Source organism: Paraburkholderia graminis C4D1M (genome assembly GCF_000172415.1).
Lineage (GTDB): Bacteria > Pseudomonadota > Gammaproteobacteria > Burkholderiales > Burkholderiaceae > Paraburkholderia > Paraburkholderia graminis.
In genome coordinates this window covers 113,555-167,831 of sequence record NZ_ABLD01000001.1, presented here as the reverse complement: position 1 = coordinate 167,831, position 54,277 = coordinate 113,555, and the positions used below count along the sequence as shown (strand labels likewise).

Annotated in this window: 55 protein-coding genes and 1 pseudogene (1 of these 56 only partly in view); 21 read left to right on the top strand and 35 right to left on the bottom strand. The window is 62.1% G+C overall.

Features of this window, described 5'->3' with window-relative positions; translation table 11 throughout:
* The first annotated feature begins 50 nt into the window (after positions 1 to 50).
* Both BGRAMDRAFT_RS00795 and BGRAMDRAFT_RS00790 read left to right on the top strand, forming a co-directional pair.
* Positions 51 to 626, top strand: a complete 576-nt coding sequence (locus tag BGRAMDRAFT_RS00795; RefSeq protein WP_006046711.1) for an ANTAR domain-containing response regulator — start codon at positions 51 to 53, stop codon at positions 624 to 626.
* Positions 627 to 635: 9 nt separating this feature from the next.
* Entirely contained in the window at positions 636 to 1,847 is a 1,212-nt protein-coding gene (locus BGRAMDRAFT_RS00790) for a CmpA/NrtA family ABC transporter substrate-binding protein (protein ID WP_232292197.1), read from the top strand.
* Positions 1,848 to 1,894: 47 nt separating this feature from the next.
* Here BGRAMDRAFT_RS00790 and BGRAMDRAFT_RS00785 read toward each other — a convergent pair whose 3' ends face one another.
* A complete protein-coding gene (locus tag BGRAMDRAFT_RS00785) occupies positions 1,895 to 3,319 on the bottom strand; it encodes a sensor histidine kinase (protein ID WP_006046709.1) in 1,425 nt (474 codons plus the stop codon).
* The gene (locus BGRAMDRAFT_RS00780; RefSeq protein ID WP_006046708.1) at positions 3,316 to 4,011 is read right to left on the bottom strand and encodes a response regulator; all 696 of its coding nucleotides are present in this window, start codon (positions 4,009 to 4,011) and stop codon (positions 3,316 to 3,318) included. Before BGRAMDRAFT_RS00780 ends, BGRAMDRAFT_RS00785 begins: the two co-directional genes overlap by 4 nt.
* A 115-nt stretch (positions 4,012 to 4,126) precedes the next feature.
* Here BGRAMDRAFT_RS00780 and BGRAMDRAFT_RS00775 point away from each other — a divergent pair, with 115 nt between their 5' ends.
* The 4 genes from BGRAMDRAFT_RS00775 (at position 4,127) to BGRAMDRAFT_RS00760 (ending at position 9,307) form a co-directional block, all read left to right on the top strand.
* The gene (locus BGRAMDRAFT_RS00775) at positions 4,127 to 5,215 is read left to right on the top strand and encodes an ABC transporter substrate-binding protein (protein WP_006046707.1); all 1,089 of its coding nucleotides are present in this window, start codon (positions 4,127 to 4,129) and stop codon (positions 5,213 to 5,215) included.
* 112 nt (positions 5,216 to 5,327) lie between these two features.
* On the top strand, positions 5,328 to 7,097 hold the full coding sequence (locus BGRAMDRAFT_RS00770; RefSeq protein WP_006046706.1) for an ABC transporter permease: 1,770 nt from the start codon (positions 5,328 to 5,330) through the stop codon (positions 7,095 to 7,097).
* The gene (locus BGRAMDRAFT_RS00765) at positions 7,090 to 8,157 is read left to right on the top strand and encodes an ABC transporter ATP-binding protein (RefSeq protein ID WP_006046705.1); all 1,068 of its coding nucleotides are present in this window, start codon (positions 7,090 to 7,092) and stop codon (positions 8,155 to 8,157) included. Before BGRAMDRAFT_RS00770 ends, BGRAMDRAFT_RS00765 begins: the two co-directional genes overlap by 8 nt.
* A 46-nt stretch (positions 8,158 to 8,203) precedes the next feature.
* On the top strand, positions 8,204 to 9,307 hold the full coding sequence (locus BGRAMDRAFT_RS00760; RefSeq protein ID WP_006046704.1) for a porin: 1,104 nt from the start codon (positions 8,204 to 8,206) through the stop codon (positions 9,305 to 9,307).
* A 205-nt stretch (positions 9,308 to 9,512) separates the two neighbouring features.
* On the opposite strand, the gene BGRAMDRAFT_RS00755 is transcribed toward BGRAMDRAFT_RS00760, so the two are convergent.
* The 6 genes from BGRAMDRAFT_RS00755 to BGRAMDRAFT_RS00730 all read right to left on the bottom strand — a co-directional run bounded on the left by BGRAMDRAFT_RS00755 (position 9,513) and on the right by BGRAMDRAFT_RS00730 (position 14,316).
* On the bottom strand, positions 9,513 to 10,457 hold the full coding sequence (locus BGRAMDRAFT_RS00755) for a copper resistance D family protein (RefSeq protein WP_006046703.1): 945 nt from the start codon (positions 10,455 to 10,457) through the stop codon (positions 9,513 to 9,515).
* Positions 10,457 to 10,831, bottom strand: a complete 375-nt coding sequence (gene copC / locus BGRAMDRAFT_RS00750) for a copper homeostasis periplasmic binding protein CopC (protein WP_006046702.1) — start codon at positions 10,829 to 10,831, stop codon at positions 10,457 to 10,459. Before copC ends, BGRAMDRAFT_RS00755 begins: the two co-directional genes overlap by 1 nt.
* 64 nt (positions 10,832 to 10,895) lie before the next feature.
* Positions 10,896 to 11,255 carry a copper-binding protein gene (locus tag BGRAMDRAFT_RS00745; RefSeq protein WP_006046701.1) on the bottom strand — a complete coding sequence of 120 codons (360 nt, stop codon included), beginning with the start codon at positions 11,253 to 11,255 and terminating at the stop codon, positions 10,896 to 10,898.
* Between the two features lie 66 nt (positions 11,256 to 11,321).
* Positions 11,322 to 12,623 carry a copper oxidase gene (locus tag BGRAMDRAFT_RS00740; protein ID WP_175130845.1) on the bottom strand — a complete coding sequence of 434 codons (1,302 nt, stop codon included), beginning with the start codon at positions 12,621 to 12,623 and terminating at the stop codon, positions 11,322 to 11,324.
* Positions 12,620 to 14,035, bottom strand: a complete 1,416-nt coding sequence (locus tag BGRAMDRAFT_RS00735; RefSeq protein WP_006046699.1) for a TolC family protein — start codon at positions 14,033 to 14,035, stop codon at positions 12,620 to 12,622. The genes BGRAMDRAFT_RS00740 and BGRAMDRAFT_RS00735 overlap by 4 nt, the downstream gene beginning before the upstream one ends.
* Complete coding sequence (locus BGRAMDRAFT_RS00730; RefSeq protein ID WP_006046698.1) at positions 14,032 to 14,316, bottom strand: hypothetical protein; 285 nt, start codon at positions 14,314 to 14,316, stop codon at positions 14,032 to 14,034. Before BGRAMDRAFT_RS00730 ends, BGRAMDRAFT_RS00735 begins: the two co-directional genes overlap by 4 nt.
* Positions 14,317 to 14,580: 264 nt before the next feature.
* Here BGRAMDRAFT_RS00730 and BGRAMDRAFT_RS34340 point away from each other — a divergent pair, with 264 nt between their 5' ends.
* The 4 genes from BGRAMDRAFT_RS34340 to BGRAMDRAFT_RS00710 all read left to right on the top strand — a co-directional run bounded on the left by BGRAMDRAFT_RS34340 (position 14,581) and on the right by BGRAMDRAFT_RS00710 (position 18,327).
* A complete protein-coding gene (locus BGRAMDRAFT_RS34340; protein WP_157140563.1) occupies positions 14,581 to 14,805 on the top strand; it encodes a hypothetical protein in 225 nt (74 codons plus the stop codon).
* 232 nt (positions 14,806 to 15,037) lie between these two features.
* Positions 15,038 to 15,709 carry a heavy metal response regulator transcription factor gene (locus BGRAMDRAFT_RS00720; protein ID WP_006046695.1) on the top strand — a complete coding sequence of 224 codons (672 nt, stop codon included), beginning with the start codon at positions 15,038 to 15,040 and terminating at the stop codon, positions 15,707 to 15,709.
* Positions 15,706 to 17,106: a heavy metal sensor histidine kinase gene (locus tag BGRAMDRAFT_RS00715; RefSeq protein WP_006046694.1), complete on the top strand. Its 1,401-nt coding sequence runs from the start codon at positions 15,706 to 15,708 to the stop codon at positions 17,104 to 17,106. The genes BGRAMDRAFT_RS00720 and BGRAMDRAFT_RS00715 overlap by 4 nt, the downstream gene beginning before the upstream one ends.
* Before the next feature lie 33 nt (positions 17,107 to 17,139).
* Positions 17,140 to 18,327: a permease gene (locus BGRAMDRAFT_RS00710; RefSeq protein WP_006046693.1), complete on the top strand. Its 1,188-nt coding sequence runs from the start codon at positions 17,140 to 17,142 to the stop codon at positions 18,325 to 18,327.
* A 70-nt stretch (positions 18,328 to 18,397) separates the two neighbouring features.
* On the opposite strand, the gene rhaS is transcribed toward BGRAMDRAFT_RS00710, so the two are convergent.
* From rhaS to BGRAMDRAFT_RS00680, 6 genes are all read right to left on the bottom strand, one after another.
* A complete protein-coding gene (gene rhaS / locus BGRAMDRAFT_RS00705) occupies positions 18,398 to 19,405 on the bottom strand; it encodes a rhamnose ABC transporter substrate-binding protein (protein WP_006046692.1) in 1,008 nt (335 codons plus the stop codon).
* Between the two features lie 65 nt (positions 19,406 to 19,470).
* Positions 19,471 to 20,487 (bottom strand): ABC transporter permease, encoded by a 1,017-nt coding sequence (locus BGRAMDRAFT_RS00700; RefSeq protein WP_006046691.1) that lies wholly within the window; start codon positions 20,485 to 20,487, stop codon positions 19,471 to 19,473.
* Entirely contained in the window at positions 20,480 to 21,544 is a 1,065-nt protein-coding gene (locus tag BGRAMDRAFT_RS00695; RefSeq protein WP_006046690.1) for an ABC transporter permease, read from the bottom strand. Before BGRAMDRAFT_RS00695 ends, BGRAMDRAFT_RS00700 begins: the two co-directional genes overlap by 8 nt.
* Complete coding sequence (locus BGRAMDRAFT_RS00690) at positions 21,541 to 23,070, bottom strand: sugar ABC transporter ATP-binding protein (RefSeq protein WP_006046689.1); 1,530 nt, start codon at positions 23,068 to 23,070, stop codon at positions 21,541 to 21,543. The genes BGRAMDRAFT_RS00695 and BGRAMDRAFT_RS00690 overlap by 4 nt, the downstream gene beginning before the upstream one ends.
* A 56-nt stretch (positions 23,071 to 23,126) precedes the next feature.
* Positions 23,127 to 24,020 (bottom strand): amidohydrolase family protein, encoded by an 894-nt coding sequence (locus BGRAMDRAFT_RS00685; protein ID WP_006046688.1) that lies wholly within the window; start codon positions 24,018 to 24,020, stop codon positions 23,127 to 23,129.
* 37 nt (positions 24,021 to 24,057) lie between these two features.
* Positions 24,058 to 24,381: an L-rhamnose mutarotase gene (locus BGRAMDRAFT_RS00680; RefSeq protein WP_006046687.1), complete on the bottom strand. Its 324-nt coding sequence runs from the start codon at positions 24,379 to 24,381 to the stop codon at positions 24,058 to 24,060.
* Positions 24,382 to 24,519: 138 nt separating this feature from the next.
* Between BGRAMDRAFT_RS00680 and BGRAMDRAFT_RS00675 the strand changes: the two genes are divergently transcribed.
* Positions 24,520 to 25,515 carry a LysR family transcriptional regulator gene (locus BGRAMDRAFT_RS00675; RefSeq protein WP_006046686.1) on the top strand — a complete coding sequence of 332 codons (996 nt, stop codon included), beginning with the start codon at positions 24,520 to 24,522 and terminating at the stop codon, positions 25,513 to 25,515.
* 15 nt (positions 25,516 to 25,530) lie between these two features.
* Here BGRAMDRAFT_RS00675 and BGRAMDRAFT_RS00670 read toward each other — a convergent pair whose 3' ends face one another.
* The 7 genes from BGRAMDRAFT_RS00670 to BGRAMDRAFT_RS00640 all read right to left on the bottom strand — a co-directional run bounded on the left by BGRAMDRAFT_RS00670 (position 25,531) and on the right by BGRAMDRAFT_RS00640 (position 32,780).
* On the bottom strand, positions 25,531 to 26,313 hold the full coding sequence (locus tag BGRAMDRAFT_RS00670) for an SDR family NAD(P)-dependent oxidoreductase (RefSeq protein ID WP_006046685.1): 783 nt from the start codon (positions 26,311 to 26,313) through the stop codon (positions 25,531 to 25,533).
* Positions 26,314 to 26,355: 42 nt separating this feature from the next.
* Entirely contained in the window at positions 26,356 to 27,534 is a 1,179-nt protein-coding gene (rhmD, locus tag BGRAMDRAFT_RS00665; protein WP_006046684.1) for an L-rhamnonate dehydratase, read from the bottom strand.
* Positions 27,535 to 27,582: 48 nt separating this feature from the next.
* On the bottom strand, positions 27,583 to 28,911 hold the full coding sequence (locus tag BGRAMDRAFT_RS00660) for an MFS transporter (RefSeq protein WP_006046683.1): 1,329 nt from the start codon (positions 28,909 to 28,911) through the stop codon (positions 27,583 to 27,585).
* A gap of 88 nt (positions 28,912 to 28,999) precedes the next feature.
* On the bottom strand, positions 29,000 to 29,752 hold the full coding sequence (locus tag BGRAMDRAFT_RS00655; RefSeq protein ID WP_006046682.1) for an SDR family NAD(P)-dependent oxidoreductase: 753 nt from the start codon (positions 29,750 to 29,752) through the stop codon (positions 29,000 to 29,002).
* Positions 29,753 to 29,927: 175 nt separating this feature from the next.
* Entirely contained in the window at positions 29,928 to 30,272 is a 345-nt protein-coding gene (locus tag BGRAMDRAFT_RS00650) for a hypothetical protein (RefSeq protein WP_006046681.1), read from the bottom strand.
* 145 nt (positions 30,273 to 30,417) lie between these two features.
* Entirely contained in the window at positions 30,418 to 31,677 is a 1,260-nt protein-coding gene (locus BGRAMDRAFT_RS00645; RefSeq protein WP_006046680.1) for an MFS transporter, read from the bottom strand.
* A 200-nt stretch (positions 31,678 to 31,877) separates the two neighbouring features.
* Entirely contained in the window at positions 31,878 to 32,780 is a 903-nt protein-coding gene (locus BGRAMDRAFT_RS00640; protein ID WP_006046679.1) for a LysR family transcriptional regulator, read from the bottom strand.
* Positions 32,781 to 32,894: 114 nt separating this feature from the next.
* On the opposite strand from BGRAMDRAFT_RS00640, the gene BGRAMDRAFT_RS00635 reads away from it, so the two are divergent.
* Positions 32,895 to 33,320, top strand: a complete 426-nt coding sequence (locus tag BGRAMDRAFT_RS00635; protein ID WP_006046678.1) for a (R)-mandelonitrile lyase — start codon at positions 32,895 to 32,897, stop codon at positions 33,318 to 33,320.
* Entirely contained in the window at positions 33,298 to 34,110 is an 813-nt protein-coding gene (locus BGRAMDRAFT_RS00630) for a carboxymuconolactone decarboxylase family protein (protein WP_044020016.1), read from the top strand. Before BGRAMDRAFT_RS00635 ends, BGRAMDRAFT_RS00630 begins: the two co-directional genes overlap by 23 nt.
* A gap of 24 nt (positions 34,111 to 34,134) precedes the next feature.
* On the opposite strand, the gene BGRAMDRAFT_RS00625 is transcribed toward BGRAMDRAFT_RS00630, so the two are convergent.
* The 8 genes and pseudogenes from BGRAMDRAFT_RS00625 to BGRAMDRAFT_RS00590 all read right to left on the bottom strand — a co-directional run bounded on the left by BGRAMDRAFT_RS00625 (position 34,135) and on the right by BGRAMDRAFT_RS00590 (position 42,868).
* Positions 34,135 to 34,743 carry a cation efflux transmembrane domain-containing protein gene (locus BGRAMDRAFT_RS00625; protein ID WP_006046676.1) on the bottom strand — a complete coding sequence of 203 codons (609 nt, stop codon included), beginning with the start codon at positions 34,741 to 34,743 and terminating at the stop codon, positions 34,135 to 34,137.
* 4 nt (positions 34,744 to 34,747) lie between these two features.
* A pseudogene (locus BGRAMDRAFT_RS00620) lies at positions 34,748 to 35,795 on the bottom strand (LacI family DNA-binding transcriptional regulator).
* Positions 35,796 to 35,841: 46 nt separating this feature from the next.
* A complete protein-coding gene (locus BGRAMDRAFT_RS00615; protein ID WP_006046674.1) occupies positions 35,842 to 37,047 on the bottom strand; it encodes an ABC transporter ATP-binding protein in 1,206 nt (401 codons plus the stop codon).
* 4 nt (positions 37,048 to 37,051) lie between these two features.
* A complete protein-coding gene (locus tag BGRAMDRAFT_RS00610) occupies positions 37,052 to 37,969 on the bottom strand; it encodes a carbohydrate ABC transporter permease (protein ID WP_006046673.1) in 918 nt (305 codons plus the stop codon).
* The gene (locus tag BGRAMDRAFT_RS00605; RefSeq protein WP_006046672.1) at positions 37,969 to 38,919 is read right to left on the bottom strand and encodes a carbohydrate ABC transporter permease; all 951 of its coding nucleotides are present in this window, start codon (positions 38,917 to 38,919) and stop codon (positions 37,969 to 37,971) included. The genes BGRAMDRAFT_RS00610 and BGRAMDRAFT_RS00605 overlap by 1 nt, the downstream gene beginning before the upstream one ends.
* 7 nt (positions 38,920 to 38,926) lie before the next feature.
* Entirely contained in the window at positions 38,927 to 40,165 is a 1,239-nt protein-coding gene (locus BGRAMDRAFT_RS00600) for an ABC transporter substrate-binding protein (protein WP_006046671.1), read from the bottom strand.
* 89 nt (positions 40,166 to 40,254) lie between these two features.
* Positions 40,255 to 41,649, bottom strand: a complete 1,395-nt coding sequence (locus tag BGRAMDRAFT_RS00595; protein ID WP_006046670.1) for a GH1 family beta-glucosidase — start codon at positions 41,647 to 41,649, stop codon at positions 40,255 to 40,257.
* Positions 41,650 to 41,878: 229 nt separating this feature from the next.
* On the bottom strand, positions 41,879 to 42,868 hold the full coding sequence (locus BGRAMDRAFT_RS00590; RefSeq protein WP_006046669.1) for a LysR substrate-binding domain-containing protein: 990 nt from the start codon (positions 42,866 to 42,868) through the stop codon (positions 41,879 to 41,881).
* A 75-nt stretch (positions 42,869 to 42,943) separates the two neighbouring features.
* On the opposite strand from BGRAMDRAFT_RS00590, the gene BGRAMDRAFT_RS00585 reads away from it, so the two are divergent.
* Positions 42,944 to 43,342, top strand: coding sequence for a nuclear transport factor 2 family protein (locus tag BGRAMDRAFT_RS00585; RefSeq protein ID WP_006046668.1), 399 nt, complete (start codon positions 42,944 to 42,946; stop codon positions 43,340 to 43,342).
* Between the two features lie 98 nt (positions 43,343 to 43,440).
* Positions 43,441 to 43,713, top strand: coding sequence for a hypothetical protein (locus BGRAMDRAFT_RS00580; protein ID WP_006046667.1), 273 nt, complete (start codon positions 43,441 to 43,443; stop codon positions 43,711 to 43,713).
* 76 nt (positions 43,714 to 43,789) lie between these two features.
* Here the strand turns inward: BGRAMDRAFT_RS00580 and BGRAMDRAFT_RS00575 are convergent, their stop codons facing one another.
* The gene (locus tag BGRAMDRAFT_RS00575; RefSeq protein ID WP_232292196.1) at positions 43,790 to 44,233 is read right to left on the bottom strand and encodes a hypothetical protein; all 444 of its coding nucleotides are present in this window, start codon (positions 44,231 to 44,233) and stop codon (positions 43,790 to 43,792) included.
* 496 nt (positions 44,234 to 44,729) lie between these two features.
* Between BGRAMDRAFT_RS00575 and BGRAMDRAFT_RS00570 the strand changes: the two genes are divergently transcribed.
* Positions 44,730 to 45,056 carry an H-NS histone family protein gene (locus BGRAMDRAFT_RS00570; RefSeq protein WP_006046665.1) on the top strand — a complete coding sequence of 109 codons (327 nt, stop codon included), beginning with the start codon at positions 44,730 to 44,732 and terminating at the stop codon, positions 45,054 to 45,056.
* 28 nt (positions 45,057 to 45,084) lie between these two features.
* On the opposite strand, the gene BGRAMDRAFT_RS00565 is transcribed toward BGRAMDRAFT_RS00570, so the two are convergent.
* Together BGRAMDRAFT_RS00565 and BGRAMDRAFT_RS00560 are read right to left on the bottom strand one after the other, a co-directional pair.
* Positions 45,085 to 45,537, bottom strand: a complete 453-nt coding sequence (locus BGRAMDRAFT_RS00565; RefSeq protein WP_006046664.1) for an arsenate-mycothiol transferase ArsC — start codon at positions 45,535 to 45,537, stop codon at positions 45,085 to 45,087.
* Positions 45,538 to 45,742: 205 nt separating this feature from the next.
* Positions 45,743 to 46,441: a J domain-containing protein gene (locus BGRAMDRAFT_RS00560; protein ID WP_006046663.1), complete on the bottom strand. Its 699-nt coding sequence runs from the start codon at positions 46,439 to 46,441 to the stop codon at positions 45,743 to 45,745.
* A 446-nt stretch (positions 46,442 to 46,887) separates the two neighbouring features.
* Between BGRAMDRAFT_RS00560 and BGRAMDRAFT_RS00555 the strand changes: the two genes are divergently transcribed.
* From BGRAMDRAFT_RS00555 to BGRAMDRAFT_RS00535, 5 genes are all read left to right on the top strand, one after another.
* Complete coding sequence (locus BGRAMDRAFT_RS00555) at positions 46,888 to 47,547, top strand: NADPH-dependent FMN reductase (protein ID WP_006046662.1); 660 nt, start codon at positions 46,888 to 46,890, stop codon at positions 47,545 to 47,547.
* Between the two features lie 381 nt (positions 47,548 to 47,928).
* Positions 47,929 to 48,144 (top strand): hypothetical protein, encoded by a 216-nt coding sequence (locus BGRAMDRAFT_RS00550; protein WP_006046660.1) that lies wholly within the window; start codon positions 47,929 to 47,931, stop codon positions 48,142 to 48,144.
* Positions 48,145 to 48,295: 151 nt separating this feature from the next.
* Positions 48,296 to 49,219, top strand: a complete 924-nt coding sequence (locus BGRAMDRAFT_RS00545; RefSeq protein ID WP_029965902.1) for a hypothetical protein — start codon at positions 48,296 to 48,298, stop codon at positions 49,217 to 49,219.
* An 11-nt stretch (positions 49,220 to 49,230) separates the two neighbouring features.
* Positions 49,231 to 50,685: an indoleacetamide hydrolase gene (gene iaaH / locus BGRAMDRAFT_RS00540; RefSeq protein WP_006046657.1), complete on the top strand. Its 1,455-nt coding sequence runs from the start codon at positions 49,231 to 49,233 to the stop codon at positions 50,683 to 50,685.
* A gap of 12 nt (positions 50,686 to 50,697) precedes the next feature.
* Positions 50,698 to 51,546 carry a CDP-diacylglycerol diphosphatase gene (locus tag BGRAMDRAFT_RS00535; RefSeq protein WP_006046656.1) on the top strand — a complete coding sequence of 283 codons (849 nt, stop codon included), beginning with the start codon at positions 50,698 to 50,700 and terminating at the stop codon, positions 51,544 to 51,546.
* A gap of 43 nt (positions 51,547 to 51,589) precedes the next feature.
* Here the strand turns inward: BGRAMDRAFT_RS00535 and BGRAMDRAFT_RS00530 are convergent, their stop codons facing one another.
* The 3 genes in view from BGRAMDRAFT_RS00530 to BGRAMDRAFT_RS00520 are tightly spaced (at most 37 nt apart) and all read right to left on the bottom strand, a layout consistent with a single transcriptional unit that may run on beyond the window.
* Positions 51,590 to 52,414, bottom strand: a complete 825-nt coding sequence (locus tag BGRAMDRAFT_RS00530; RefSeq protein WP_006046655.1) for a MetQ/NlpA family lipoprotein — start codon at positions 52,412 to 52,414, stop codon at positions 51,590 to 51,592.
* Complete coding sequence (locus BGRAMDRAFT_RS00525; protein ID WP_006046654.1) at positions 52,411 to 53,484, bottom strand: formylglycine-generating enzyme family protein; 1,074 nt, start codon at positions 53,482 to 53,484, stop codon at positions 52,411 to 52,413. The genes BGRAMDRAFT_RS00530 and BGRAMDRAFT_RS00525 overlap by 4 nt, the downstream gene beginning before the upstream one ends.
* A gap of 37 nt (positions 53,485 to 53,521) precedes the next feature.
* Positions 53,522 to 54,277, bottom strand: the 3' end of a protein-coding gene (locus BGRAMDRAFT_RS00520; protein WP_006046653.1) for an arylsulfatase. The gene runs 1,215 nt beyond the window's last position; the window shows 756 of its 1,971 coding nt (coding positions 1,216-1,971); its start codon lies off the right edge, out of view — the gene reads right to left on this strand; it ends in the stop codon at positions 53,522 to 53,524.

Genomic DNA, 54,277 nt, shown 5'->3' with positions numbered 1-54,277 from the left:
TGGCATCCAAGTTGCTTTAACGATGTTCAGCCGTCGATTGCCACTACCCCATGCTGCGTGTCCTCCTCGTCACCGATACCGATAAGCCGATAGGCGACCTACGTGACGCGCTCGCCAGGCTCGGTTACGAGATGCTGGCCAGCACCGCGACGCCGCACGCGCTGCACAGCGCGGTTCAGAGCGAGCGGCCGGACGTCATCATCATCGATACCGATTCGCCGTCGCGCGACACGCTCGAACAGCTCGCCGTGATGAACGCCACCGCGCCGCGTCCGGTGCTGATGTTCAGCCACGACTCGAACCAGCAGTTGATCCGCGATGCCGTCGGCGCGGGTGTGACCGCGTATCTCGTCGAAGGGCTCGAAACCGAACGGCTCGCGCCGATTCTCGAGGTCGCGCTCGCGCGCTTCGCACAGGAATCGCAACTGCGCGAACGCCTCGCCCAGGTCGAAAACGAACTCGCGGAGCGCAAGCTGATCGACCGCGCCAAACGCCTGCTGATGGATCAGCAGAAAATCACCGAGCACGCCGCCTACGCCACGCTGCGCAAACGCGCGATGAACCAGGGTGTGAAGCTCGCCGAGGTCGCGCGCGCGGTCGTCGCGGCGGCTGAATCGCACAAGTGAAGCATGCCCATGAACTCCGTTAGCTCACTCGTATCCTCGTCGGCTTCGTTGTCGGCTTCGTCGCTCGCTTCGTCGTCGGCTTCGTCGTCGGCTTCGTCGTCCACATCCGGCCAGCTCGAGAAAACGCACCTGCGCCTCGGCTTCGTCGCGCTGTCCGACGCCGCCCCGCTCGTCGCCGCCAAGCTGCTCGAATTCGGCCACGCGCATGGCCTCACGCTCGAACTGTCGCGCCAGCCGTCATGGGCCGCCGTGCGCGACAAGCTGCTGTCCGGCGATCTCGACGCGGCGCATACGCTCTACGGCCTCGTCTACGGCGTGCAACTCGGGCTCGGGGGTCCGCAAACGGACATGGCCGTGCTGATGGTGCTCAACCGCAACGGCCAGGCGGTCACCTTGTCGAACCGTCTCGCCGATGCGCTCGCCGCGCACGGCACGTTGCCGAAGGCGCTCGCCGCGCTCGGCCGCAAGCCGGTGTTCGCGCAGACCTTCCCGACCGGCACGCACGCGATGTGGCTGCATTACTGGCTCGCCGCGCAAGGCGTGCATCCGCTGCGCGACGTGGAAAGCGTGGTGATTCCGCCGCCGCAGATGGTCGCCGCGCTCGCCGAAGACGGGCTCGACGGCCTGTGCGTGGGCGAGCCGTGGAATGCGATGGCCGAAGCGCAAGGCGTCGGCAGAACGGTCGCTTATACGAGCGAAGTGTGGCCCGACCATCCCGAGAAAGTGCTCGCGTGCCGGCGCGATTTCGTCGACGAAAATCCGAACACGGCGCGCGCGCTCGTGCGGACCATGCTCGAAGCGTGCCGCTGGCTCGACGGCCCAGGACATCGCCACGAGATCGCGCGCTGGCTCGCGCGGCCGGAATTTATCGGCATCGACGAAGCATTGATCGCCGCGCGTTTCGGCGACGCGATTCCCGCGTCGGTGCCGCACGGTTTACCGGTGCGTTTCTTCGACGATGGCGCGGTGAACTATCCGCAGCCATTCGAGGGCGCCTGGTTTCTGACGCAATTCGAGCGCTGGGGAATGATCGACGCACGCGCCGATTACGCGCAAATCGCCGAGCGCATCAATCAGACGCAGTTGTATCGCGAGGCGGCCGCGCACGTGAAAGTCGCGGTGCCGGCGCAAGAAACCACGCAACGGTTCATGGACGGCGCCACATGGAATAGCACGACGCCGGCCACGGGTTTCGCACGCAGTTTTCCGATTCACAGATAACGCATCGATAACCCACGGGCAACGCAGCGATAACGCACGAGCCCGCCTCACGCCGCCTCCTGCACGACCGCCGGAAACCACACGCTCACCACCAGCCCGCCGCCGCGCGCATCGCCCAACTCGACGCGCGCGCCATGAACCCGCGCGATCTCGCGCACAATCGACAACCCCAACCCGCTGCCCTCCACTGCCTGCGTCGCCTCGCTGCGGTAAAAGCGCTCGAATACCGCGTCGCGTTCGCTCGCGGCAATGCCCGGCCCGTTGTCGATCACCTGAAGCAAGGGCTCGCCGTGCTCGCACGCGACCCGCACGGTAATGACCGAGCCATCGCCCGAATAACGGATCGCGTTGTCGATCAGATTGCCTACCAGTTCCGCGAGCAGATCGGATTGCCCCGTCACGTCGACGCGCGTCTCCTGCTCGAAGCCGAGGTCGATGCCGCGCGAGCGCGCCACCGGCGACCAGTCGAGCGTCACGCTGCGCGCGACCTTGTGCAGCGGCACCGCGGCATGCCTGACCGTGTAGCCGCTGTCCGCATCGAGCCGCGACAGCGACAGCAACTGCTGCACGATACGCACCGCCTGCTGCACCGCGCGGTTCAGCCGCCGCAAATGGACGCCGTGACGCCTCGGGCCAGCACTGTTCGCATCGACGCCATCGAGCCCGCGCTGCGCCAGTTCGGACTCCGCCTGAATCACCGCGAGCGGCGTTTTCAACTGATGCGCGGCGTCGTTGAAAAAGCGCCGCCGCGATAGCTGCATCTTCTGCGTGCGGCCAATGTACTGGTTGATCGAATCGACGAGCGGCGCGACCTCGCTCGGCAAGCCGACGGTATCGAGCGGCGTGGGATCGTCGTCGGCGCGCGCCGCGACTTTCGCCGACAGACGATTGAGCGGCCGCAAGCCGCGCGCGACACCGAGCCACACGATGCCGAGCGCGAGCATCACCAGCAAGCCTTCCTGCTGCAGCGAGCCGGTGAGGATCTCGCGCGCCAGCGCCTGGCGCGCCTCGATCGTTTCGCCGACTCTCACCAGCACCACGCGCGTTTGCGCACTCGGCACGTCGTGCACCGGCAGCCGCAGCATCGCGATGCGCAGCGGCCGGCCGCGGAATACGTCGTCATAAAACTGCACGCTGTACGGCTCGGCCGGCACCTTCTTCGTCTCCGGCAGATCGGGATAACCGGTCACCACACGGCCATGTTCCTCGCGAATCTGATAGTAGATGTTGCCGCCGCCGTTCGATTCGAACATCTCGAGCGCGAGATAAGGCAAGTCGACTTCGATGCGACCGTCGCGCAGACGCACGCCGTCGCGAATCGAGCGCAACGAAAATTCGAGCGTGCGATCGAATGCCGCATGTGCCGCGTTCATTGCGCGTTGATAGGTGAGCCAGGCATCCAGCGCGAGCAGCAATAACAGCGGCACCAGCAGCCATAGCGCGACCCGCACGCGCAGATCCGGCCGCGTCATGGCGTCCTGGCTTCGAGCAGATAGCCGAGCCCGCGCAGCGTGACGATGCCGACCGAACTGCGCTCGAGCTTCTTGCGCAAACGGTACACGTAGATTTCGATCGCATCGGCATTCACCGATTCGTCGAGCCCGAAAATTTTCTCCGACAGCGTTTCCTTGTTGATCGCGCGGCCGTTGCGCAGGATCAATACTTCGAGTACCGAACGTTCGCGCGGCGTGAGCGCGAGCGGTTCGCCGTCGAGCGTGAAGCCGCGATCGACGCTGTCGTAAACCAGCGTGCCGCATTGCGCGACCGAGGCCTCCTGACCATGACCGCGGCGCAGCAGCGCACGCGCGCGCGCTTCGAGTTCGGTGAGCGCGAAAGGCTTCGCGAGATAGTCGTCGGCGCCGAGATCGAGGCCGCGCACGCGCTCTTCCACCGAACCATGCGCGGTCAAGATGAGCACCGGCACGGCATTGCGCCGCGCGCGCAAACGGCGCAGCACTTCGAGCCCGTCGAGCTTCGGCAAACCGATGTCGAGAATCACGAGCGCGTAGTCTTGCGTGCGCAATACGTGATCGGCAGATTCGCCGTCATGCATGCAGTCGACAGTGAGTTTGGCATTGGTCAGCGCGTCGGTTAGCGAGCGGGAAAGAATCGGATTGTCTTCGACGAGCAGCACACGCATGAACAGAATCCCAGGGAAATCCATGAGGCGAATTCGTCCATTGTGACGCATTTCCCTCGCAAATTGAAAGCGTTCAGAAAGCGCGCGTCTCTTACCATTCGCCTTCACAAAATCAACATGATGTTTTCTGGAGGAAGACGTGCATATCTCTTTAAAGCTTCTCGCCGCCGCTGCCGCATTCGCCGCACATTCGACATGGGCAGCGTTCCCAGCCGGTTATCCGGGCGATTATCAGGCCACTGTCGACGCAGCAAAAAAAGAAGGAAAACTGATCGTCTACTCGGTCACGGACACCGCGCTTGTGCGTCCGCTGATCAAAGACTTCGAAAGCCTGTACGGCGTGAAAGTCGAGTACAACGACATGAACAGCACCGAGCTGTACAACCGCTACATCAGCGAAAACGCGGCGAGCAGCACGAGCGCCGACGTGCTGTGGAGCTCGGCCATGGACCTGCAGGTGAAGCTCGTCAACGACGGCCTGATGGCGACTTACGAATCGCCCGAGGCGAAGCAGTTGCCGCAATGGGCGCAGTACCAGAAGCAGGCGTACGGCACGACCTATGAACCGCTCGCGATCGTCTACAACAAGCGCCTTTTGTCCGCGGGCGAAGTGCCGCAGACGCGCGCCGACCTCATCAAGCTGCTGCAATCGAAGCCCGATCAGTTCAAAGGCAAGGTCACGACTTACGACATCGAGAAGTCCGGCGTCGGCTTTAACTATCTGACGCAGGACGCGCGCGTGAACCCGCAGGTCACGTGGGATCTCGTCAAGGCAATGGGCGCGACCGGCCCGAAACTGCAATCGAGCACGGGCGCGATGATGGAGCGCATTTCGTCGGGCGAGAACCTGATCGGCTACAACATTCTCGGCTCGTATGCGCTCACCAAGGCCAAGAAAGATCCCTCCATCGGCTATGTCTATCCGAAGGACTACACGCTGGTGGTGAGCCGCCTCGTCACCATTTCGAAGAAGGCGAAAAGCCCGAACGCCGCGAAGCTGTGGGTCGACTATCTGCTGTCGCAGCGCGGCCAGACCCTGCTCGCGAATCAGGCGAGTTTGTTCTCGATTCGCTCCGACGTGGAAGGCGAAACGTCGATGGCCGGCCTCACGAAGCAGCTCGGCGATTCGCTGAAGCCGATTCCTATCGGCGCGGGCCTGCTGGTTTATCTCGACCAGTCGAAGCGCCTCGAATTCCTCAAGCAATGGCAACAGTCGATCAAGCGCTAAACCCTCGCGCCTGACACAGAGGCGCACACGTTCGCGCCGCCACGCGCGAACGTCTCTGCTTTTTCGTTGAACACCTGCCGATATGCGGCTTTTGCGCCGCAGGGGGACACTCATGCTTTTTACTAGCGCAACCGGGCCTCGCGACGCCGCGCCGCTCGCGGCTGACGACGGCCCCATCGGCGCGTTGCCGCGCGGCCGTCTGCAACCGTTGGCGGGGATGCTGCGCTGGCTCGTCGTCGCCGTGCTGACGGTCGCCGTGGCGCTGCCGCTCGGCTTCATCCTGTTTCAGAGCGTGCTCAATGCGCCTTTCTTCGACGCTAACCGCACGCTCGGCCTCACCGGCTTCGAGTTTATCTTCAGTGATCCTGATTTCTGGTCCGCGCTGAAGAACTCGTTCGTGATCGCGAGCGGCATGCTGTTCATTTCGATTCCGCTCGGCGGCATTCTCGCGTTCCTGATGGTTCGCACCGACCTGCCCGGCCGCCGTTGGCTCGAGCCGTTGCTGCTCACGCCTGTCTTCGTTTCGCCGATGGTGCTCGCGTTCGGCTATGTCGTCGCGGCCGGTCCGGTCGGCTTCTATTCGGTCTGGTGGAAAACGCTGTTCGGCAGCGCCGAAGCGCCGTGGACCGTGTACTCGATTCTTGCGATCACGGTGATCGTCGGCCTCACGCATGTGCCGCACGTGTACCTGTATTCGTCGGCGGCGCTGCGCAATCTCGGCTCGGACGTCGAAGAAGCCGCGCGCGTCGCGGGCGCGCGCCCGTTTCGCGTCGCGCTCGACGTGAGCCTGCCGATGACCTTGCCCGCCCTGCTCTTCGCCGGCGTGCTGGTGTTCTTCCTCGGCTTCGAAGTGTTCGGCCTGCCGCTCGTGCTCGGCGATCCCGAAGGCCACCTCGTGCTCGCCACTTATCTGTACAAGCTCACCAACAAGCTCGGCGTGCCGTCGTATCACCTGATGGCCGCGGTCGCCGTGTGCATTGTCGCGATTACGTTTCCGCTCGTGCTGCTGCAACGCAGCCTCCTCAAGCGCGCGAACCGCTTCGTCACCGTGAAAGGCAAGGCCGGACGGCAGACCGTGCTGCCGCTCGGCGCATGGCGTTGGGTCGCGCTCGCGATCGTCGCGCTGTGGCTCTTGTTGACCGTGTTCGTGCCGATCTCGGGCATCACGCTGCGCGCGTTCGTCACGAACTGGGGCGAAGGCGTGAATCTCGCCGACGTGCTCACGCTCGCCAACTTCACCGAACTGTTCGAACAGGACAACCTGGTTCGCGCGATCCTCAACACGCTCGGCATCGGCATATTCGGCGGCGCGCTCGCGGTGGGCTTCTATTCGCTCGTGGCGTTCGCCGGCCATCGCCGCAACGACTGGGCGACGCGCCTGCTCGATTACCTCGTGCTGCTGCCGCGCGCCGTGCCGGGTCTGCTCGCCGGCCTCGCGTTCCTGTGGATCTTTCTCTTCGTGCCGGGCGTGAAAGAGCTGAAGAACTCGATGTGGAGCATCTGGATCGCGTACACGGTCGTCTGGCTCGCGTACGGCATGCGCCTGATTCAAAGCGCGCTGCTGCAAGTCGGCCCCGAACTCGAGGAAGCGGGACGCAGCGTCGGCGGCACGCGTTCGCGCGTCAGTCTCGACGTGACGCTGCCGCTCGTGCGCTTCGGCCTGCTCGCCGCATGGCTACTGATCTTCATGATCTTCGAGCGCGAGTATTCGACCGCCGTCTATCTGCTGTCGCCCGGCACCGAAGTGATCGGCGCGCTGCTCGTGTCGCTGTGGGCGACCGGCGCGGTCGATCAGGTCGCGGCGCTTTCTGTCATCAACATCGCGATGGTCGGCGCCGGGCTCGGCGTGGCCCTGCGCTTCGGAGTGAAACTTCATGGATAAGCTCTCGGTCGACAACCTCTTTCTGAGCTATGGCGACAACCCGATTCTGAAGGGCGTGTCGTTCGAACTGAATCCGGGCGAAGTGGTGTGCCTGCTCGGCGCGTCGGGCAGCGGCAAGACGACGCTGCTGCGCGCGGTCGCCGGTCTCGAGCAGCCTTCGTCGGGGCGCATCGAACTCGACGGCAAGGTGTTCTTCGACGGCGCCACGCACGCCGATCTGCCGGTCGAGCAGCGCTCGCTCGGTCTCGTGTTTCAGTCGTATGCGCTGTGGCCGCATCGCACCGTCGCGGAAAACGTCGGCTATGGATTGAAGCTGCGGCGCGTGTCGGCGGCCGAGCAGAAAAAGCGCGTGCAAGGCGCGCTCGATCAGCTCGGTCTCGGTCATCTGGCCGCGCGCTATCCGTATCAGCTTTCCGGCGGCCAGCAGCAACGCGTCGCGATTGCGCGCGCGCTCGTCTACAACCCGCCCGTCATTCTGCTCGACGAACCGCTGTCGAATCTCGACGCCAAACTGCGCGAGGAAGCGCGCGCCTGGCTGCGCGAACTGATCGTGTCGCTCGGTCTCTCGGCGCTTTGCGTGACGCACGATCAGACCGAAGCGATGGCGATGTCCGACCGCATCCTGCTGCTGCGCAATGGCCGCATCGAACAGGAAGGCACGCCCGCGGAACTGTACGGCGAGCCGCGTTCGCTTTACACCGCGGAATTCATGGGCAGCAACAACCGTATCGACGCGCGCGTGGCCGCGATCGACGGGGAGCGCGTGACCTTGGCCGGCGACGGCTGGCAATTGCAGGCGCAAGCGCGCGAAGCGCTGACGGCCGGCCAGCAGGTGCAGGCGGTGATTCGCCTCGAGCGCGTGCAGGTCGCCGACGGTCCGGGCGCGAATCGCCTCGAAGCGGACCTGATCACGTCGATGTATCTCGGCGACCGCTGGGAGTACCTGTTTCATTGCGGCGAGCTGCGTCTGCGCGCATTCGGCAACGTGCCGCGCGCGGCCGGGCGCCACTGGATCGAATTCCCCGCGAACGATTGCTGGGCGTTCGCCCACGCGAGCTGACGCACTCACCCACCGAAGTAAAAAAACCAGCTACAGGAGACTGTCGATGAAGTTGAGCATCAAAAGAACGACCTTCGGCGCGAGCCGCGCAGGCCTCGCGTATTTCGCGGGCTTTGCGGGACTCGCCGCATTCGCGACCGGCGCGCACGCGCAATCGAGCGTGACGTTGTACGGCATCGTCGATGCGGGCGTCGAATACGTGAATCATGCGAGCGCGGACGGCGGCGCAACGCGTCTCGTGTCGGGCGGCAAGAATACGTCGCGCTGGGGTCTGCGCGGCGTCGAGGATCTCGGCGGCGGATTGAAGGCCGTGTTCCAGTTGGAAAGCGGCATCAACATCGCGAATGGCCAGTTCGACGACGGCCCCGGCGCGATCTTCGACCGGCGCGCGACCATCGGCCTGAAGAACCGCTTCGGCCAAATCACGCTCGGCCGCAACTTCACGACCACTTACGACTACATGCTGCAGTTCGACCCGATGGGTTATGCGCCGAACTACTCGTGGGCGACCTCATCGACGGCAACGGGCGGCCGCAAGGACGGACTGTTCTCGCGCTCGGCCAACGCCGTGCGCTACGACGGCAATTTCGCCGGCTTTAAATTCGGCGCGATGTACGGCTTCGGCAATGTGCCCGGCAGCATGAAATCGAGCTCGAAATACGACTTCGGCCTCGGCTACGAGAACGGCCCGTTCGCCGCCGTGGTTACCTTCGACCGTCAGAACGGTGCGAACGACAGCGTCACGCCCGCGGACACCACCAACTACATTCAGGGCATTCATGCCGGCTTGAGTTACGACTTCGGCCCGGTCAAGGCAATGGCCGGCTATCGCAACTATCGGCGCACCTTCCACACGGCCACGCCGACGCTGCGCAGCGACATGTACTGGATCGGCGGTCAATACGAAGTGACGCCGTTCTTCTCGCTGTTCGGCGCTGTTTATCATCAGGACATCAAGAACGCGAGCGACGCCGACCCGACGCTCTTTTCGCTGCGCGGCCAGTACGCGTTGTCCAAGCGCACGGTGCTGTATCTCGCGGGTGGCTATGCGATGGCGAAGCATGGCAACGCCGTCAGCCTGTCGCGCGATCTGACCGGCGCGGCGGATACGCAAGCGGGTGTGACGGCGGGTATCCAACATCGGTTTTGAGCGGCCGAGTTTAGTTCGCGTGTGACTTGCGACGCGAATACATGGCGCTCCGCCGCGATCAGCGCATCGTGGCGGAGCAAAAAAAGGCCCGACGCGCGGCCGAGCCTGTAAAAGATGGAAGCGCCAGTGCACGGCGATGATTCGACAAGACATGAAGCCGCTGCACAGACACCACCATCTGCGTGGACTGGTAAAAAGTTTTCCGTCAGGAAGAAGTCCCCGGTAAAGGACTCGAAACGAGAACCGCGGCGACAATAAGCACACCGGCCAGCACGACCGACTCAACCTGAAGTACTCGCGCAAAGCGCATCAATGCAACGCGCGACTGCATCGCATGCGAGCCCTTCAATGACATGAGTACTTTCGGCATTTCAACGATCCGGTTATGTCCTCCAAGCGCCGCTGCAATCAGCACAAGCGCGAGCTTCAGCACAAGAACCTGCCCGTAAGTCGACGTCCAGAGATTGACGGGACTGTTCACGCCGCGCCAACCGTTGTACGCGCCCGTGATAGCCAGCATCGCGAGCGCAACAGTGGCCGCGTTTGAAAGCGATTGCACGAATGCCGCGCTATTGGGCGCGTCGTCTTCCGGGGCCTTGTCTAACTGCGGCACGACGATACTGGCCGCGACAAGCACGAGGCCGACCCATACGCTGATAGCAAGCACGTGTACCCAGTCGGCCCATACCGGCGGCGAAAAAGTACCGGCATCGACCGGATGTCCCGTATTGCTTCTCGCCAGGGCCGCGCCCGCAGTGGCGAATGCAATGACGACTGCGTATGGCCCGCGTTTATGCACGTTCGCCAGCAGAAGCACAAGAACGACGAGCAGTAGAACGCAGTTCACGAGCCAGGCATGACCGAACCCGGTCTCCTTCAGCATCGATACGACTGCCGGCCCGGCTTCAAACAAAGACGATTCACTCATTAGCGCGCAGTGAGCCCAGAAAGCCGAAAAGCTCGAAAGCAATACAACTAACGCCGAAATCCTCATGGTCGTCAGGAGTCGCCGACTGACGCCCGACTGCCATCGCGACGCGCGTCGCGACAACCACATGTCACTCAGCATCGTTCCGATAAGCACGGCAAAGCTCACGTTTTGCAGCGCTACCGATATCAGCCGGACAACGCCGAGGAAGCCTTCGTTCATCACTTCACCGCGAATGTGTAGATGCCTTTGGTCTTGTGCGCGTCATGCGTCATCACAGCCCATTGCACGGTGTACGCACCCGAAGCGAGCTTCGGGATCGCGACGGCCAGTACGCGCGGATTGGCGGCGTCGACGGTTGCTTTTTCTTTAGTAACGGGCGCGCCGCTCGCATCGGCGACCTTGATCGTGCTGAACGATGATTCGAGGTCCTCGTTGAACGTCAGCCTGAGTAAGTCGGGCGATACATCGACTGTGCTGCCGGCCGCCGGCGTCGCCGTTTCCAGCTTGCCGTGCGCAAGCGCGAGCGCGGGTGAAAGCATGAGTGCAGTGGTTGCCACCGCACCAAAGAACGTTTTTCGCATGTTGGTATTCATGATGTTGCCTCCCGGAATTTAACCAGGGCGCCGTGCGTGCGTCATGGGCGGCGCCCATTGCATGTCACTGCTTTTGCAGGCTCGTCACGGTCAGTGAGCCATCGACTTCTTCGGCGACGAAATCGATCTTGTCGCCGACGTTCACCTGAGACAGCATGGCCGGGTCTTTAACCTTGAAAACCATCGTCATGGCTTCCATGCCAAGGTTCTCCAGGGGACCGTGCTTGATGGTGAGTTTGCCCGCGGCGGTATCCACCTTTTTAACTTCGCCATGCGACATGCTTTTGTTCGCGTCCGCGTTCACGTCCGCGCTTTGCTGTGCGCCACTCGCCATGTTCATGTTTCCCATATCGCCGGCTGCATAAGCGGTCGCGGAAACCGAAACAGCACAACACATTGCAATGAAAGTCACTACGTTCTTCATACGTTCCCTCAACAGTCAAAGTGATAAAAAATCCGGCCGAGCCCAATGAGCCGGCTTCGGGCTAAATCAGCTATCCGGCATTTCGCCGGTGTACTCGTACGCCACGGTTCCCTTCGGGTGTTTGAACCAGCCGGGGTCGCGATAATCGTTGCGGCCGAGACCGTCGCGCACTTTCACGACACTGAACATGCCGCCCATCTCCAGCGGGCCGAATGGGCCTGTACCCGTCATCATCGGCAGCGTGTTGTCCGGTAACGGCATTTCCATATTGCCCATCGCGCCGCCGGTCGCGCCCATCGCCATGTAGTCCGGCACCAGCTTGTTGATGCGCTTCGCGAGATCTTTTTGCGGCACGCCGATCAGGTTGGGAACCTGATGCCCCATTGCATTCATCGTGTGATGCGACTTGTGGCAATGAAACGCCCAATCGCCGGGCCGGTTAGCGGTGAACTCGATCGCGCGCATCTGCCCGACCGCGACGTCGGCGGTGACTTCGGGCCAACGCGCGGACGGAGGAATCCATCCGCCATCGGTTCCTGCCACCTCGAAGCTGTATCCGTGAAGATGGATCGGATGATTGGTCATCGTCAGATTGCCGAAGCGAATGCGCACCCGGTCGCCGGTGCGAACGGGCAATGGATCGATGCCCGGAAACACGCGCGCATTCCACGTCCACATGTTGAAGTCCGTCATTTCGTTCAGGCGTGGCGTGAAGCTTCCTGGGTCGATGTCGTAGGCCGACATCAGGAACACGAAGTCGCGGTCGACCGGCATGACGCCGCGATCCTTCGGATGAACGATGAACGTGCCCATCATGCCCATCGCCATCTGCACCATCTCGTCGGCATGCGGGTGATACATGAACGTGCCGTGTTTCTCGAGCTGAAACTCGTAGACGAATGTCTTGCCAGGCGGAATATGCGGTTGCGTCAGACCGCCGACGCCGTCCATTCCGCACGGCAGCAGCATCCCGTGCCAGTGAACGGTCGTGTGTTCCGGCAGCTTGTTGGTCACGAAGATGCGGACCTTGTCGCCTTCCACGGCCTCGATGGTCGGGCCAGGCGCCTGGCCGTTGTAGCCCCACAGATTCGCCTTCATGCCCGGCGCCATTTCGCGCACGACCGGCTCGGCGATCAGATGAAACTCCTTCCAGCCGTTTTTCATGCGCCACGGCAGCGTCCAGCCATTGAGTGTGGCAACGGGCGTATAAGGCCGGCCATTGGGCGGCACGAGCGGCGGCTGCGTGGCGGTTTTTTGCATCGTTGGCGCTTCTGGAAGCGAAGCCGCGCCCGCCTTGCTGACCAGCGCTGCACCGAGCAGCGCGGCGCCTGAGCCGCCAAGAAAATTTCGACGTGACACCATGTTCATTTACCTTCTGAATTCGTCGGCGACGCCGGTTGAGTTGCGGACATCGCGGCAAGCGGCGGAAGACGGCCACCAAGCGACTGCTGAAGGTCCGTCTCGGCAACCCAGTAATCTTTCAGCGCATCGATATATCCGTTGACGGCCGCGACCTGATCGCGCGAATCGGCGAGCAGTTCGAACACGCTCGCGAGCATGCCGTTGTAGCGCAGCAGCATTTCGTCAGAGATGGTCTTGCGCACGGGCACGACTTCATCGCGGTAATGCTTCGCGACGTCATAGCTCGTGACGTAAGCGGAATACGACTCGCGTACTTCGGAGCGTGCATCGATTGCCGTCTGTGCAAGCCGGTTAGCCGATTGCATGTAGATGGCTTCGGCGCGTGCGGTCTTTGCACTGCCCCAATCGAAGAGCGGGATCTCGACGCTGATTTCGTAGCCGCGCTCATGTCCCTTGTCGGTCTCGAAGTTGTTGAGATAACCGACGTCGAGTGCATTGACGAAGCGCGTTGCTTTCGTCAGTCCCAGAGAACTGGCAACGCTTTCCGTTCTCAGCTTCGCGGCCTGAATGTCCAGGCGATTTCGCATCGCAAAGCTCTCGAGATCGTCGAGTTGAGGCTTTTCCTTTGGCAGTTCCGGCAGACGGTCGGGCAGTTCGAATTGCGTTCCCGAACCCCATAAGCCGATCGCGCGCGTGAGCTTCTCGCGCGCCATGACTGATTGCTGCCGGCCCTTTGCGAGTTGCGCGACGGACTCGGCATAGAACGCCTGCTCGCGCGCGTAGTCGAGTCTGCTGAAGTTGCCTGCCTGGCGCATGCGCAGCGCGAGTTCCGCGCCGGCTTCGGCCGAGTCCTTGACCTGCTCCGCGTAGAGCGCAGCCTGTTGCGCAGCGACCGCGTTCACATAAGCCTTGCGGGCGTCGGCGGCCACGGCAAGCATCGCATTGGCCGTCTCGAGCTTCGTCTGCTCGAACCGCCGGCCTTCGACGCGTGTCGCCAAAGGCAGCGTAAGCAGACCGAGCACGCCCATCGAGAAAGTACGGCTAATGCCGAATCCATCGCTCCAGTGCGTTCTGCTGAACGTGAAGCCCGGATTCGGCAGACGGCCCGCCTGCACGAGGTCGGCCTCCGAGACGCCCAGTTCTCCGTAAGCCGCCTGAAGCCCGCGGTTGTTCAGCAGCGCGAGTTGCACCGCGTCGTCCATGTCGAGCGGCTTTGACAGGAGTTCCCGCGTGCGCTTGAAAACGGCTTCGCGGTCTTCGTCGGTCTTCACATAGACCGCGTCCTTGCCGAGCCGCTGCGATGCAGTCGTCGATACGGCGCCGAAGCCGCCGTCGTTTGAAAACGTTGTGCAGCCGGCGAGCAGAATCGCCGCGACGGCGATGCACGCGACGCGGGTCTGCGCGAGGTGACGCATCATTTGGAGTCGCCTCCATGCTCGGATGCCGCATTCGCGTGCTGCCCGTGTTTCGCGTGTTTCGCACCGGTCGCTGCCCGGCTCGGTGCCACTTCGCGATTGAGCTGTTGCCAGCTCGGCGCTTCTCCATCGTGCCAGGGCTTGTAACCGTCGAATGCCGACGACGTTGCAGGCGGCGGCACCGACGCTCCCGCATCGGCCGGGTCCGGCAAGGTCGTCGCGGCGTGCGCGAGCAGCGGCAACGCCGCGGCCGCGCCAAGCAGCGCCACAGAAATTTTTCGCATGAGTTGTTCTCGTCGTGAATCATCCGGAGGCCGGTTGCCGGTCTCCAGGAACATGCCCGTTGCAGCGAACGGCTGCGAGGGCGCGGACTAGACGAGAATCGAGCGGGGAGGTCGTTCAATGCCGCCCGTCAGGAACGACACGACGGGCGCGGAAGAAGACGGGGACAAGAAGAAGTGAGCGGTTTCAGCCGTGGGCGGCAGGATCGGCACGAACAGCATGACTGCACCGGAACAGCACGATGCGCAGGTTGCGCACGCGTGCGCTTGATGACCATCGTGGTGATGATCGCCGCTTGCGTGAAGATGCTCTGCACCGGACATGGCTGCATGATGCTCGCCGCCTTCCGGCGCAACATGCGCACTATGATGATGCGCCTGGCCGACGCCACATTTCATCGCGACGGCCGCGAACGACTGAGCCGGAAGGCTCAGTGCAAGCAGAACGACGATGAAGAGTTTGCGCCAGTAGTACATGGGGCCGGAGTCTAGCACGCGATTTTGGGCGGTTGTAAGCTGAAACGTGTCAACGCGTAACGGCACGGCCGACGCTCAGGACCAAAGCTTACTACGGGCCTTCTGACGCCGCGATGGCCACGAGATGACTGATTTTTCATGCTCGCGAAGATGAAAAAAATGTCATGCTCCCGTCATCTCACGACTGCCGAGCCATGTCTAAGCTGACCACACTCCCTCCTTCCGCGAAAAGATGAACCGTTGACCGATGCGCATACTCATTATCGAAGACGAGCCGAAGATGGCCGCCTATCTCAGGAAGGGACTGGTTGAGGCCAGCTTTACGGTGGACACTGCCGACAACGGCGTCAACGGTCTGTTCCTCGCGTTGCACGAGGAATTCGATCTGATCGTACTCGACGTGATGCTTCCCGGAATAGACGGCTTCGAGTTGCTTCGGCGGCTGCGTAAGGAGAAGCAGACGCCGGTTCTTCTGCTGACCGCGCGCGACACGGTCGCGGACAAAGTCGAAGGTCTCGAGTTGGGCGCGGACGATTATCTGTCCAAGCCTTTCGCCTACGCCGAGTTCCTCGCCCGAATCCGTTCGCTGCTGCGGCGGGCGCCGCGCGCGGTCAAGGACGTGCTGCGCATCGCCGACATGGAAGTCGACTTCATCAAGCGACGGGTGAAGCGCGGCGATCTGCGCATCGACCTGACAGCGCAGGAGTTCTCGCTATTGCAGTTGCTAGCCGAAAGGCAGGGCGAAGTACTAACGCGCACCTTCATCACGTCGCAGATCTGGGACATGAATTTCGACAGCGATACCAACGTGGTCGATGCCGCCGTCAAACGCCTGCGTGCAAAAATCGACAACTCGTTCGAGACGAAGCTGTTGCACACGGTCCGTGGAATGGGCTACGTACTCGAGGACCGTTCGTGACCGCGAGGAAGGTTCCCTATTCGCTTCTCAAGCGATTGACCGCTGCATTCGCGGTAGCGGCGCTTATCGTATTTGCGCTCATGGGTGCATTCCTTTATCGCTCGCTGTCGCAGGAATTGCAGCGGCGCGACGACATTGAGATCATCGGCAAGCTCGCCCAGTTTCAGCAGCTCGTGCGCGATGCCGGATCGATCGACGCCGTTAAAGCGGCGCCGGCAATTTTCCATGAAGTGCTGCTGTCGCATCCCGGCGTCTATCTCGGCATTTTCGACGCGCAGAATCGCGTGCTGGTAGAGCACGTTGGCCAGGAACATCTTGATCTTGCGGCTGCGTTTTCCGGCAAGCACGCCGCCGGCAGTCCGTTCACCTGCGAGATCGCGTCAATAGGTTCATCGCGATGCATCTTCTCCGCGGCAACGCTGCCGTCGCATGAAACCGTGCGTGTGGTGCTGGTGCGCGCCGCCTCCGACCGGCAATCGCTTCTCAACAGCTATCGCGTCGACGTGCTGATTGCCGTCGCGCTCGGCGCCGCGCTAGTCGGCACGGTCGGCTATGCCGTCACGCGGCGAGGACTTTCGCCGGTAAAAAGCATCGGCCGTCAGACTTCACGCATCGAGGCGCACAATCTGAGCGAGCGGCTCGATATACACGGCGGACCCGTCGAGCTTCAGGCTATTGCGCTATCGGTCAACCGGATGCTCGACCGGCTGGAACGCGCATTCGTGCGTCTGTCGCAGTTCTCATCCGACCTCGCACACGACATGCGAACACCGCTCGCCAATGTCATCAGCTCGTCGCAGGTCACGCTGTCTCGCACGAGAACCATCGACGAATACGAAGCACTGATCGACTCGAATATCGAAGAGTGCGAGCGGCTTCAGCGGATGATCGAGAACATGCTGTTTCTCGCGCGCAATGAAAACGCGCAGCAGCTTATTCACGTGGTCAAGCTGGACGCGACGAGCGAATTGAGTAGGCTCGCATCGTATTTTCAGGGCCTCGCGGAAGAAGCCGGCGTGAATCTCGCCGTGGATGGAAATGCACAATTATCCGCGGATGCGACGCTGTTCCGGCGCGCTGTCAGCAACCTGATGTCCAACGCACTCGACCATGCTTTTGCGGGCTCTTGCGTCGAGTTGCGCTCGTTCGAATCGCCGAAGTACTCGGTCGTCGAAGTAACCAACCGGGGGCATGCGATTGCGCCGGAACACGTCGAGCGGATTTTCGAACGTTTCTATCGCGTCGACGCGTCACGGCACCGTTCGGCGCGAAATGCGGGTCTCGGCCTTGCTATCGTCAAATCGATCATGGAATTGCATCGTGGCAAAGTCGAGGTCGCGAGCAATGACGAGCGCACCACTTTCACGTTGTACTTTCCGCGTCCGGTCGACGTATAGCCAGTTCAGAAGTTTTCCAGGCAGGAGGTTGCGATGCAGATAGTTACTGCTCTCGGTCACGCGCTATGGATGGCTTTCACCATGCTGTGGCAAATCTTCTGGGGCCTCAGTCTCGGCTTTCTCTTCTCTGCCGTGATTGAAGTCATCGTCTCCAAGTCCGAGATGTCGAAGCTTCTGCCCGATTCATCGGCCAAAACGCTGACCGTCTCCGCGCTGTTAGGCGCCGCGTCGTCCTCGTGTTCTTATGCGGCAGTTGCGATGGCCCGCTCTATTGTGCGCAAGGGCGGCGACTTTACCGCCGCAATGGCGTTCCAGTTCGCCGCAACCAATCTGGTGCTTGAACTCGGCGTTTTGATGTGGGTACTCATTTCGTGGCAATTCGCCGCCGCTGAGTTTATCGGCGGCCCGATCATGATTGTCGTTATGGTGCTCTTCTTCCGTTTCTTTCTTAAAGACTCGCTCAAGCGCGACGCGATCGAGCAGGCGGACAAAGGTATTGCCGGCAGTATGGAAGGCCATGCGGCGATGTCGATGAGCGAACAGCAAGGCACCTGGAAAGAACGCCTGTCGTCCAGAGAGGGATGGATAGCGATCAGTCACAGCTATGCGATGAACTGGGCGATGTTGTGGCGCGACATCGGCGTTGGCTTACTCGTCGCGGGAGCTTTGGGCGCATGGGTGCCCGATAGCTTCTGGCAGAAGTTCTTTCTCGTCAGCCATCCCACGGCCGCGATGATCTGGGGCGCGTTTGTCGGACCGCTCATTGCCGTCGCGTCGTTCACGTGTTCCGTAGGCAACGTGCCGCTTGCAGCAGTGCTGTGGAATGGCGGCATCAGTTTCGGCGGCGTCGCGTCTTTCATTTTTGGCGATCTCATCATCCTGCCCATTCTGAATATCTACAGAAAGTACTATGGCGGGCGAATGACCGCTTTTCTCGCCGTGACGTTCTACCTTGCGATGGTGTCGGCGGCACTCGTTGTGGAAGGACTGTTCCAGGCGCTAGGCTGGGTTCCACACGAGCGGCATACGGCTGTCGTGGATGCAGCGATTACCTTCAACTATACGACGGTACTGAATATCGTCTTTGGGATTGTGGCTGTTGTGTTGACGGTGATCTTTTTTAAAACCGGCGGGCCTGAGATGATGCGCATGATGGAGGGCGGTGAGCACCATCATGCGGACCATTACGGCCATCAGCACCATCACGGTCGCTCGGAATGACCTTCAGAGAGCGCCCAGCGGGGCGTTCTCTGCTCTGATCCACGAATCTATCGCGTCGTGCTCGACCGCTCTAGAAATTGAAGTTGTCGATATTGCCGGCATCGAATGTAGTCGGCGGTCCGAGAATGATCTCGCCTTGCGGGCCGATGGTGCGCTTGCCGAGTTTGCCCGCATCGAACGACTCGCCCTCCTTGCCGCTGATCGTGCCCGACGCGAGCGCCGCGGCCGCATAGCCGGCGAGATAGCCCAACTGGTTCGGGTCCCACAACTGGAAAGCCTTCACGGTGCCGTTCTTCACGAACGCGCGCATCTGGTTCGGCGTGCCGAGACCGGTCACCGCCACCTTGCCCTTGCTCGACGACGACGAGATATAACGCGCCGCCGCAGCGATGCCCACCGTGGTCGGCGCGACGATCGCCTTCAGGTTCGGATACGCCTGCAACAAACCCTGTGTCTCGACGAACGACTTCTGGTCGTCGTCGTTGCCGTACGCGATCTTGACGAGCTTGATCTTCGAATACTCGGGCTTCTTCAGTTCCTCCTGCATCCACTTGATCCACGTATTCTGATTGGTCGCATTCGGCGTGGCCGACAGCACCGCGAATTCGCCCTCACCGCCTATCAGCTTCGACACGAGTTGAATCTGGCCGCGGCCGATGCCTTCCGCGTTCGCCTGATTGACGAACAATTGACGACCTTCAGGCGCCGTGTCTGAATCGAACGTGACGACTTTGATGCCTTGCGACATCGCCTTCTTCAGATACGGGACGACCGCGTTTGCGTCGTTGGCGGCGATCACAATCGCGTCCTGACGCTGCGTGATCAGCGTATTGATGTATTGCACCTGCGACGACGCGCCCGCATCCGACGGACCCACCACCTTGCCCACGCCGCCGAACTCCTTGATCGCGGCGAGGCCGCCGTCGTCGGCGATCACTTCATACGGGTTGTTGATCTGCTTCGGCAGAAACGCTATTTTCAGGCCGCTTTTCAGGCCCGCAGCGGGCGCCGCGCAACTGATCGCGAGCAACGCGACGCACAGCGCGGCCGCGCCGGTGTGACGAAGAGGTTTGAACATGAAGTGTCTCCTGCTTGTTGTTGGACGTGGTGATGTCCGGGTTTGGTGGTCAAGCAATGGTCACGTTACGGGGAAGAAACCGACTTCGCGATGAACCGCCGGTCGCGTGCCGCGCGCCAGCGCGCAACCAGATTCGGTATCAGCACCGATGCAAGCAGCAGCACGCCGGTGACGATGGTGAGCGTCTCGCTGGACACGTCGTCGAGCGTCAACGCGTTTTTCAGCACGCCGATAATCAGCAGCGACAGCAGCACGCCGATCATCGAGCCGCGTCCGCCGAAAATGCTCACGCCGCCGAACAGCACGGCAGCAATCACCGACAACTCGAAGCCTTCGCCGTTATCGCCGCGCGCGCTCGTGAAGCGCAGCGTGTAGACCACACCGGCCAGCGCGCTCATCAAACCCGACAGCACGAACAGACGCAGCCTGATCTTCGCGACCTCGATGCCGGAGAACGCGGCCGCGGTCGGATTCGCGCCTATCGCATAGAGGCTGCGGCCAAACGCGGTAGCCTGCAGCAGCACCGTAAACAGCACGGCGCCGACGATCACGATCGCAAACGGCAACGGGATGAAAGTCGCGCCGAGCGTGTCCATGCCGAACGCCGTATAAGCAGGCGGAAAATCGGCGACGGCCTGATCGCCGAGCAGCACATACGCGAGCCCGCGAAACAGCGCGAGCGTGCCGATCGTGACCGCGAGCGACGGCAGGTTCAGCTTCACGATCACGAGGCCGTTGAGCAGCCCGGCGACCGCGCCCGCGACCAGCACGAGCGCGATCACGACCGGCATCGGCAAGCCCATATGCCACAGCACGCCCATCAATGCGCTCGATGCACCGAGCACCGAAGCCACCGACAGATCGATTTCAGCGGCGACGATAATCAGCGTCATCGGCAGCGCCATCAACGCGATCTCGGTGAGATCGGCCAGCACGTTGCTCAGATTTGCGCCGGTCAGGAAGACGGGCGACAGCATGCGTCCGAGTGCAAGCGACAGTATCAGCACGATCACCAGCAGCGCTTCCCATTGCAGCGGCGTTTCGCGTTTGCGCGTGAGCAGCGCGGAATCGGGTTTAGCCATGATCGCGTTTCCTCATCATGCGTTTGGCGACGGAGCGGGCCAGCAAGGTATCGGCGGTGATCGCGGCGACGATCAGCGCGCCTTCGATCGCCTGCTCCCAGAACGGCGAAACGTGCAGCACGACAAGCGCAATGCTGATCACGCCGAGCACGAGCGCGCCCAACGTTGCACCGAGTATCGTGCCGACGCCGCCTGTAATGGCCACGCTGCCGACCACGGCCGCCGCCACCACTTGCAGTTCGATGCCCTTCGCGGTGCTCGCATCGACGGTGCCGAAGCGCGCGAGCCACAATGCGCCCGCAAAGCCGGCAATCGCGCCGGACAGCAGAAAGCCCGCCATCACGCGCCGCTCGACATTCACACCGGCAAGACGCGCCGCTTCAGGATTCGAGCCGATCGCATAGTGCTCGCGTCCGCCGCGAAACTGCTTGAGGTAGATCGCGAGCGCGAGCAGCACGACGGCGGCGATCAGCGCGAGCGTCGGTATGCCGAAGAAAGTGCCTGTGGCAAGGCGCGAATACGCTTCGGGCAAGCTCGTTGCGTTGATCTGCCCGCCATGCACCCACGCGTAATCGGCGCCGCGAAAAATGTAAAGCGTCGAGAGCGTCGCGACGAGCGACGGCACGCGGCCCACCGCCACGAGCAACGCGTTGATGCCGCCCGCGACGAGGCCAATCGCGAGTCCCGCCGCGAGCGCGACGATTACCGGCATCTGCGGAAACGCAACGTAGAGGCTGCCCACTGCATACGCGCTGATGCCGACCGTCGAGCCCACCGACAGGTCGATATGACGCATCAGGATCACCACGGTCATACCCGCGGTCAGCAGGCTGATGATCGACACGTTGAGCAGCACGTCACGCAGATTCTGCAAGTTCAGGAACTGCGGCCTCGCGAGCGCGGTGCCCACGATCAGCAGAATCAGCACGACGAAGAGCGTCGTCTCGCGGCTCTTCGCGAGGCTCGCAGCGAAGCCGCCTGGCGTACTCGCCGAGCGCTTCGAAGATGGCGGCGGCGTCTGCACCGGCGCGGCATGAGTCGATGAGTGGCGCATCATGCGGCCCGTCCCAGCGGTGGAATGGGTTGTCCAAGCGCCGCAGCCATGATGCGTTCCTCGTCGGCCTCGGCGCGCGCGATCTCCGCGCTGATGCGTCCTTCGTGCATCACCAGCACGCGGTCGGCCATGCCGAGTACTTCAGGCAATTCGCTCGAAATCATCAGCACCGCCATGCCGTCCTGCACGAGTTCGGCAAGCGCGCCATATACCTCGGCTTTTGCGCCGACGTCGATACCGCGCGTGGGTTCGTCGATGATCAGCACTTTCGGGCCCGTTGCCAGCCACTTGCCGAGCACCACCTTCTGCTGATTGCCGCCCGATAACGTGCCCACTGGCGCATGCGGATCGCCTGCTTTCAGACGCAGCCGCGTGCCCCACTTGTTCGCAAGCTGCGTCTCGCTGCGCGTCGTGATGAGACCGTGTCTGACGAGCCGGCCGAGCACCGTCATCGACGCATTGCGCGTGATGCTCAGCTCCAGCGCGAGCCCTTGCTGGCGTCTGTCTTCGGGCACGAGCGCGAGTCCCGCGCGCACCGCGGCGGCTGCGTTGCCTGCGGCAAGGCGCTTGCCGCCGACCAGGATTTCGCCGGCATCCAGCGGATCGATACCGAAGATCGCGCGCGCGACTTCGCTGCGCCCGGCACCGACGAGACCCGCGAGCGCGACGATCTCGCCCGCGCGGACATCGAACGAAATGTCCTTGAAAACGCCGACGCGCGTGAGACCGCGAACCGACAGACGCACTTCGCCGGGCGGCCGCTCCGCTTTCGGATAGAACGTTTCCAGATCGCGGCCGACCATTTTTGCCACGATAGCGTCGGTGTTCAGATCGGCGGTGAGGCCGTCGAACACCTTCGCGCCGTCGCGCATGATGGTGACGCGCTGCGTCAGCGCGAACACCTCGTCGAGCCGGTGCGTGATGAAAAGAATCGCCACGTCCCGCTCGCGCAGCTTGCGCACGATTGCAAAGAGCCGTTCGACTTCGGGCAGCGACAACGCGGCGGTCGGTTCGTCCATGATCAGCACGTTCGCGTTCAGCGACAACGCCTTGGCAATTTCAATCACCTGCTGATCCGCAATCGACAAACCGCGCACCAGTTGATCGGCACGCAGATCGACGCCGAGCGACGCGAGCAGGCCGTCCACTTCGCGGCGCATCGCGTCGTACTGAATGCGGCCGATGCGGTCCACGGGCTGCCGTCCCATGAAGATGTTTTCCGCAATCGACAGGTCGAAGAACAGCGTCGGCTCCTGGTAGATCACGGCGAGTCCGGCATCGCGCGCTTCGGCGGGCGTCGCAAAGCGGCGCGGCGTGCCGTCGACGAGCATCTCGCCGCTATCGGGCTGATGCACGCCTGCGAGAATCTTCACGAGCGTCGACTTGCCCGCGCCGTTCTCGCCGAGCAGCGCATGCACTTCGCCGGGCCACAGCACGAGATCGCCGTCGGACAGTGCGCGCACGCGCCCGAACGATTTGCTCGCATGCCGCAATTCGAGCCTCGGCTGAGCGGTTGAGGGTTGCTGCACTGCGTGTCTCCTTCGTTTGCGTTTATCGGGCGCTTTTGTTTTTTTGCCGCGGTTTTTCAGATCCGATAGAAGCGCTCCGCGTTGCCGCAAAAGAGCGCCTCTTTCTCCGCGACACTCGCGCCTTCCACAATCGCGGCATACGCATGCCACAAATCCGTATACGACCCGAACAAACGGTCGACGGGGAAGTTCGACGCGAACATCGCGCGCTCGGCACCGAACGCGTCGATTGTCTCGAGCACATAGGGCCGCAGGCTTTCCACGGTCCATTGATGATCGAACATCGCGAGCCCGCTGATTTTCACGTACACGTTGCTGCAACCGGCGAGCATGCGCAGGCCGTCGCGCCACGCGCGATAACCGGCGACGCTGCTTCGGTCCACGAACATGCCCGCATGATTGACAGCGAACAGCGTGTCGGCATGCGCGCGCGCCAGAGCGGCGGCCTCTTCCATTTGCGACGGATACAACTGCAAATCGAACGACATGCCGTGACGGCGCAGCAACGCAAAGTTCTCGCGCCACTGCGGCTCGCGCATGAAATGGCGGCCGACATAATCGAACAATCTGTTCTCGTGCACATTGAGAATCTGCCGCACGCCGCGCGTATTCGCAAACGACGCATGCGCTTCGAGCACCGCGGGCGCATTCGGCGAAGCGAGATCGACGGCGGCGACGATCGCGTTCGGCATGCCGCGCGATTCGGCGCGATCCGCAATGCCTTGCAGCCAGCGCGTTTCCTCGACGGGATAGGCGGGATCGTGATTCGCTTCAACGTGCACGAGCTTTTTCACATCGATGTCGCCCGCTTCTGCTAGCAGGTTATCGAGCAGATAGTCGTGCTTCAGAGCGCGCGCGTCGCCGACGAACGACACGCCCGGATTTTCCAGCCAAGGGTAACGGTGCGTCTTCAGATCCCACAGGTGGATATGCGAATCGACAACCTGCATGCGATGCCTCCGTCTTTATAGCGTGGCAAGCAATCAATTAGCTGAGCGAACTCAGACGAAACACCTGTTCGAGCGGCTGCTGAAGCGGCGTGTGGTCCGCGGCGGTATGCATGATGTCGGCCATGTAGTCCCACCATTTGCGCATGACTTCGAGTTCGGGAAGCGCGTCCATCGTGTGATGCGTGGTGCGCGTGAGCACCGCGAAAAGATGATCGGTGCCGGGATCGAAGAAGATGCGGTACTCGCGCACGCCGGCGTTGTGCAATGCGTCAACCAGTTCCGGCCAGATCTGTGCGTGCCGGCGCTCGTATTCCTCGCGCATGCCGGGGTTGAGCACCATCCGGAAAGCGATTGTCTCCATTGCGGCTGTCTCTTCGTTGTCTGTTCGTTATGGGCGCTTTCGCGGCGAAGCGCCTGCAAAGACTATAATTCGAGCGTCGATAGCATCTCAATCCGTTGTTGGGATTGGGCGATCCACAATCCGAATCGCACCGGGATCATGAGCCAACTCTCAGCAACCGTCGCACTCGTCAATCGGCTCAAGTTCAAGCACCTCGCGCTGCTCGTCGCGCTCGACGACGCGCGCAATCTCCATCAGGCCGCCGAAGCCGTCAACGTCGCGCAGCCGAGCGCGAGCCGCATGCTCGGCGACATCGAGGAAGCGTTCGGCTTTCTGCTGTTCGAGCGCAATGCGCGCGGCATGACGCCCACGCCGCTCGGCGTCGTCACGCTGGCCTACGCGCGGCGCGCGCTCGCCGAACTCACGCGTTTCGCCGAAGACCTCGAAGTCAAGCGCCGCGGCGGACACGGCCAGTTGACGGTCGGCGCGATCATGGGCGCCGCGCCCGATCTGATGGCGATGGCGGTGGCCGCGCTCAAAACCGAAAGCCCCTTGCTCAACGTGCGCATACTCGGCGAAACCAGCGACCAGGTCGTGCAGTTGCTGCATCGCCGCGAAGTCGATCTCGCGCTTGGACGGCTGACGAGTCCCTTGCAACACAACGATTTCAGTTTCGAGCCGCTCGCGCGCGAAACCTTGATGCTCGTGGTGCGCTCCGTACATCCGCTCGCGAGCCGCGCGCGCATCACGTTGCGCGAACTCATCGACTGGCCGTGGGTTGCGCAGCCTGTCAGCAGCCCGGCGCGCGTGCTGTTCGAGGAAGAACTCGCGCGTGCGGGGCTCGCGACGCCGGTCAATCTCACCGAATGCGCGTCGATCTTCGCGACGCTGCAATTGCTCGAGAACTACGATGCGGTCGCGATGCTGCCGGAGTCGGTCGTGCGCGATCACCTGCGCGGCAAACTGCTGGTCGCATTGCCGCTCGAAATCGGCAAGAGCCTTGCGGGTTTCGGCATTCTCACGCGCAAGGAAGAACCGCTCGCCGAGCCGGCGCTGCGCTTCATCGAACTGTTGCGCGGTTTCTCGCGGCGCCTCACACGCGATGGCGGCACCACGTCCACGCTGGCCGCGAATGCTTCCGCACCGGTTAGCTGAAATCGGCATCGCGCGTCATTGCAGATTGACGAACAGCCCGCCGTCGACGAGCAACGCCGCCCCCGTCACATAGCGCGCACGGTCGGACGCGAGAAACACCACGCAATCCGCCACATCGTCGGGACGGCCCAGGCGCCCGAGCGGAATGCGCTTTTCGAAGTAGGCTTTCTTCGCTTCGTCGGCGAGGTCGTCCGCGTTGAGGTCCGTCGCGATCGTGCCTGGCATCACCGAGTTGCAGCGGATGCCATACGGTCCCAATGCAACCGCGCACGACTGCATCAGCGAGTGAACGCCGGCCTTGGTCGGCGTGTAATGCGTCTGCATGCCGCCGCCGACGAGCGCGCTGATCGAACTGGTCGCGACAATCGCGCCGCCCGTGCCCTGCGCTTTCATTTGCTGCGCCGCGGCTTGCGTGACGTAGAACGCGCCGTTCAGATTCACCGCGACGGTGGACTCGAGTACTTCCGCCGGCATGTCGAGAAACGCATGGAACGGGCAGATGCCCGCGTTACTCGCGAGCACGTCCACCTTGCCGAATGCCTGCACGGTTTCGCGCACCAGTTGCTGCCCTGTCTCGCGCGCGGCGACATTGCCTTCAATAGCGATCACGCGCCGCCCGAGCGCCTCGATTTCCTCGACCACTTCGGCGACGGCCGAGCGGCGTCCGTACGACGCGTCGTTATCGCCCCAGTAGTTGATCGCGACGTCCGCGCCTTCCGTTGCGCACGCAACGGCTATCGCGCGCCCGATGCCGCGCGAACCGCCGGTGACGATCACGACCTTGTCCTTGAGCAGCACGTCATTCTCCTTCGCTGATTGAATCGAAAGAAGCGCAGCGCATTAGCGCGGGTAAGGCCGCACCAGCGCGCATTCCGGATTGAGCCGCACGCCGAAGCCCGGCGTGTCGGGCACTTTCATACGTCCATTGACGGGCACCGGTTCGTCGAGCAGAAGCGGCGTGAACATCGGCACGACTTCATCGGCTTTGGGCGCCATCATCAGAAACTCGGAGAACGGCGAGTTATGACGCGTGACGACGAAATGATAGCTATACACCGACGAACCATGCGGCACCACCATCACGTTATGCGCATCTGCCAGCGCCGAGATCTTGATGAGCTCGGTAATGCCGCCGCACCAGCCCACGTCCGGCTGAATCAGATCGCAGCATTGCATCTCGAGCAGCATGCGAAAGCCCCAACGCGTCGCCTCATGTTCTCCCGTCGACACCATCATGCCGCGCGGCACGTTGCGCCGCAGTTCGGCGTAACCCCAGTAGTCGTCGGGCGACAGGCACTCTTCTATCCATTTCAGTCCGTACTCGTGCGCAGCATGCGCAAGCCGCGTCGCATATGGCACGTCCAGACTCATCCAGCAGTCGTACATCAGCCAGAAGTCGTCGCCGACGCGGCTGCGCATGTCGGCAAGTTTCTCGAGGTTGAGCTTGAGTCCCGCTTCGCCTTCGGCGGGACCGTGCTGCAACGGCAGTTTTCCGCCGATAAAGCCCATTTCTTTCGCGAGGTCGGGACGCGCGCCGGTTGCATAGAACACCAGTTCGTCACGCACCGGGCCGCCCAATAGCTGATACACCGGCTCCTTGCGGACTTTTGCGAGCAAATCCCACAGCGCGAGATCGACGCCGGAAATCGTATTGAGCACTACGCCTTTGCGCCCGTAATAAAGCGTGGCGTAGTACATCTGATCCCACATCTTCTCGATGTCGGTCACGAGCTGGCCTTCGAGAAAACGCGCCAGATGTTTTTCGACGATGAATGCGCCGATCTCGCCGCCCGTCGTCACCGCGAAGCCGACTGTGCCGTCGCTCGCTTCTATTTCGACAACCAGCGTGCCGAGTACATTGATGCCGAACGACTGGCGGCTCTGACGGTACTCGGGATAACGCGCCATCGGCGTCGAGATGTGATCGTCGATCCAGTGTCCGCCGGGTTGGTCGTGATAGTCCGCTCCGCCGCCGCGGACGATGAAGGCACGCACGTGCCGGATTGTGGGCATGGCCATGAGAGAGAGGCTCCGTGATGGGCGTCGAAGGTGTCGCCGGAAATGCGCCTAGCGGGCGCGATGCAGCAGGTCGTGAAATGAATCGGCAGGCTGCGCGCCGTCGCGGCGCAACAGCGTGCCGATCAGCAGCGCAGCGAGCAGACTGGACGCGCCGAGCACGACCAGTCCCGCCGATGTCGAGGAAAACGCGCGCTCGGCCGCGGTGCGCAAGCTCGGCGCAATGAAACCGCCGAGGCTGCCGAGCGAGTTGATCAGCGCGATGCCGCCCGCGGCGGCGGCACCGGTCAGGAGGCGCGTCGGGAATGTCCAGAACAGCGGCTGGGCGGCAATGAAACCGCTTGCCGCGCAGCACAGCGCAATGAGCCCGATGACCGGGTTATGCGCGAGCCCCGATAGGCCGATGCCGAGACCCGCCATGACGAGCAACGCGGAAGCCCAGCGACGATGCCCGCCCGTCCGATCCGCGCGGCGCGGCACGTACCAGGTGACGGCGAGCGCACACAACCACGGCAATGCCGCGACGAGTCCGACGTGAAAACCCACGGTCGTTCCAAGCAAAGCGGCGACCTGTTGCGGCAAATAAAAGATCACGCCATAGACGCTCATCTGAATCAGCAGATAGATGAGCGACAGGAGCAACACGCGGCGATCCACCAGCGCGGCGAGAATGCGATGCGGTCCATGCGCCGAGGCTGCGCGCGCGTCTTCATCGAGCGCCGCGCGCAAGCTCGTGCGTTCGTGCGAATCGAGCCAGCGTGCGTCTTCGGGACGATTGTCGAGATACCAGAAAGCCCATATGCCGACGAGCGTGGCGAGCAAGCCTTCGACGAGAAAAAGCCACTGCCAGCCCGCGAGGCCGAACGCGCCATGCAGTTCGAGCAGCGAGCCCGACAACGGGCCACCGAAGATAAACGCCAACGGCGCGCCGAAATAGAACATGCCGACGGCGCGGGCACGCGCACGCTGCGGAAACCAGTGTGCGAGGTAATAAATGACGCCGGGAAAGAAGCCTGCTTCTGCGACGCCTAATAGAAAGCGCAGCGTGTAGAACATCGTCGCGGTATGCGCCATGCACATCGCCGCCGAGACGAGTCCCCACGTCACCATGATGCGGCACATCCATGCTCGCGCGCCGACGCGATGCAGCAGCAAATTGCTTGGCACCTCGAACAATGCATAGCCGACAAAGAAAACGCCCGCGCCGAACGCAAAGGCCGCGTTCGAAAGCCCGGTGTCGTGCTGCAGCGCCTTCTGCGCAAAGCCGATGTTCGCGCGGTCGAGAAATGCCAGCACGTACATCAATAGCAGGAATGGCAGCAGCCGGCGCATGACCTTGCTGGTGATCGCCTCCAGCGAAGCGCTCGCTTGCGGGTCCATGTCATCTCCTTCGCGCAGCTCGCGTTCGCGGCCTCGCGGTTCTTGTGTGATGTGACGCGTGCGCCTTGAGCGGCGCCGCGTTGGACGCTCAGTAAGTCGCGCGTCCGCCCGACAGATCAAATACCGAACCGGTGCTGAATGCGCAGTCTTCGGAGGCGAGCCAGAGAATCAGCGACGCCGCTTCTTCGGGGAGAAGAAAGCGGTTCATCGGAATCTTTGAAAGCATATAGTCGATGTGCTGCTGCGACATTGAATCGAAGATCTCGGTCTTTGCGGCTGCGGGCGTGACCGCGTTGACGAGAATGTTCTTCGTCGCGAGTTCCTTGCCGAGCGATTTTGTGAGGCCGATGAGCCCCGCCTTCGACGCGCTGTAGTGCGACGCGTTCGGGTTGCCCTCCTTGCCCGCGACCGACGCGATATTGACGATCCGCCCATAGCCCTGCTTGAGCATCTGCGGGACGACGGCGCGGCAGGTGAGATACGGGCCGATCAGATTGACGTCGATGACGCGCCGCCACATCTCCGGCTCCAGTTCCCATGTCGTGCCGTTGCCGCCGGTAATACCCGCCGAATTAATCAGCACGTCGATCGCGCCGTGATCGAGAACGGTCTGCGCAACCGCATGCTGGACGGCGGCTTCCTGGGTGAGTTCGACGGTGACCGCGGTCACCTTGCCGAGTGCGCTGAGTTCGCGCTGACTGCGCGCGAGCCGCTCGCCGTCGATGTCCCATAGCGCGACCGATGCACCCGAGTTCAGCGCCCGTTGCGCCACTGCATAGCCGATGCCGCGCGCGCCGCCCGTGATGGCGACAACGCGTCCTTCCAGATCGATTCGGTTCATTCGCGTCTCCAGCGTCCGTGTTTTCGTAGTGGGCTTTACGCCAATATACGGGCGCCGTGATGCGGCAACAATCCGAGAAATGGAAAGGTCGATAACAAAACTGGATCGGTGGGAGGGCCGTGCGGACGCGCGGCACGATTGGCGAAGTCCGCAGGAAGAGACAGTATGAATCCGGTCAGATCGCTTCCTGGCACAGCGCCATCATGCGCTGAACCATCGTGCTCGCTTCGTTCAGTTCCATTTCGCTGGTAAAGAGCGCCTGCACATTCGACAGGCGCACGGCCACGCCCGCGTCGATGAGATCCTGGCTTGCGATTTTCAAGGCGAGTTGCCCGATGCGCACACGCTCGAGCCAATGCATGGTCGTTCTATTTTTTGCGAGCCACTGGCGGCAGCACTGAACGACGTGATCCACGCGCCACTCGGCGCTAAGCGCATACGATGCCGCCGCGATCGCCACGAGAAAGCACAGCAACTCCGCACGCGTCGCCGGAGTGTGTGTCGAGTCGACTTTTTTCATCCGCGTGATTTTTCCACCTGTCCTGTTCAACTGTGAGCACTTCGACTCGCACTTGCCGGCCGTATCCGGCCGTAGAAATAGTCAGCTTAGTGAATTGAGGGCGCGCGCGTCGAAATCAACACCCGCGCCTTCTAATGACCAGAAGCTACACGCGGCAGTTGCATTCGGTGCACGCCACCGCTTCTGGCGCAGGCTTGCTCTCGCCGCTTCTACCGAAGCTCGCGAGCGCCGCCAGTCCGAGCAACGCGAGGCCGCTGCCGAACAGAAAGTCCGTCGCAATGCCCACGTGATCGACCACGATTCCGCCGACGAGCGAACCCACCGCAATCGCCACCTGAATGATGCTCACGAAGAGCGCGGAGCCGGCTTCCGGAGAATCGGGCGTCGCGCGCTGAATCCAGATGCTGAAGCACAGCGGCAGCGCGCCGAACGCCACGCCCCACGCGAGTACAAGCGCAATGACGCCGGGCGGCGAATGCTGTAATACGGGCAGCAGAACAAGCGCGAACAGCAGCAGTGAGATCATCGCGCCGAGCGAGATTTTCAGACTGCGCGTAACCGTCGACGAAACAGCGAAGTTCGAAAAGAAGCCGATGATGCCGAAGCCGAGCAGGAGCCAGGTAATGGTCGGCATCGTCAGGTTCGCATTGCGCAGCAGGAACGGCGTGATGTACGTGTACGACGAGAAGTGCGCGCCGAACACGAGGCCCACCATCATCATGCTGCGGCGCGGATGCGGCCTGCGCAGCAGCGAAACGAGATCGTGCAAACGCAATGCGGCGTTCGAGGGCAGCGACGGCACGAACAGGAACTGCGCAATCAGCGCACTCGCGACGAGCCCGCCCGTTGCCATGAACGACGCGCGCCACGACGCGAAACTCGCGATGAACGTGCCGAGCGGCACGCCGATCACCGTTGCACACGTGACGCCGGTGAGGATTGTCGCCATCGCGCGCGCCGAATCTTTCGGCAGCACGAGACGCCCGGACGCAGCAGTGGCGAGCGTCCAGAAGCCGCCGAGCGCGGCGCCGAGCAACGCGCGACCCACCAACATCACAGTGAAATTCGGCGCGAACGCCGAGATCAGATTGGATGCCAGCAATAAAGCCGTGAGTAACAGGAAGACGCGCCGCCGATCCATGCGGCCCGCGACCAGCATCAGGCCAGGTGCCGAAATCGCGGCGATTACGCCGGGCACCGTGACCATCAAACCGGCCGTGCCAGGCGACACGCCGAGATCGGCGGCGACGCGCGGCAAGAGTCCGACCGGCAAAAATTCCGTCGTCACGAAGGCAAAGGCGCCGATTGCAACGGCCACAACGGCGAGCCATGAACGCAAGGGCGACGACGCTCCGTCGTCGTCGGGCGCGACCTCGCTCGCCGGCAAATTATCTTCTCTCAACATGGGTGACGCATGCTCCATCGTGATTCGTTGAAATCAAGGAAACCTCGCGAACAAAGGGGTTTTTTCATTGCCTCGCTGTCCGGTATCCTTCAGCGCAATTGAGCAAGATACAGCAGTTTCGCGGACTTCGTTTGGACACGAACGCTCGCGCGGCAAGCGTCGCGAGTGAGACAAACACGCCGCGCGATTGAGCACTGTTCTTATCGCGTTCGCCCCGTAAAGCCGGCCTTCAGTGCATCGACGACGAGTTCAACCGCCCTCGACGACTTATGGCGGCTCGGATAATAAACATGGTGGCCGACAAATGTCGGAAACCAGTCTTCGAGAACCCAGGCGAGACGCCCGGCCTCGACATGCGGCTCCACCAGTTTCTTCGGCACGTACGCAAGCCCGAAGCCGCCGAGCGCGGCCTCGACCATCTGATAGACGTTATTGAAAGTCAGTTGTCCCTCTACGCGAACCTGTAGCTCGCGCCGCCCCTTACTCAACTCCCAGGCCAGCAACGAGTTCATGGTCGGCAGCCGCAGATTGATGCAGTTGTGCCGGGTCAGATCCTGCGGTGTTTTCGCCACGATTCTCGACGCGAGATATTCCGGCGATCCGACTATCGACATCGTCATATCGGGCGCAATGCGCATCGCGATCATGTCTTTGGCGACCTGGTCGCCGAGGCGCACGCCAATGTCGTACCCGTCCGCGACCAGATCGGAAAGACCATAGTCGTACACGAGCTCGATTTTGATCTCCGGGTATTGGTGCAATAGCGTTTGTACTCGCGGCCAGACGTATTCGTTTGCCGCGTAATCCGTCGTCGTGATCCGAACGCTTCCGGCGGGCCGGTCCGTCATTGCACGCAGCGATTCTAGCTCTGCCTCGATCTCCCTAAGGCGCGGTCCGATTGACGAAAGCAGCCGCTCGCCCGCCTCTGTCGGCGCGACACTGCGCGTCGTGCGAGTGAGCAACGGCACGCCCATTCGCGCTTCGAGCGCGCGGACCATGCGACTCAGAGCCGATTGCGACATGCCTAGCTGCGCGGCTGCACGCGTGAAGTTCCGCTCATGCGCGACTCGCATGAACGCGGCCAGTTCGTTGAAGTCTTCCATTTCGATTCATGCACCATTGCATAAGACCATGCCAAGTTTGCCACCTAGTCGCATGAATGGCGAGACGTTACATTGATGTAATGCACCGACCCACCTCGACGGAGAAGCAGCACGATGGAATTGAAGCGCGCGGGCTCGCAGCCCTCTATTAAAGGCCCTGACGAATGGTTCACCGGCACTGTCCGCATCGATCCTTTGAATGCTCCGCCGCCGCCCGCACGCGTGTCGTGCGCCAGCGTCACGTTCGAGCCGGGTGCGCGGACTGCATGGCACACGCACCCGCTTGGCCAGACGCTGCTCGTGACGGCCGGTTGTGGCTGGACGCAATGCGAGGGCGAGCCGCGTGTCGAGATTCGTGCCGGCGATGTGATCTGGTGCCCGCCCGGCCACAAGCACTGGCATGGCGCGACATCGACTACCGCGATGACTCACATCGCAATTCAGGAAGCGCTCGACGGCAAGAACGTCAATTGGCTCGAGAAGGTGACGGACGAGCAGTACCTCCAATCGGTCGGCGATGCGCAACACCGCCAGCCATAACCTCGTTCTCCGCCGGCCTGCGTTAATCGCGGCACTGAGCGCGTCGCTCTTCGTCTGCGCCTGCGCACCTATTAAAGGGAGTGGAAGTATGGAACAAGCACCGTCCGTTGCGGACTTGAAATCGGCATCGCCGGCTTTCGCGCGATACACCGCGAACACTGTGTTCGACGGTCTATGGAAGCGGCCGCAGTTCTCGCCGCGCGACCGCAGCATCGTCACGCTTTCGGTAATGATCTCGCGCGGGCAGACTGCCGACATGCCATTTTACTTCGGGCTTGCGCTAGACAATGGCGTTAAACCAGCCGAGATCTCGGAGATGATCGCGCATCTGGCGTTCTATTCCGGGTGGGGCAATGCAACCGCTGCATCGAGCGTGGCGACGCGCATCTTCGACGAAAGAGGCATTGGACCTGATCAGATTCCTGACGCCGACGTGACGTTGCTGCCTTTAAACGAAAGCTCGGAACAGCAGCGCGCGCGGATGGTCGAGGAGAACTTTGGCGAAGTCGCGCCCGGGGTCGTTCAATACACGACCGATGCACTCTTCCGCGATTTGTGGCTGCGTCCGGGACTCGCGCCGCGAGACCGGAGTCTCGTGACAGTGAGCGCACTGGTTGCAAACGGTCAGGTCGCGCAGATTCCGTATCACCTGAACCGCGCGATGGACAATGGGCTCACAAAGGAAGAAGCGTCCGAGGCATTGACCCAATTGGCCTTCTACGCGGGATGGCCGAATGTATTCTCGGCAATGCCTATGTTCAAGGATGTGTTCGCAAAGCGTGCGGTGTGACGGATCAATTGCGGCGCTGCCCGCTCATGTCTGCGCAGACCGATGCTCATCCCTCGCAGCGAGCCAAACTTCCTTCGCGGCGTCCGCATTGACAATGGCGATTCCGAGTCCAACCAGAAGGTCGGGCCAGCCAGAACGCCAGAACAACGTCACCAGTCCCGCGAGAATGATCGCGATGTTCGCGAAGGCGTCATTGCGAGCCGACAGGAATGCCGCGCGAGTAAGGCTGCCCGAATGGTGCCGGAATCTGGCGAGTACAACCGCACACGCGAGGTTGACCGCTAAAGCTCCGAGTCCGGTGCCCGACAGCAGCCAAGGCTCCGGCGGTGTCGGTGCATTGAACTTCTGCCATGCGGTCCAGAGCAGCGCCAACGCAGGGACTAATAGAATTGCCGCGAGCACCATGCCGGCACGCGCTCTATTGCGCACGGACCATCCGAGAGCGGCGAAAATTAAAAAGTTGACCGCGGCGTCTTCGAGAAAATCGATGCTGTCGGCGAAAAGCGAAACCGATCCAATTTTCCGGGCAACAAAGAACTCGACGAAAAAGTACGCGGCGTTTGCCAGAGCGACGCCGGCGACGACCCGACGCAGTAGCGGCTGCGTCATTGCAGATGATGCGTTCGGCTGCATCGCATCATGCCTGCGTCGATTCACCGATGGGAACAGCCTCCACTCCACGCGCCGGCCCGACCGACTCGCGCATCGTCACGCTGACCGGAAACTCGCGGAATATCTCCCACGTGGTTCGATAGCACTGGTTGATGAGCCAGCGCACCGCGTTTTGCGTGAGCTCAGCCGTCGGAATATGCACCGATGTGAGGCCGGGCGCGGCATAGGCAGCGGAGTAATCATCGTCGTAACCGATCACCGACAATTCGTGCGGCACTGAAACGCCCGCCTGATGAAAACGCGCGAGCGCGCTGACAGCCATCGTGTCGTTCGCGCAGAAGAGACCCGTAAAACGCTGCTTCGAATCAAGCAGTTTTTGCGCGGCCGCATAGCCGCCTTCCGGCGAGAAGTCCGATTCGATCAAGGTCACGTCGCCCCGCGCAATGCCCGCGCGCGCGAGTTCGGCAAAGAAACCTTCGAGCCGCGTCATATTGTCCGACGCGGTAAAAGGCCCTGAAATCACGGCGATTTCGCGATGCCCGTGGTCCAGCAGTGTGCGCGCAGCCAGCTCGCCGCCATGCCGATGATCCGCGCAAAACGACGCTTCTGGAAACTGATCGAACGCGCGATTCAGAAAAACCATTTTCGGGTGCATCCGATGCAGCATGATGAGATCTTCGTCATGCAGATCGTGGCTGATTACCACGACGCCGTCGCAGTCGCGGCCAATCAGAAAACGCACGGCCTCGATGGCCTGCTCGCGCGGCGACACTTCGCCGCAGCCGGTTGCCACGACCACATGACGTCGCACGGCGCGCAGTTCAGTGTCGGTCTGCTTGAGGATCGTGCCGTAATACGAGCCGAAAAACGTCGGCACGAAAATGCCGATCATGCCGAGCGACTGCGTCGCCATTGCGCGGCCGATGGACGATGGGCGGAAGTTGAGCTGCTCGATTGCCGCCCGCACGCGCGCGGCGGCATCGCCGGGAAACCGGCCCTTTGCCGGAAATAACGCGCGACGCGGTCGACATGCCGACACCGGCCAGCGCCGCGACATCTTTCAGTGTTGCCACACGGTTCTCCGTCACCCAGGCGGGTTTCATCCTACTCTGACCGGCGCTATAAACGCGCGCCGCCCGCTGCGTCGAAGAGCGAGACGTGTGTGCTGTCTAGCGAGAACGATACGGTGTCGCCCGGCATCAACGGCGCTTTGCTCTGATCGATCGACGCGATCTGCGCTCCATGATAGTCGAGCCAGACGACGCGGTGGTTGCCCATCGGCTCGACAAGCGAAACTTTCGCGCGCTCGCCGGCCTGCTCGCCGCTCTGCGTTGTGTGAATGCGCACGTCTTCCGCGCGAACACCGAGCACGCATGACTGAGGCTGCGCTCGTGCATCGCTACGCGGATTCGTGAACGCATACTTCGACACATCGAGCCGCCAGTGCGCATTGCAAAAATGCAGCGCCCCGTCGGGCTGCTCGAGCGTACCGTCGACGAGATTCATCGCCGGTGTGCCGAGAAACGTTGCAACGAACAGGTTGGCGGGCCGCGCATAGACTTCGGCGGGCGTGCCGAACTGCTGGATCGCGCCGCCGCGCATCACGGCCATGCGCGTGGCGAGCGTCATGGCCTCGACCTGATCGTGCGTCACGTAAATCATCGTTGCGCCGAGCCGCTGATGCAATTGCTTGAGTTCGCGGCGCAATTCGGTGCGCAGTTTCGCGTCGAGATTCGACAATGGCTCGTCGAATAGAAACACGTCCGCTTCACGCACGATCGCGCGGCCAATCGCGACTCGCTGCCGTTGTCCGCCCGATAATTGCGCCGGCTTGCGCTTGAGCAGCGGTCCGAGTTGCAGCATCTCGGAAGCGCGCGCCACGCGCCGCGCGATCTCCGCCTTCGGCGTGCCGTTGATGCGCAACGCGAACGACAAATTACGCTCGACGCTCATCGTCGGATACAACGCGTACGACTGGAATACGAGCGCAATGCGGCGATCTTTTGGATCGGCCCACGTCATGTCCTCGCCGGCAATTTCAATGCTGCCCTCGGTCACGTCGATCAGCCCTGCGATGCTGTGAAGCAGCGTCGATTTACCGCAGCCGGAAGGCCCGAGCAGTACGACGAATTCGCCCGCCTGAACGTCGAGATCGAGGTTTTCGATCACGGTATTCGCGCCGAGCCGGATAGTCAGATCGCGCACCGCGACGTTTGCGGCGTGCGCGACGTCCGCCGCACTCGCCACGCCCGGCGCCTCGCTGTTGCGCGGCACGCTTCCCAGCGGACTGGTCAGCGCATTTGTCTCTTTCGCCACGTATGTCATCGCCCTATCCTTTGACCGCACCGGACGCAATGCCGCGCACGAACCAGCGGCCGCAGATGAAGTACACCGCGAGCGGCACCAGCGAAGTCAGAATGGTCGCCGCCATGTTGACGTTATAAAGCCGCTCGCCGGTCGTCGTATTGATGATGTTGTTCAGTTGCACCGTCATCGGCAAGTTTTTAGTGCCGGCAAACACGAGGCCGAGAATGAAGTCGTTCCAGATACCCGTCACCTGCATGATGATCGCCACGACAATGATCGGCGTCGACATAGGCAGCATCAACTGGATAAAGATACGCCAGAAACCGCCACCGTCGATGCGCGCGGCCTTGAACAGTTCTTGCGGAATCGACGCGTAGTAGTTGCGAAACAGCAGCGTCATGACCGGCATGCCGAAGATCGTATGAATCACGACGATGCCCGGCAACGAACTGAACAGATGCACGCTCGCCAGCACGCGCACAAGCGGATACACCATCACCTGAACCGGGATAAAGGCGCCCATCAGCAATACGCCGAACAGCACGCCCGCGCCGCGCGGCCGCCAGAAAGACAATGCATAGCCGTTCACCGCGCCGATCGCGATAGAGAACACCGTGCTCGGCACGACGATACGCACGGAGTTCCAGAAGCCGACTTGAATACCGTTGCAATCGAGTCCGGTACATGCGGACTGCCACGCGGCGCTCCATGCTTGCAGCGTGAAATGCGTGGGAAAAGCGAGCAGATTGCCGAGGCGGATTTCGCTCATCGGTTTAACCGACGTCACGAGCATCACATAAAGCGGCAGTAGAAAGAACAGCGCGGCGGTGAGCAGAAATGCGTACACGCCGACGCGCGCCGGCGTGAGCGCCGCGCGGCGCCGGTGCTTCAGCATGGGTCGCGGCATGCCGCTCTTCAGTGCAGAGCCGGGCGTGTTCATCACACCTCCTTGCGTAATGCCGCACGGCTGCGCGCATAGAAGAACGGCGCGAGAATCGCGAGCACGGTCGCGAGTAAAACGATCGACGCCGCCGACGCGAGGCCGATATTCGCGCGACCGAACAGATAGTCCATAATGAACTTCGCCGGTACTTCGCTCGCGGTGCCGGGGCCGCCTTGCGTCATCGCGACGACGGCGTCGTAGAGCTTCACGACCATCACGAAGAGCAGCACGAAGGCGGTCGAGATCGACGGCCCGAGCATCGGCACGACGATGCTTGCATAGACCCGCCAGCGCGGAATGCCGTCGATACGCGCGGCCTTCCACAACTCTTCGTCGATGCCGCGCAAGCCCGCGAGCAGCAAAGCCATCACGAGTCCGGAAGCCTGCCACACGGTGGCAATGACGATCGTATAGATCGCCCAGTCCTGATCGACGATCCAGTCGAAGCGCGCATGCACGAAACCCAGCTTGTGCAGCACGGCCTGCGCGCCGAGTTGCGGATTCAGAATCCATTGCCAGACGAGACCTGTCGCAACGAACGACATCGCGTAAGGATATAAAAACACCGTGCGCAATGCGCCTTCCGCGACCACGCGTTGATCGATAAAGATCGCGAGCAGCAAGCCGATCACCATGCACGCGACAATAAAGCACGCGCCGTAAATCACGATGTTTTGCAGCGACAACAACCAGCGGCCGTTGTTGAAAAGCCTCGCGTATTGCGTGAGGCCCGCGAAGTCGCCGGATGGAAACGTGCGCGAGTTGCTGAGCGAAACCCGCGCGGTCCAGATCATCGTGCCGAGATAGGCGAACACGACGGTCAGCGCCATCGGCAGCAATGCAAGCCATGCTGCCAACGAAAAGCGCCTTTTTAGCGGCTTTTCCGCGGGGTTTTTACGCAATCCCGGACGCGAGCGCGACGACGCATGCAGCTTGAGCGCGTGCATGTCGAGCCTAGCTCTTGAGCGCGCTTGCGAACGCCTTTTGCGCGTCGTCGACCGACTGGTTTTTATTCCAGAAGTTAGTGACGACGTCGATCAGCGCGCCTTGCATATCCGGCGACAACAGCATTTCCGGATTCGGCAACTGGCGCGACTTGTCCTTCATGATCGCAATGCCCTCCTTCGCGCAGATGTCAAGCGTGCCGGCATCCACGTCGGGGCGAATCGGAATCGAGCCTTTCCTTGCGCTGAATGCGACTTGCGCGGACGGCGAGGTCATCACCGTGGCCAGAAGATTTTGCGCTTTCACCGTGGCGGCGTTATCGCTCTTTGGAAATACGAATACGTCGCCGGCGACGAGATACGGCGAATGCGGGCCGAATCCGGGGAAGCAGCCGAATTCCTTACCCGCGCTCTGCTTCGCCGCGGAGAACTCGCCCTTCGCCCAATCGCCCATGATCTGCACGCCGGCCTTGCCGGAAATGACCAGTGCCGTCGCATCGTTCCAGTTGCGGCCGGGCGAACCGGGGTCGACGAAATCGTGCAGGCGCTTGAATGCAACCAGTACTTTTTTAAACGCGTCGGACTTCACCGCATTGGCGTCGTGATCGCGATACACCTTCAGGTAGAGGTCGGGACCGCCAACATCGGCGAGCACGGCGTCGAATGTGATCTTTTCCTGCCAGGGCTGGCCGCCGAACGCGAGTGGAATAATGCCTGCGGCTTTGAGCTTGCCGAGATCGGCGATGAACTCGTCATAGTTTTGCGGCTCGGCGGTAATGCCGGCTTTCTGGAATGCGGGCTTCGAGTAGAAGAACCACGCGGGCATATGAATGTCGACCGGCGCCGCATAGTAATGGCCTTTTACTTTGATGCTGTCGAGTATCGATTGCGGGAATACGCCGTTCCAGTTTTCTTTTGCGGCGACGTCGTCGACATTGTTGAGCAGTCCCTGATCGATCAGATCATGAAACTGCTTCGACGTATTGAACTGCGCGGCCGTGGGTGGATCGCCGCCGACAATGCGGTTGATCGCCGTGGAGCGCGCCTGGTCCGCGCCCGCGACCGCGTTATCGACCCACTGGCCGCCGGCTTTGTTATACGCATCGGCGAACTGGCGAATCGCGGCTGACTCGCCGCCCGAGGTCCACCAGTGAATCACATTCGCCTTCAAAGGCTCGGCGTGCGCGACGATGCCGTACAACGCGAGTGCTGCAACCATCGCCCGCAAGACCGTTTTTCTGCTGTTCATTCCGTCTCCTCCAAAGGCTCGCGCCCGTGTTCCAGGTCGACATGCAAACCAGCTTTCGTTGCCTATATGTGTTGCTTCAGACGCGTTGCTTATATACGTAGATTCCGTTCCTTGCGCTCTTTCAGGAAGCGCGACACCAGTTCGGCACTCCGCTTTATCGTGCGCTTCTGCGTCGCGTAATCGACATGCACGATGCCGAAGCGGCGCTCGTATCCGAATGCCCACTCGAAGTTGTCCATCAGCGACCACAAGAAATAACCGCGTATGTCGACGCCCGCCTTGATGGCTTCGTCGACGGCCGCAAGATGGCGCTTCAGAAACGAAATGCGTTGTGTGTCGTCCACGCGGCCGTCGATCACTTTATCGTCGGAGGCCATGCCGTTCTCTGTGATATAGACCGGCGGCAAGTTCGCATACTCGCGCCTGAAACTGATCAGCAGATCGCACAAACCGTCGGGATACACTTCCCAGCCCATCTGTGTACGCTCGACGCCTTGCAGCGGCACGTCCTTGAAGCCGTGCGCACCATCGCTCGCGACATTCGTGCGGAAGTAATAGTTGATGCCGAGAAAATCGAGCGGCGCGGAAATGGTCTGCATGTCGCCATCGAGTATCAATGGCTCGGTGCCTGGCCACAGTTCGAAAAGCGCCTGCGGATACGTGCCCTTTAGCAACGGATCGAGAATCCACGCATTGTGCTGAACCTCGAACAGATGCGCGGCGCGGCGATCGTCGGCACTATCGCTATTCGGCGTGCCGCGCCCGATGTTCGCGACAATGCCCTTTTGCGAAGCCGGATCGTTCGCGCTCAATACAGGTACGGCGAGACCGTGCGCGAGCAGCAGATGGTGCATCGCCTGCGTGGCAAAGCGCGCGTTGACAAGACCCGGCGCGTGATGACCGTTTCCATAGCCGAGATACGCGGAACACCAGGGCTCGTTGAGCGTCGCCCATGCATCGACGTTGCCGGCCAGTTCGCGGCTCATCAAATCCGCGTAATCGGCGAAACGGTACGCGGTTTCGCGATTCAGCCACCCGCCGCGATCTTCCAGATGCTGTGGCAAATCCCAGTGATAAAGCGTGACGAACGTCGTGATGCCCTTCTCTTTCAGACGCGTGAGCAGGCGCTTATAGAAGTCGAGTCCCTTGCGATTGGGCGTGCCGTCCAGATGCATCACGCGCGGCCACGCGATCGACAATCTATAGCCTTCGAGGCCGAGTCCCGCGAGCATGTCGACATCCGCTTCCCAACGATGATAGTGATCGCAGGCCACTTCACCGCTGTCGCCGGCAAGCACCTTGCCGGGCGTCGCGCAGAAGGTGTCCCATATCGAAGGCAGGCGGCCGTCTTCGTTGACGGCGCCTTCGATCTGATACGAGGCAGTGGCCGCGCCTAATAGAAAGTTCTCGCGCCACAAAGTCGAGTCGGCGGGCGGCGTGAACGGATCGGCGGATGAATGAGAGGAAAGTGCGTCGTGTGCCACGGATTCTCCATGCAAGCGAGTTGCTCGGCTGAACTGACTGAACCGGGTACGGCAATGACGAAAAGCGACTGCGTTGGACGTCGAAAGACCTGAGACTGGAAGCGCTTCCACACAAGCGCCCGCGAACAATATCAGTGGGCTCTTTGGCGCAGCAATCAGGGTTTGTCTGGAGGGGCGCTGGCACGCGCGCTTAATGCATGTGCGATGCATCGCGACGCGTGGCGATGCATTAAAGCGGAAGCTTTGCACGCGCGGTCAAAGACGAAGACGGTATCGATTGTTCTTCTTCCGCCATCGTCGCGAGAGATTCGGCAAGCGCGCGAATCTTGTGCTGCGGCGCGCGTTGCGACGGATAGACGAGAAAGTAGCCGAGGCCGTTGCGCGCGACGTGATCGAAGGGCGTGACGAGCACTCCCGCTTCGATTCGGTCTCTTGCCATCCTTGCATCGCCGATAGCGACACCGTGTCCTTGCGCGGCGGCGGTGAGTGTCAATTCCAGTGTGTCGAGGACCAGTCCCCTGTCGGCATCGACATCTTTAGTAAGCGCACTGTCTAGCCAGCATCGCCATTCGTCATGACTGGGCCCGGGATGCAGCAACGTGATGCGCGCGAGGTCGGCTAAACATGTCAGCGATGCGGCCACCTCCGGCGTGCACATTGGAGTCAGCGTCTCTGCAAACAAAGGTATCGCATTCAGTCCCGCCCACTGTCCACTGCCGCGCACGACAATCGCGTCGATGTCGGGCGTAGTGAATTCCGGCGTGTCGTCGGATGAAGTCGAGATGCGCAACTCGATTCCCTTCAGCGCGCTATTGATGTCCGAAAGCCGCGGCAGCAGCCATCGGATCGCAAACGTCGATGGTAATCGCAGCGTGAGAACCGCGCCCGTTGCAGCGTGTAGATCGGCATGCTCGACGAGCCGCGCAAGTACATCGACTGCGACGGCCTGCAGCGCCTGTCCCTCGGCGGTCAGTGTCAGCCCCGACGCATGGCGCACGAAAAGCGCGCAGCGATAGTGCGCTTCCAGTTGCTGAATCTGGCGACTCACCGCGCCTTGCGTGCGGCACAGATGATCCGCGGCTTTGCTGACGCTGCCGAAATGCCCGGCCGCCACGAATGACTGCAATGCCGCGAGTGTCGGCAAGCGGCGCGTGAGGTCGGCAAGCGGATATGCGAGCGCGGCATACCCGGCTTGCAAATTTTTCGATGGTTCGGTCATCGGTGCATCGCTATGGTGTCGATACCGGATGCCCGTTTGTTCAGACGGGTCGGATTGCCAATAAGGAGGACGATCGTGAATTCATCGTCGAAAGAACTATACACGGAGCAGATTCGTACTTACCTCGCAGCGCTGGAACGCGGCGACGTCGGCGCGATTTGCGCATTGTTCACACCGGACGCGCAAATCTTCTCGCCGTTTCTCGGCTGGATGAAGCCGGCGCCGTTCTTTGCAAAGGTCAATGCGGCGTCTGGCAAAAGCACGATCACACCTATCGACATTTGCGTGAGTGCGACAGGAGCTCCGCGCGCGACGGGTTACTTCATCTACGATTGGGGACTGAAAGACGGCTCGGCGGTGCGCTTTGAATGCGTCGATGTATTCGAATTCGATGAGAACGCAATCATCGAACGGATGATCATCGTCTACGACACCTATCCGATTCGCAGCACGGTCGGCGATAAATACGCGTAGAGGAAAGACGCACTAGACACGCTAACGGGCTGGGCATGGTGCTTGCTGACGGGAAACCACATCCAACGTACTCATTGCTCGATTAGAGGACATTGAACATGGTGAACAACCGCCCTTGCACCGCGACCTGCGTTATCGACGGCATGCCGGTTACTCTGACTTTCTATCCTGATAGCGGCATACTGCGAATCGCCGATCCGTCGGGCGCGTGCATCAAGGAAACGCGCTGGCACGCGTCGTGGCGCTCGCTGCTGGACGAGTTCCGCCGCTTCGGCGAGCGCGCGGCGATGCAAGGGCCGGGCGTGGAGGCAATGGTGAGCCGCATCGTCGACAGCACCGATCACTCGACGACGCAATCCGCTTTGGCATAAAAGAACCGCGAGGCAGCGGCGTCGAAACCCGCTGCCTCATGCACTGCTTCGAATAGCAACGCCGAGCGCCTTTATTTCACTGGCCAAAGTAAATAGTGCATTGCGGGCCGCCGGAACAGCGCATATTTTGCCGGCTGCCGGCTTCTGAGCGCCCTGCCGCGACGCCTCCATAGGAAACGTTTTGCGCCGGCTGCGAAGCGCCTCCGGTGGGCTCGCTCAACGACATGTCGGTCGTGGCCTGTGCCGATTCGTTCGCATGGTTCATCAGCCTTTCGCTGGCGGGCGTCGCCGTCGATGTCCCAACGCCAGGCTCGCTCGTCATGTCGCCTGCGCTCGCAGCGCGCGGCGCGAGAAAAAGAAGAGCGCTCACAAACACCATCAATAATCGTAGTTTCATGTCCAGACTCCTTGAATCCGGCGCAGCAGTGTCGTCCCTCCTCGAGAACCGATCCGTGTAAAAAGCCAGCGTGGCCAAGCCTGGGACCAACGAAAAACCAGTTGTGACGCGGGCCTGCTGCATGGACTCGTCGAATGAAACGGATAGCGAGTCGCCCGCACATGGCGGCCGGCGTACCTGCGCCTACGATGATTGGCGCTCGGACGCCGCAGCCGGAAAAACACGGATTGTCCTCTCCGCTATTTCTTTTATAGTTCGGCCGGCGCGGAATTCAATCCGGCGACGCGGAACCGGTGAACGATCCCGGTTGCGCAGCCGGCAGTCCCAGTCGACGCTTAAATGCGAGAAAATCAGTTCAAACGGTGCGTGCATTACGCTCGCAGTGCGTTATGATGACGACATAACCACAAGACTGGCCCCGCACATGCACCGTTGCGAAACGGAGCGTGCACATGAGACGGCCGCCCAATGTCAGTGCATCGCCCCCATCGTTTTTTCCAATTTCGATTAATGACCTCACCGCGGACGGACGCCATTTAAATGGACTCCAATCTTTCGCGGGTTTTCCTCGCAATCTGCATTTGACAGAACGCTGACGCTTTAGAAGGACGAATATCTTATGGACGAAAGGAAGCGAGATAGCATGATTGCGTATCTCCGCCATCGCATGGAAGAGTTTGGCATCAAGCCGGAAGACCTTGCCGCCGTGCTGGCATCCGAACCGGTCGCGGAAAAGAACGCACGCTACCGCAGCGCGACGGGAGACAGTTGGGACGGCCAGGGCGAAATGCCTCAATGGTTGAAGCAGGCCATTAGCGCAGGACAATCTATCGACCACTTTGAATTATCGGCGCCGCCCGCGCCCACGCCGCAGCCGAAAAAACGCGTCGACTGGAAAAACGACCCGTTCGCAGGCAGTCCGCTCGCGCGCTCGAACGAACACTAAGCGGCAAGCGCCGCGCTAACGCGGCACATCACAGGTTGGCAAACTGGCCGGTGCACGAGTGCTTGCACTGCGTCGCGGCGCCGCTCGCTCTGGGCACGGCATATTGCGGCGCGTCGATAAAGGCGCTCAACTGACGCACGATTTGCCAGAACACCTTGTCGAATAAACGAGCCCGTTCGGGTTCGATGACGTCGTCCGCGAGCGGATTGGCGAGATTCCATTGAGAAAGCGCGGGACTGCCGGGAAAGACCGGCGCATGCGGCGCAGCGACGCCCGAGTCGAGCGCGACCACGAAATCCATGCGCGGCGCCCATTCGCCGGTGAATTCAAGCCAGCTTTTCGGGCATAGCACGCCGAGGTCGGAAACGCCCGGCCGCAATTGCGTTATCGCAAGCGGATGCACTCGCGCGGCCGGTTCCGGGCCCGCGCTGAAAGCCTCGAACCGGTGTCCGGCCAGTTCCCGCAGCAAAGCTTCGGCCATGATGCTGCGTGCTGAATTCTCTCGGCAGAGAAACAGCACTTTATATTTCTTGGTCACGCTTACCCCGTACCGTGTTTTTAGTCTCTTGTATGTGCGATTGTGCCCGCAGAGTCTTGCGCCCCCGTGACACTACGATGTCTTTATTCCGCGCGCTACGGGAATTTGCCCCTGGAGCGGGCGGATCAAGAAACCGCCGACCGGATGATCAGAAGCGCAGCCCGTTGAGGAACTGGAACCAGAGACTGGACAAGCCACCGGCTGTATCGGCTTCTTTCGCCGTTTCTTTAGCGGGTTCTTTAGCGGGTTCTTTTGCGGCACGCGCGCGACGACCGGCCGTTTCTTCGGCGCCGGCGCCCATCGTGGCCGATTCCGGCGAGCCGGCGGCCTTTGCGTGCGAGGCGGCATCTGCCGCTTCCGCGGCCTCTGTAGAAGCATTATTGGCCGCCGCCTCGCGCCGCGAAGCGTGCAAGGCGGCCACACTGTCGGCAATCTGCGCGGCGCGCCCCGGCTCGCATTGGCGTCCGAGCAATACGCCGAACACGACATCGCGGTTGTGGCCTTCGTCGGCAAAACGCATCGCGAGCGACACCATTTCGGCGTACGCGGCCTCGTCCGCGGCACGCGCCGCCGCCTCGCGCTCCGCCTGCGCCTGTTGATGGCGCGCGCGCTGCGCTTCCCATTCGCGCATCTGCTCGGTGTACACGGCGTCGTAAATCTTGCGCTGCGCCGCGTCGGAGAGGATCGCGTAGGCGTCCCTGATCTCCTGAAACGTGGCGCGCGCAACTTCCTCGGAACCCGCGTTGCGGTCCGGATGCCACTTCATCGCGGCCTTGCGGTACGCGCGTTTGATCTCTTCGTCGGTGGCGTGCATGGGCACGCCGAGCGTGTCATAGAGAGTTGCCATTTGCGTGCTGGACCTTGCCGGGTATCGTGTCGCGGATCATCGTAGCACGCGATAAACGGCGCGATCGTGAAGCGGCGCGCATGCGCCTGACTGCAGAACGCGCCAATAGAGCCCACGAAAAATGCCAAAAAAAAAGGCCTCGCCAGCAATATGGCGAGGCCGAGTCCCATGTCAAGGAGTGTCATGGAGGAGACGCTTCGATCATAGCGGCCTGCCCGCTCCAACCTAAACAATTGTTCGCCATATGCTTATCGGCGCGGGGTGGTCGGCCATAACGCATCGCGGCCATCGCGGCATGCACGTCGCGGTTATATCGTTAGAACAAAAAGTCGCTTCGTGCGGCACGCCTCGCTGATTAAGATGGTGCTTCATAGTCCGGTTCGCCCCGGCGCGCTTGTGCGCAACCCGCGCGAAGCGCCGTGAGCCGCTACCGAAGGAGCATTTCGTTGACCAGTTTCGATCATCACCGCCGCCCGCTCGTCGTCGGCATTGGCGGCACGACCCGCGCAGCTTCGTCGACCGAACGCGCACTCGGCTTTGCGCTGCGTGGCGCGGAAGCCGCGGGCGCCAGGACCCGGCTCTTTGGCGGCACGTTTCTGCATAGCCTGCCGCACTATGCGCCGGAACACAGCGAACGCACCGACGAACAGCTCGAACTGATCGAAGCCGTGCGCCACGCCGACGCGCTGATCATCGCGACGCCGGGCTATCACGGCGGCGTCTCCGGTCTCGTCAAAAACGCGCTCGACACGCTCGAGGAACTGCGCGCCGACGAGCGTCCGTATCTCGACGGCCGTGCGGTTGGCTGCATCGTCACGGCTTATGGCTGGCAAGCGGCGGGTTCGGTGCTGACTTCGCTGCGCTCGATCGTCCACGCGTTGCGCGGCTGGCCGACGCCGTTCGGCGCGGGCATCAACACGCTCGAGACGCGCTTCGATAGTGTCGATACCTGTTCCGACGCGAAGGTCGTCGACCAGCTCGCCACCGTCGGCCAGCAAGCCGCGCAATTCGCGCTTGCGTTCACCGCTCATCGTGCGCCAGGTCCGAGCGCATCGGGCGTTCCGGTTCAGCAAGCACAGTCCGCGCGTCTGCTGCACGCGGTTTAAAGCTCGGGCTCGAAGCCCCCGTTAGAAAGTTATCGTTTACAGCGCCCCTCGTTTCGCGTCGTCTCGCTACGCGAACGAGGGGCGCCTGCATTCGTGCGCATGGTGCAGATCATGTGGACCGTGCGGCACATAACAGACTCATCGGCCGCCAGGCGCCATAGTGTCTGCGAACCCACCAAACGCGCCGTTATCCGGTGTTCCGAAGAGCGTTGCGGAACTCCCCTGATTTGCTTGCGAAGAATGATTGGTTCACGGGCCCTTCAGTGCGGCCTACGCTTGAGCCAGCCCGCAGACTCATCCGCCGCCTGATGCAAACGCGCATGCCACGCGTCATCTGTACCGGCTTCCTGTAAAAACGCGGGCATATCCACTGCCACGATCATGAATTCACACATCCGCTATAAAGGCTACGAAGTTGCGCCGGCCGCGCAGCGTTTGCCCAATGGGCTGTTCGCCGCCAACCTGACCATCGAAAAAGCCAGCGCAAGCGACGGCCCGGCCTATTGTTTCGACGCGCTCGACTATTTCTTCGACGAAGAACACGCGCTCGCCTATGCATTCCGCTGGGGACGCATGTGGGTCGATAATCACCAGTGAGTTATTCGCAGTGACCCATCGGCAGTAACCCAACGCCAATGAGGCGGCATCGACGCTGACGCGCGCCCGCGATCGTGCACCGTAGACGCCGCGTTGCGGGGCAATGTGACAGAATAGGCGACACATCGAGTTCGCTCTCTGTATGCTTGCCATGTCCGACACATTGACAGATGTAGCCGAAGACCCCAGCCTGCGCCACTGGACATTCACGGGCACTGCCCGCGTGAAGATCGGATCGGAGGCGCACAAGCACATGTTCTGCCGCATGCTGCTGGAAACTCACGATCCCTACAAACCCGCCGTGATCGACTGGCCGGCGCTGCCGCCCGACGCGCTCGCGCGGCTCTGCTCGCTGCCCATCTGGGACATCGCCGTGCAAACGGAAGGCCGCGCGTCGATCAACGTTCACACTTACGCCGCGCAATTGCAGGACCCGCTGCTGCGCGAAGCCATCACGATGGACGGCGACGAAGAAGCCCGTCACAAGCGCGTGCTCGCGAAGCTGATTGCGGCCTACGGCATCGAGATCGCGCCCGAGCCGAATTATCCGGCGCCGCGCGATCCCGAATGGGCGTGGATGCGCACAGGCTATAGCGAGTGCATCGACAGTTTCTTTGCGTTTGGCCTGTTTCGCGCCGCGCAGCAATCCGGCTATTTTCCAGAAGCGCTCGTCGAGACTTTCGAGCCCGTGATTCAGGAAGAAGCGCGTCACATTCTGTTTTTCGTCAACTGGGTTGCATGGCATCGACGTAACATGCCGCTATGGCGCAGGCCGTGGCACGCATTGCGTGTAGCCGCGATCTGGGTCGTGCTGATCTGGGATCGCGTGGCGATTGCGAGAGGCATCGACGCAAACGGCGTGGCACGCGATTCGAATTTTCTGCCCGCGAACAGCAGCGTGATCGGCAAGGGGCTGGACACGCCCGAACTCATCGAGCTATGTCTCGCGGAAAACGAGCGCCGCATGAGCGGCTACGACGTGCGGCTGCTGCGTCCGCGACTCGTGCCCGCGCTTGCCCGATTCGCGCTGCGCTTTTTTATCCGGCGTTCGCGCGGCCCGGACACTGAACCATAAGGAGAACGGCCATGACATGGACCGTCGATGAACAGCTCGCGTTGAGCGCAACCAAAGCCGTCGCCGCGATCCAGTCGGGCCGGCTCAATGCAACCGATTATGTCGCGACGTTGCTCGCGCGCGCGGCCGCGCTGCAAACGCTCAACGCGCTGACCGTGATCGATCTCGACGGCGCGCTCGCCGCGGCACGGCGCATCGACGCGCTGCCCGCCGAAGCAAAAGCGCAACTGCCGCTTGCCGGCCTGCCGATCGTCGTGAAGGACAACATCAATACGGTAGGGTTGCCGACCTCGGCGGGCACACCGGCTCTCGCAGGCTTCGTGCCGCAGACCAATGCGCGTTCGGTGCAACGGCTTCTCGATGCGGGCGCAATCATTCTCGGCAAGGCCAACATGCATGAACTCGCGTTCGGCATCACGAGCAGCAACCTCGCGACGCATGCGGGCCCTGTGCGCAATCCGTACGATCCTGCGCTGATTCCGGGCGGCTCGTCGGGAGGCACCGCGGCGGCGATTGCCGCGCGCATCGTGCCCGCGGGACTTGGCACCGATACCGGCGGCTCGACGCGCATTCCCGCTGCGTTGACAGGCACCGCGGGCTTTCGTCCGTCAGTCGGCAATGGCGGCGCCGAGCGGCGCTATGACGACGCGTACGGCGTCGTGCCGATCAGCCACACGCGCGATACGGTCGGTCCGATGGCGCGCAGCGCAGCCGACATCGCATTGCTCGACGGCGTGATTACCGGCGCCGGCCCGCTGCCCGCCGTCGCGCTGAACGGCTTGCGCATCGGCTTGCCCGCGCCATTGTGGGCAGGACTTGAACGACAGGTTGAGGACGTCGCGCGCGCGGCGCTCAAAAAGCTCGAAGCAGCAGGCGTCGTGTTTGTACCGGTCGCGATGAGCGAACTCGCGGATCTCAACGGCATGGTCGGCGGACCGATCGCGATTCATGAAGCGCGCGTCGACCTGCAAGCGTGGCTCGCGGCCAATCAGGCGCCGGTGCAAACCGTTGCGGAGATCGCGGCCCGCATCGCGAGTCCGGACGTGCGCGCGATCTACGACGAAGTGCTCGCCGGCACGCTCGACTCGCACTATGAGGCAGCGCTCAATCACTGGCGGCCGCTGTTGCAGGCCTATATCGCCGCCACTTTCGCCGACGAGCGTCTCGACGCGCTGCTGTTTCCGACCACGCGGTTGGCCGCTGTGCAGATCGACGAGATCAACGGTTCGTCGACGGTGTCGATAGACGGCGCGCCGCCGATCGACACGATGGAAGCCTTCTTGCGCAACACCGACCCTGCGAGCACCTCCGGCATTCCTGGCTTGTCGTTGCCTGCGGGAATCAGCGCGCAAGGCTTGCCCGTCGGCCTCGAAATCGACGGGCCGCTCGGCAGCGACCGGCGCCTGCTCGCCATCGGCGTTGCAATCGAACAGCTACTCGGCGAAATACCGCCGCCCGTGTTATAGACCCGACACAAGATGCCGCTAAAAAAAGCTCTGATTCACGCGCCGACCGACACACTGGCGAATCCGCAATCCGTTGTTCAATCTCATCACCGCAGTCCTGCAAATCGCGGCGCGCGCCATGTCAGGCGAGCCGCGGCGCTACTCGGCATTGCGCTTGCCGCTGCGGGCTGCGCGCGTCTCGCAGCCATCGATTCCAACGCGTTATGGAAGATCGTCGATATTCGCTGCGTGCCGGCAGAACAGGCGACCGGCACGCCGGGTCAATGCACGGCGGTGAACCTCGAGAAACGCTACGCGATCCTAAAGGATATTGTCGGACGCTCGCAGTATTTGCTGATTCCGACGGATCACGTGAGCGGTATCGAAAGTCCGCAGGTGCTCGCGCCGCATGCGCCAAGCTATTGGGCCGACGCGTGGGCCGCGCGGAGCTACGTGAACGGCGCCGTCAAACGGACGCTCCCCGATAATCAGTTGGGCCTGGAAATCAATTCGCAATTTCGCCGCACGCAGAACCAGTTGCATATTCACATCGACTGCATGCGCGCCGATATCAGCGACGCACTCGCGCGGCACGCGAAAGACGCGCCCGGCACATGGCATTGGGACACGCTCGACGGCGACCGATACCGGATCATGCGCGTGACCGCGCTGACCGGCGCGAGCGATCCGTTTCGCCTCGTCTCGCTCGACAACCCGGACTCCGACGCAATGGCGATGCAAACCATCCTCGTGACGGGCGCGGGGGCGTCTGCGGAGAAAGACGGCTGGCTGGTCGTGAACAGCGGCCTCGATGCGGATAACGGCAGCGGTTCAGCCGAGGGCTTGCTCGATCATGCGTGCCGTGTGGCGGACGCGTCGTAGCCGTCTCAAGTGTTGCTGTTGCGGCATATGAGCACGCACGCCATCACCAGGGCCGGCGCACCGAGTCCTGATAGTGCGTGAGAATGAAATGCGCGACGTCGTCCGAGTGATACGCGGCCACCAGTTGCGCGACCCACGGCTGGCCGCGATCGGCGTCGCGCACGGTCAGCACGCCGGCATAGGGCGAGCGCGCGTCTTCCATGCCGATGCTGTCGCGCGCCGGATAGAGTCCCGCCCGCTGCGCGCTCGCACTGTCGATCACGACAACGGCCGCATCGTTCAGCGCCGTTACGAGCCGCTCGCGCGGCAGCGCGCGCAGCTTCAGATTCAGGCGGTTGGCGGTCACATCGCGCAGCGTCGCGTGAAGACCGGCGCGGTCGTTGAACGTCAGCAGCGTGTAGTTTTGCAGCAGGATCAGCGCGCGTGCCATACCGTCGCGATCGGCGGGAATGACGATCGTCGCGCCTCGCTGAATCTGCGTGAGGCTCGTCAGCTTGCGCGAATAAAGCGCCATCGGTAACGTGACGGTCGTTGCTACTTCGGAGAGCGCGTAGCCATGCTTTTCGCGCGACGCTGCGAACGCCGGGCCGTCCTCGAAGCTCGCGGCGTCGATCCGATGCGCGGCTAGCGCGGCATCGATCCGCGCACCGTCGTCGAATGTCACGACGTCGATGTCGAGTCCACGCGACGTTGCCACGCGCCGCACTTCGGCCATGATTTCAGCGTGCGTGCCGCGCGTTACACCGACTTTGACGGCGGCTTTGATATCGCTGCTTCTTGCTTCAGGCTGCACGCCATACGCGGCGATTGCCGCCCCGCCGAGCAATGCGGCAGCGATCGTGGCACGCATATAACCTCGCAGTGTCATCCGTCGACATCCCGCAAGAGAGTTCTAAAGCCGATATGCGACGCCGGCAGATCCGCTTCCTGTTGTTCACGCGACGAGGCGCGATAGCGCACACAGTAATCGCGCGAGCAGAGGAACGAGCCGCCCTTGATGACCATAGGCGTGTCGTGCCTGCGCGTGGACGGCGCGACCGCCGCGGTATCGCCGTTGGTATGCGACTGATGCGCGCCGGTGTAGACGTCCTTGGTCCACTCCCATGCATTGCCGATCATGTCGTACAGCTTGAAGCCGTTCGCCGCGTAGCAGCCGACGGGCGCGAGACCCACATGCCCGTCGTCGTTCGTATTGAGCACGGGGAATACGCCTTGCCAGTAGTTCGCGGCGGGCTTGCCCTGTGCATTGCGCGGCGCCGTGTCGAGATCGGCGCCTTCGTTGCCGCCCTTCGCCGCGTATTCCCATTCGGCTTCGGTCGGCAGATCGCGGCCAAGCCACCGCGCGTACGCCAATGCATCGGCCTGCGTGACGAGCGTCACCGGCTGGTTCATCAGACGGTCGATGCCGCTGCCCTCGCCTTGCGGATGCCGCCACGACGCGCCCTTCACCCACGTCCACCATGCGAGGTCGCGTGCGTCCATTTCCGCGCGCGTCGGCGAGTGAAAGACGGCTGCACCGCCCTGCTTTTCCGCGTCGGTGACGTAGCCGGTCGCGTTGACGAAAGCGGCGAACTGCGCGTTCGTCACGTCCGTCTGATCGATCCAGAAGCCGCCGACGCGCGTGCGGCCGTCGCCCGCCGGTCGTTCGTCCTGATAGCCGCGCGTGCTGCCGAGCACGAATGTGCCGCCATGCAGATGCACCATGCCGGCCTTCGGATCGTCACGCCATCCGGCGGGTAAGCCGGCGTAGCGCTCGCACTGTGTTTCGGAGCCGAGCGGCGCGAGCGAACGCGCGCGGTTCAGCTCGTCGAAACCGCTGGTTCTTGCAGGCCACGCTGCCGCCACCGCGAAAGCCGCGCCGAAGGCCGCAATGAAGACCGCGACGAAGAGGCCGCCAAATGCAGCAAGTGTTCTTGCTCGGATGCGCGTCCTACTCATGATGCTGTGCCCGACATGATTGCACTCACGCGCTCGCTCAGTAGTAGCCGCGCGGCCGCAACGGTTCGACACCGCCCACGCCGGACATGTAGGCATTCCACTGCTGCACGAGTCCGTCGATGATCGAAGGATTCTGCGCGGCCACGTCCGTCGTTTCGCCGCGGTCCGAGGTCATGTCGTAAAGCTGCCAGTGACCATCCACGGGACCGAGCGGCGGCTCCGTCCACAAGGCTTTCCACTTGCCGTCCGCGCTGCGCAGATAGCCGCGGCCGTACGCTTCATCCCCGAACGATGCCGTGTGCACGTCCGCATTCGACTGATCGGTCAAGACCGGCAGCAACGATTGCCCCGTGACGGGATACACATAGCGGTTGTTGTAAATCACCTTGCCCTTGTTCTGATCGACGCCTGTCAGCGAGTTGATCAGCGCAGGCGCGGGCTGCGTCGGCGGCGTAACGCCCGCGACGGCAAGGAACGTCGCCGTGTTGTCGGTGACGTGCGTAAAGACGCGCAATGCCGGCTTCTGCGTGGTCTGGCCAGGCAAGCGCACGATCAGCGGCGTCGATACACCGCCTTCTCCCGAATAGCCCTTCGTCAGACGGAACGGCGTTGCGCTGACTTCCGCCCAGCGCAAGCCGTATTGCAGACGCCGCGCGTTCTGCAGGCCGTTGTCGGTGCCGAGCGTCGAATAGACAGGCTCCGCGGCATTCGCCGTGTCGGTCGCGCGCGGGTCCGCGCCGGAGTCGATCGGCCAGCCTTCGGCGCCGTTGTCCGACTGGAACATGATGAACGT

Excerpts from the sequence above, each read along its gene's own strand:
- BGRAMDRAFT_RS00795 (WP_006046711.1), top strand. The coding sequence starts at position 51 with ATGCTGCGTGTCCTCCTCGTCACCGATACCGATAAGCCGATAGGCGAC.
- BGRAMDRAFT_RS00790 (WP_232292197.1), top strand. The coding sequence starts at position 636 with ATGAACTCCGTTAGCTCACTCGTATCCTCGTCGGCTTCGTTGTCGGCT.
- BGRAMDRAFT_RS00785 (WP_006046709.1), bottom strand. The coding sequence starts at position 3,319 with ATGACGCGGCCGGATCTGCGCGTGCGGGTCGCGCTATGGCTGCTGGTG.
- BGRAMDRAFT_RS00780 (WP_006046708.1), bottom strand. The coding sequence starts at position 4,011 with ATGGATTTCCCTGGGATTCTGTTCATGCGTGTGCTGCTCGTCGAAGAC.
- BGRAMDRAFT_RS00770 (WP_006046706.1), top strand. The coding sequence starts at position 5,328 with ATGCTTTTTACTAGCGCAACCGGGCCTCGCGACGCCGCGCCGCTCGCG.
- BGRAMDRAFT_RS00765 (WP_006046705.1), top strand. The coding sequence starts at position 7,090 with ATGGATAAGCTCTCGGTCGACAACCTCTTTCTGAGCTATGGCGACAAC.
- BGRAMDRAFT_RS00760 (WP_006046704.1), top strand. The coding sequence starts at position 8,204 with ATGAAGTTGAGCATCAAAAGAACGACCTTCGGCGCGAGCCGCGCAGGC.
- BGRAMDRAFT_RS00755 (WP_006046703.1), bottom strand. The coding sequence starts at position 10,457 with ATGAACGAAGGCTTCCTCGGCGTTGTCCGGCTGATATCGGTAGCGCTG.
- copC (WP_006046702.1), bottom strand. The coding sequence starts at position 10,831 with ATGAATACCAACATGCGAAAAACGTTCTTTGGTGCGGTGGCAACCACT.
- BGRAMDRAFT_RS00745 (WP_006046701.1), bottom strand. The coding sequence starts at position 11,255 with ATGAAGAACGTAGTGACTTTCATTGCAATGTGTTGTGCTGTTTCGGTT.
- BGRAMDRAFT_RS00740 (WP_175130845.1), bottom strand. The coding sequence starts at position 12,623 with ATGAACATGGTGTCACGTCGAAATTTTCTTGGCGGCTCAGGCGCCGCG.
- BGRAMDRAFT_RS00735 (WP_006046699.1), bottom strand. The coding sequence starts at position 14,035 with ATGATGCGTCACCTCGCGCAGACCCGCGTCGCGTGCATCGCCGTCGCG.
- BGRAMDRAFT_RS00730 (WP_006046698.1), bottom strand. The coding sequence starts at position 14,316 with ATGCGAAAAATTTCTGTGGCGCTGCTTGGCGCGGCCGCGGCGTTGCCG.
- BGRAMDRAFT_RS00720 (WP_006046695.1), top strand. The coding sequence starts at position 15,038 with ATGCGCATACTCATTATCGAAGACGAGCCGAAGATGGCCGCCTATCTC.
- BGRAMDRAFT_RS00710 (WP_006046693.1), top strand. The coding sequence starts at position 17,140 with ATGCAGATAGTTACTGCTCTCGGTCACGCGCTATGGATGGCTTTCACC.
- rhaS (WP_006046692.1), bottom strand. The coding sequence starts at position 19,405 with ATGTTCAAACCTCTTCGTCACACCGGCGCGGCCGCGCTGTGCGTCGCG.
- BGRAMDRAFT_RS00700 (WP_006046691.1), bottom strand. The coding sequence starts at position 20,487 with ATGGCTAAACCCGATTCCGCGCTGCTCACGCGCAAACGCGAAACGCCG.
- BGRAMDRAFT_RS00695 (WP_006046690.1), bottom strand. The coding sequence starts at position 21,544 with ATGATGCGCCACTCATCGACTCATGCCGCGCCGGTGCAGACGCCGCCG.
- BGRAMDRAFT_RS00685 (WP_006046688.1), bottom strand. The coding sequence starts at position 24,020 with ATGCAGGTTGTCGATTCGCATATCCACCTGTGGGATCTGAAGACGCAC.
- BGRAMDRAFT_RS00680 (WP_006046687.1), bottom strand. The coding sequence starts at position 24,381 with ATGGAGACAATCGCTTTCCGGATGGTGCTCAACCCCGGCATGCGCGAG.
- BGRAMDRAFT_RS00675 (WP_006046686.1), top strand. The coding sequence starts at position 24,520 with ATGAGCCAACTCTCAGCAACCGTCGCACTCGTCAATCGGCTCAAGTTC.
- rhmD (WP_006046684.1), bottom strand. The coding sequence starts at position 27,534 with ATGGCCATGCCCACAATCCGGCACGTGCGTGCCTTCATCGTCCGCGGC.
- BGRAMDRAFT_RS00660 (WP_006046683.1), bottom strand. The coding sequence starts at position 28,911 with ATGGACCCGCAAGCGAGCGCTTCGCTGGAGGCGATCACCAGCAAGGTC.
- BGRAMDRAFT_RS00655 (WP_006046682.1), bottom strand. The coding sequence starts at position 29,752 with ATGAACCGAATCGATCTGGAAGGACGCGTTGTCGCCATCACGGGCGGC.
- BGRAMDRAFT_RS00650 (WP_006046681.1), bottom strand. The coding sequence starts at position 30,272 with ATGAAAAAAGTCGACTCGACACACACTCCGGCGACGCGTGCGGAGTTG.
- BGRAMDRAFT_RS00645 (WP_006046680.1), bottom strand. The coding sequence starts at position 31,677 with ATGTTGAGAGAAGATAATTTGCCGGCGAGCGAGGTCGCGCCCGACGAC.
- BGRAMDRAFT_RS00640 (WP_006046679.1), bottom strand. The coding sequence starts at position 32,780 with ATGGAAGACTTCAACGAACTGGCCGCGTTCATGCGAGTCGCGCATGAG.
- BGRAMDRAFT_RS00635 (WP_006046678.1), top strand. The coding sequence starts at position 32,895 with ATGGAATTGAAGCGCGCGGGCTCGCAGCCCTCTATTAAAGGCCCTGAC.
- BGRAMDRAFT_RS00630 (WP_044020016.1), top strand. The coding sequence starts at position 33,298 with ATGCGCAACACCGCCAGCCATAACCTCGTTCTCCGCCGGCCTGCGTTA.
- BGRAMDRAFT_RS00625 (WP_006046676.1), bottom strand. The coding sequence starts at position 34,743 with ATGCAGCCGAACGCATCATCTGCAATGACGCAGCCGCTACTGCGTCGG.
- BGRAMDRAFT_RS00615 (WP_006046674.1), bottom strand. The coding sequence starts at position 37,047 with ATGACATACGTGGCGAAAGAGACAAATGCGCTGACCAGTCCGCTGGGA.
- BGRAMDRAFT_RS00610 (WP_006046673.1), bottom strand. The coding sequence starts at position 37,969 with ATGAACACGCCCGGCTCTGCACTGAAGAGCGGCATGCCGCGACCCATG.
- BGRAMDRAFT_RS00605 (WP_006046672.1), bottom strand. The coding sequence starts at position 38,919 with ATGCACGCGCTCAAGCTGCATGCGTCGTCGCGCTCGCGTCCGGGATTG.
- BGRAMDRAFT_RS00600 (WP_006046671.1), bottom strand. The coding sequence starts at position 40,165 with ATGAACAGCAGAAAAACGGTCTTGCGGGCGATGGTTGCAGCACTCGCG.
- BGRAMDRAFT_RS00590 (WP_006046669.1), bottom strand. The coding sequence starts at position 42,868 with ATGACCGAACCATCGAAAAATTTGCAAGCCGGGTATGCCGCGCTCGCA.
- BGRAMDRAFT_RS00580 (WP_006046667.1), top strand. The coding sequence starts at position 43,441 with ATGGTGAACAACCGCCCTTGCACCGCGACCTGCGTTATCGACGGCATG.
- BGRAMDRAFT_RS00575 (WP_232292196.1), bottom strand. The coding sequence starts at position 44,233 with ATGCAGCAGGCCCGCGTCACAACTGGTTTTTCGTTGGTCCCAGGCTTG.
- BGRAMDRAFT_RS00570 (WP_006046665.1), top strand. The coding sequence starts at position 44,730 with ATGGACGAAAGGAAGCGAGATAGCATGATTGCGTATCTCCGCCATCGC.
- BGRAMDRAFT_RS00565 (WP_006046664.1), bottom strand. The coding sequence starts at position 45,537 with ATGGCCGAAGCTTTGCTGCGGGAACTGGCCGGACACCGGTTCGAGGCT.
- BGRAMDRAFT_RS00560 (WP_006046663.1), bottom strand. The coding sequence starts at position 46,441 with ATGGCAACTCTCTATGACACGCTCGGCGTGCCCATGCACGCCACCGAC.
- BGRAMDRAFT_RS00550 (WP_006046660.1), top strand. The coding sequence starts at position 47,929 with ATGAATTCACACATCCGCTATAAAGGCTACGAAGTTGCGCCGGCCGCG.
- BGRAMDRAFT_RS00545 (WP_029965902.1), top strand. The coding sequence starts at position 48,296 with ATGTCCGACACATTGACAGATGTAGCCGAAGACCCCAGCCTGCGCCAC.
- iaaH (WP_006046657.1), top strand. The coding sequence starts at position 49,231 with ATGACATGGACCGTCGATGAACAGCTCGCGTTGAGCGCAACCAAAGCC.
- BGRAMDRAFT_RS00535 (WP_006046656.1), top strand. The coding sequence starts at position 50,698 with ATGCCGCTAAAAAAAGCTCTGATTCACGCGCCGACCGACACACTGGCG.
- BGRAMDRAFT_RS00530 (WP_006046655.1), bottom strand. The coding sequence starts at position 52,414 with ATGACACTGCGAGGTTATATGCGTGCCACGATCGCTGCCGCATTGCTC.
- BGRAMDRAFT_RS00525 (WP_006046654.1), bottom strand. The coding sequence starts at position 53,484 with ATGAGTAGGACGCGCATCCGAGCAAGAACACTTGCTGCATTTGGCGGC.